Source organism: Amycolatopsis sp. NPDC059021 (assembly GCF_042739895.1).
Classification (GTDB): Bacteria; Actinomycetota; Actinomycetes; order Mycobacteriales; family Pseudonocardiaceae; genus Amycolatopsis.
Window position 1 is genome coordinate 102317 of record NZ_JBHYIQ010000003.1, and the last position, 57253, is coordinate 159569.

Sequence of the window (57253 nt, forward strand, 5' to 3'; positions counted from 1 at the left end):
AGGTGTGTTGTGGCATGTGGGTGTTTCGCTGGCTCGAGGTGATGATCCGTTGTCGTTGTTGGCAGGGAGCGGGTATCGGCCGGATGGGTCGTTGGTGGAGCGGATGGCTGGATTGGGGGTGGCGGGGGCTGCTGCGGCGGCGAGGGGGGTGGGGGGAGCCGGGATAAAGGTGCGGACGAAAGCGGACTTCACACCGGAGGAGGAGCAGCGGTACACGGAGGAGAAGTTCTCGGGGTATCTGGGGGTTAACCGGCAGAACTACGTCGACGGGGTGCCGGGGCATGATACGAACTGTCTGGAATCGACCATCGCGGGCGCCAAGACGCACTTCGACCCCGAGGGTGAGGTGCATAAGGCGAAGCCCGCGCCGCCCGAGGGCGAGCCGTTGAAGAAGCTGGAAGACCAGTACGGTCCGGCGTATTGGGTGAGTGATCGTTCGGTCATCGACCAGTACATGAGGTTCCAGGCGGCCGCGGGTAAGGGTTATGGGCATGTCCGGTACAACACGGCCAAGGGCGGCGCGCATGTGATCACTGTGCTGCGAGACCCCGACGGGGATGTGACCTATTTCGACATGCAGCGGGGTGCCGTCCCGTCGTTGGATGGCGCGTCCCGGTTCAAGTTCCAGCCGGTCAACGGGAAAACCACCATCGCGGTTGCCCGGCCCGGCAACGACACACCTGCTGATCGTCCGGCTGCCGCGGAGGACTATGTCGCTGATGGGTCGCCTGTGGCGGGGCCGTCTGGTGGTGTCGTCGCGTCGGCGGAGCGGGACAAGCTCGCCGAGGTGCTGGACACGCTGCCTGAGTCGCCGCCGGGTTACCAGGAGACCCCACCAGTCGTGGACCAGCGGATGCGGGAGCAGGTGCGGAAGGCTGGGCGGGAGGCCGCTGGTGAGGCCGCCGAGGCACTGGTCGCCACGAGGTGGCCGACAGTCGGGCCCGCGTTGCCGCGCGAGGAGTTCGCTGTCGCGAAGCAGCGGCCGTGGGCGTCGACCGTGGCATGGCACGCGGGCGAGCTCGATGCGCTGCGCCGGGAGGGCACTCTGTCCCGCGACGAGATCGCGCAGCTGCGGTTGCGTGCTCTGCCGATGGTGGTGCCGGACACGACGATGAGCGTGGCCGAGCTGGGCCGGACGTGGCCGATGCGGCACGTGCTGCTGGACGCGCTGGCGCACCTGATCCACTCCGACCGGGCGCACGAGGACCCGCTGGCCCGCGCTCGGTCCTTTATGGACGCTTGGCGGGAGAACGGCCTGGACGCTCTGCCCCCGGACGCGGCTCCGGAACATGCCGGCACGGCCGGGGACCGGGCACACGCCGCGCTGGATCAGCAGTTCGACGCCGCGCTGGTGCCTCGTGTGTTCGCGCCGGAGGCGCTGGCGGAGCGGGAACAGGATGCCGCGGAGCTGGCCGAGTTGCCGGAGGATCAGCGGCGGGTCGTGGAGCGGTGGACGCGGTTGCTGCTGCCGGACCCGTCGCCCGGGTCCGGGATTTCGGGTCGGCTGCTGGCGCTGGGCCGTGAGGCCATTGCGCACGAGCTGGTCCGTACCGCACGGGGCCAGAACACGCCGATCGGTTCGGTAGACCTTCTTGGCCCTGTCGCGACGGTGGCCCGGCGGATGAGAGCCCTGATCACGCCAGGTCCGGCCGCCGCACACGGTGGACAGAGTGCCGGGCTGCCCGTGAACGCCGGTGCGGGGGCGCCGGTGGTGTCGACGTCAGTGGTGTCGTACGAGAGTTTCGTCGATTACGACGGGCTGCCTGCGGAGCATTGGGCGAGCGAATACCAGCACCGGAAGTTCCCGGGGACACAGGAAATCAACAGGCTGAACTTCGAAGTCGCCAATATGGGGGTGCCGGGTTCCGTCGGCTACACGATCAACTGTGTGTGGGCGACGATTCAGCTGATCAATACGCTCGCGTTCGGTTATACGTTCGAGGCACCCCCCGCACCGGGGCTCCTGAACGGGTGGCGGGTGTTCAGGTACCTGCTTCCCCAGCTCAGCTACAAGGTGCATACGAGCAAGCAGTCGATCGAGGCGTATATGTTGACTCAGCCGCGGGGCTCGTTGAGTGTCATTATCGGGCAAGAGAAGGAAAACAGTAAGATCGTACATGACTTCGCTGTCTATCGTCATCACCTTGACGGGAGTATCGACTATATCGATGCCCAGCCTGGCCTGCCGGCGAGGCTGATGCACTACAGTCGGTTTTTTGTGCTGGATTCCATTCCGGTCCGGAATCCGGATGATCTGTCCCGGCCCGGCATCCCGGCACCCTTGGCATTGCCCTACTTCTCCAAAAGTCCGGGTTTCGGCGGAAACTCGGACCACAACCCAGGTTCCGTTGGCCAGGGCATGGCCACGTTGCCGGCGGAAGAGCGGGCGTTCGTGAATTGGATGGCACAGTCGTTGTTGCGGGCCGTGAGTGTGGGCCCGGGTTGGTGGCAAGGCTCTGATCATGATGCTGTGGCGAACGAATTGGTGGCTTCTGCGTGGCGGCAGAATATTCCGATTGGCTCGCGCGAGCTCGACCTCAACTCGGCGTGGGAGGTGGCTTTAACAGCGGCCATGATAGCGGGGACGGCCGCGCCGAACGGCGGTGTTGGTGAGCTGCTGCCCGCCAACGCCGGCGCGGGGATGGCTCCGACGTATGTGCCGAATGCGTCCGCTTCCGTGCGGGCGCACTCGGCAGATACTTCGGAGCCGCTGGAGACGCCCTTCTACCAGGAGGAGTCCGGGGCGAACAGCGGATCTTCCCGTCCCGGCACCGTCATCGATGTTTCCGGCACCGAGTCCGAGGACACAGTGGTGGTGCCGGCGAACATGCCTACCGAGCAGTTCGGGATGCCGGCCGGGGCCGCCGATTCCAGTCAGCGGTTGAGGGACGAACTGGCCGTGCGAGCGCAGGAGGCTGCCGCGGACTTGGCCATGCTGCCGGACGGGGAGCGGGAGCCGGTGGAGCGGCTGGCGCAGTTGCTGTTGCCGGATCCGCCGCCCGCGTACCGGGTTTCGGATGTGTTGCTGGCGCAGGGACGGCAGGTCGTGGCGCAGGTGCTGGTGCGTACCGCGTGGTACCAGCGCACTCCGATCAGCTCGCTTTATTTCGATCTCAACCCGGCGTGGGAAATGGCCGCGCATGTGGACGACCTGACCGGTGCCAGACGGGGTGAGTACCGTGGCGGTAGGAGGGATGTACTACCCGCGAGCCAGCATGGAGCGTATGCGCTACCCGCGTCGGTGGGGTCGGCATCCGTGTTGCCGTATGTGTCGTTTGAGAGCTTCGTCGCCAGTGATGGTAGCCCGGATATGCCGGGGATGCTCACCTACTCGCGGCAGAGGTTCCCGCACGCGTTGGCGATCAACAGGTCGAACTATCTACGTGCCATGGCCGGAGAGTTGGGCTTCGCTGGTTTTATTCACAACTGTGTGTGGACGTCCATCCAGCTCGCCAACACGATCGCGTTCGAATCCGAGTTCATCGCGTCGCCGACAGCGGTTGGCTTAATGTGGGATGAGACGTTCATGCACCTGTTCCCTTATCTTCGGGAATCGCGGCATACGAACGTGCAGTCGATCGTCTGGTACATGCTGTCTCAGCCGAACGGGTCACTGAGCTTCGTTCTTGCGTCTAATTTTAGTGCTCGCAGCAGGCATGCTTTTGTGGTGTATCGTCATCACCTCGACGGGGGTATTGATTTCTTCGACGGTCAGACCGGGATTTCGACGCGCCTCGGGGGCTATGACGTTTTCCACGTGTTGGAGCCAATCGCAGTCCGGCAGCAGGACAATCCTGCCCTGCCAGGGATCCCGGCACCGCTCGGGCTTCCCTACTTCCCCAGTGAATTCGGTGCCGGCAGCACCGCACTGGCGCGTCGTGTGTTCGCGCCGGAGGCGCTGGCGGAGCGGGAACAGGATGCCGTGGAGCTGGCCGAGTTGCCGGAGGATCAGCGGCGGGTCGTGGAGCGGTGGACGCGGTTGCTGCTGCCGGACCCGTCGCCCGGGTCCGGGGTTTCGGGTCGGTTGCTGGCGCTGGGCCGTGAGGCCATTGCGCACGAGCTGGTCCGTACCGCACGGGGCCAGAACGCGCCGATCGGTTCGGTAGACCTCCCTGGCCCTGTCGCGACGGTGGCCCGGCGGATGAGAACTCTGATCACGCCAGGTCCGGCCGCCGCACGCGGTGGACGGAGTGTCGGCCTGCCCATGAACGTCGGCTCGGGGATGGCTCCGACGAATGCGCCCGCTTCTGTGCAGGCGCATTCGGCACATACGTCGGCGCCGACAGTGTCGACGTCGGTGGTGTGGTACGAGAGTTTCGTCGACCACGACGGGCAGCCGGCGGAGCATTGGGCGAGCGAATACCAGCAGCGGAAGTTCCCGGGGACACAGAATATCAACCGGCCGAACTATCAGTTTGCCAAGAGGGGGGTGCCGGGTTACGTCGGCTACACGATGAACTGTGTGTGGGCGACGATCCAGCTGATCAATACGCTCGCGTTCGGCTCTACGTTCAAGGCGCCCCCAACATCGGGATCACTGAACGGGATGCGGGCGTTCAGGTACCTTTTTCCTCAGCGCAGCTTCAAGGTTCACGAGAGCAAGCAGTCGATCGAGGCGTATATGCGGACTCAGCCGTGGGGTTCGTTGAGTGTCGTTTGCGCGAGTGCGAGCGGCACTATGTTCTCGCATATCTTCGCCGTCTATCGTCATCACCTCGACGGGAGTATCGACTATTTCGATGCCCAGTCTGGCCTGCCGGCGCAGCTGATGCCCTTCGATTGGTTTGCCGTACTGGATTCCGTTCCGGTCCGGAATCCGGATGATCCGTCCCAGTCCGGCATCCTGGCGCCCTTGGTATTGCCCTACTTCCCCACTGCTCAAGGTTTCGGTGAAAACCCGTACCACACCCCAGGATCCTTTGGCCAGGGCATGGCCGCGCTGTCGGAGGAAGAGCGGGCGGTCGTGAATCAGATGGCGCAGTCGCTGTTGCGGGCCGTGAGTGTGGGGCCGGATGGGTGGCAAGGCCCTTATCGTGACGCTGTGGCGAACGAATTGGTGAATTCAGCCCGACGCCAGAATATTCCGATTGGTTCGCACGAGCTCAACCTCAATTCGGCGTGGGAGGTGGCTTTAACGGCGGCCATGCTGGCGGGGACGGCCGCGCCGAACGGCGGTGTTGGTGAGCTGCTGCCCGCCAACGCCGGCGCGGGGATGGCGCCGCTATCGACAGGCGTCTCGAGTTCCCAGCCTCCGTTGGAGGGTGGCGTTCGTGCGGGGTCCGACGGTGACAACCGGGAGCGGAGGGCGCTTGAGAAAAAATTCTTTGCGTTGCGGGAACAGATTGGCCGCGATGTCCAGGTGCTCGATGTAACTGATTTCGCGGACCTGTGGGCACGCGTCGGAAATATTGATGATCTTTCTGACGTTCCGTTGGATCAGTTGCGCACCGGGGTGGCGATGTTGTCCGAGGCAGAGGAGCGGTCCGACAAAGCCCGGTTTGAGCAGATTGAGAAGACTTACCACGCCGCCGTGAATGATCCGAGCTATAAGCCCAAGTTCTATCCGAACGACATTCCTGGGTCGGTGAACTCCCGTTTTCCACTCCAGTTCGGTCCCGAGCTCGAGTTCGTGATTCTTGCCAAGAACTTCGGGCAGTACTACCGGCGTGCGAACCGGCTGTCGGGCGACCTTTCCCGCGCGGGACATCTATCCGGTTGGGTCGAAGGGCTGCCGGCCGGATTGCCCATTGCTCCGGACCGGACCGGGAAACTTATGGACCAGGCGCGGAAAGAAAGTGAACTCGAAAAGAAAAACAAATGGATCATGGTGCGGGAGCTTGTCACGCGGTTCGGTACTGAGCTGGTGCCTTGGATTCTCCAGCTGAAGGAGCCGGGTACGTGGAAGCACTTCGGCGATATTCTGACCGGAATTCAGCGGCATCCGATCACATTTTCCGGACGAGGTGGACATATCAATCTCAGCTTCCGTGAGCGAGCGGCGGCGCCGCATGAATACTTGCGAGCAGCCAAGATCAACAAAGCGTTTGAAGCGCTGCTGTACCGCCTGGCAAACTATACCGACGGCACGCAGCGGCGGATTTGGGTTGTCGGGCCGAACCCGTTCCCTCCGGCACGTGTGGAGTCTGCTGCGGATGTAGCCAAACTGAGCCGGGACAAGCATGACGGCATGAACTTCGGGAATGCTGACGAGACCGGTCAGTTCCGCCGAGAGGATCGTTACTGGGCGGCGGACGGGAATGCCTGGGTGTGGCAGGTGCGCACGGAGATATCCGCCCTCATTCACGCTGCCGGAATGGATTCCACGATCGACGCGGAGCTTGACTCCTTGCTGGATGAAATGCCGATGCTGCTGTTCAGCGGCCGAGCCGGGCTGCCTGAACTAGTGCGCTTCCTGCGGATGGTTCCGGTGAGCAGGGAGGCGCAGGAACTCATCTTGCATTTGTTTGCCGCCACCCAGCCTTGGCGGAGTGGCGCCGACAATGACAAGGAACATCGTTCGAAGACCATGAACCTGCCGGAAGGTGGATTCTTCTTTCCGGTTCCCGGGATGTCGAGCGCGGAGATATCCCGGATCTCCCGGGCTGTCAAGGAGCCTTCGGGCGCGGAGGTGTTCATAGCGACTGTCGATGGAGGTGATATCAGCCGTATTGTGCTGATGGACGGCCAAAAGGTATCGAGCAAAGAGATCCTCTTCAATCTTTGGCGTCGCGATTTCGGTCTCAAGAAGTCGCCGGTATTCGCGATCAGCAATGCGGCTCAGTCCGAATGGTTCCCGGAGTTCGTGCGTCAGAATTTCGTGGGTGACTACGCAGGGTTCTCTCGTCATCCCATCATGGCGCCGCATGCCAAGTCGACTATTGATGACGAAACCGGAGAACTGCTGGCGGTACGCGATGTCGTGCAGGATGGCCGGGCTATTTCCGAGTTGGACCCGCAGGGCTGGGTAGCCTACTTTTGCGACAAGGAAAACCACATCACGAGTTTTGCAACCCACGAAGCTGAACTGAGTCGAGCGCTCGAATTGGCTCGCGAGTACTCGGCGACTCTCGAGTGGCGTGACGACGAGGAGGAAGAAAAGACGGGAGGTCGGATGTCACGCTGGTTGGACGAGGACGGTGACATCGCCTTCGGGCACGACAGTGATCCGAGAGCTGAGCTTGCTGAATGGGGCGACGAGCCCTTTCTTAGTGAGAGTGAAGATCTCCCTGATGCGCCCGGTGACGTGATCTCTTCTGATGAAGAAGATTATGAGATGGATGACTCCGATGTTGATCGGGGTAATTCCGATTTTGATGAGAGCCTGTCCGATGCTGGGGACGATCGGGAGCTGGGCGATGAGGTTGTGGTACTGGCGGGCGCACGGTCGGGGCGGGCTTCGGCTTTCGTGCCGGGCGGTTCTGTGGTTGCTCCGGGGGTGTCGTCGGCGCTGGGGCGGGGTGCCTATGTGGGGGAGAAACTTGGTCGGCTTGTTTCGGGCGTTAACAGGGCGAATTATTTGCGTGGGTTGGCTGGGGAGAAGGGCTTCTCCGGGTATGTGATCAACTGTGTGTGGGCGACGGTGCAACTGTTGAATTCACTTGCGTTTGATCGGGTGTTCGAGGCTCCTCCGGCGCCGGATCTGATGGATCCGTTCGAGGTATTCGATGATGTTATTCCAGGTTTGAAGTATTCGTTGTATGCGGATGAGCGGTTAGTTGACGAGCAGGTGCGGGGGCGGTTGTCTTCATGGGGGTCGGCGTGTGTTGTGCACGCGGAGCGTACGGGGAATCCGGATATGCATACGTTCGCCGCGTATCGGAGTCATGTTGATGGGGATCTCGTCTATGTCGATGCGGAGACGGGGCTTCGGGCTTCTCTTTCTTCGTTCAGCCGCTTTTACGTGTCGGAACCTGTGCAGCTTCGGAATCCCGACGATCTGTCCGGGCCGGGGCAGTCGGCGCCGCTGGGACTGCCCTACTACCCAGGGAAGCCGGGCGCTCGCAGTGGAAGCGCTTATGACGATTTCAGTGATACCGATATGTCCGACGCGTTCAGTGAGGACGATGAGGCTGTTGACGAGACTGATCTCAGTTCGATTGATGTCGAACTGCCGTTGGCAGCACAGGCCGTGCGGCCGACGAGTGCGTACCATCCCTCGCGGTTTGACGCTGCTGTCGGTGTGTGGAAGCTGGAGACTGAGCGGTCGTCGGGACAATCGCAGTTGTCATCGGGTACTCTTGAGAAGCTTGCCCGGTTCGCGGAGGAATTCGCCGACCATGTCGCTTCGTTGCTTGCCGAGAATCGTGAGACGCCGGACCTCCGGCTGTACTTCCCCGCCATTTGGCAGCGGTATGGTTTCCGGTTTGGGGATTTCGAGCGAAATCTGCGACGCGCGGTCGGGAATCGTGGTGTCGACCCCGAGGGCGATTGGCTGAACTTCGATCCGATCGCTGGCCCCGGCGGGGACCAGGCCTCGCGGCATGCCGAGATTCGAGTGCACGGAGGAACGCATGCCACACCGGAGAGTTATGTGGCGGCACGGCGGCTGGATGTGCCGTTCATCGGCTGGCAGGACGCACCGTCGAAGGCGGCGCAACGCAGGCTGAGGTGGATGATCAAGGGCCTGGTCTCGCGGGTGCTGGACAATCCGGGTGGTGCGGATCCGGGCGAACCGACACGTCTTGTTCTCGATCTGCGCACCGCCGAGGAACGGATGGCGGCACGTACCAGGGTGATCAGTGCTTTGGTCAATGAGGCGGTGCGAACGGAGTTGCTGCTCCGTGATTCGCCGTTGACGCCGAGGGAGTTCATCACCAGGCACGTCGTGCTGCGCCGGGACGCCACGAGTTCTCAGCCGGTGCTTTTGGCCGATATCATCGGGCCTCCGCATGCATTGGACAACGTGCGGACCGAACTACCGAAAAACATTGAGTGGACCACTGGCTCGAGGGTCACCGAGTCCGCTCCCGCGCCGCTTTCTGATCACGATGTGGATGATCCGGTGGGCTTCGGTGTCGGCCCGGCGAATCGTGATCAGAGGTCTGTGGAGCAGTCAACGGTCGAACAGGGCCGTGATGAGGAGGCTGCGGGGCTCTCGGGTGATTCCTTGGAGGTTCGCTTGCAGCGGCTGTCGGCGGGTGAACCGGTGGCCTACGGTGATTTCAGGTCGCGGGGTGGGCCGGTGTTTTCCGAGGACGAAGCAGGCCGTATTGACCAGGCTGCTGTGCAGTTGACCGAATTGTTCAGGCAAGGGCACACCGCGGTCGACCTCCAGGTGCGATTGCATGGTCCGCACGAGCAGATGGCTGGAATACATGAACAAATGATCGAAGCGATCCGGGGGAAATTCAAGGAACTCGTGAACGGTCATCTGCGCGAGGCTGGGTTCCCTGCGTCATCCATCGATAGGCTGACGTTGTACGCCGCTCGCGACGTGCGTACTGAGGCGGAGGTAGGTGACTACGGCAAATGGGAACTGCGGATGCAGCCGACCGTGCCACGGCAGCCGTCCGTCGCGCGCGATCATGCCGATGACGGCGCCCGGGAAATGTCTGGTGCTTCAACCGTTGTTCGTGTTCCCGCGCTGACGGCGCAGCTTGAGCGGGAGGCTGGGCAGCGGGAGGAGCGGGCTCGGGTTGAGCAGGCTGAGCAGGAGGCACGTGAAACGGCCCCGGACCTCGAGCCTGATGGGCAGCCGGACCGGCAAGCCGATCCGGCAGAGGATGAGCGTCCCAAGCTTGCGGAGGGTTATTTTCCTGTCCTCAACTTTGACAGCGTGGAGCTAGCTGGTGCTGAAATTGACGACTATGGTCGAAAACTGGCAAGCTATATCAACGGGCTGGACCCGGATACGGTATTGCCGGATATCCAGATTTTCGCTTGGACAAAAATGCGGCCTGGTACCAAGGAAGAAGTGACGCGCGCGGGACAGATGAGCCCGCAGCAGGAGACAATCGAAGAGCGAGCAAAAGTCCACGTCATCGAGCGGTTGCGCTCCGCCATGCTGGCCGCCGGCCTCGACAGTGGAAAATTTGAACGTCTACCGATCACCTGGATGGTGTTTTATCGGAGTAATAAGAAAAACTTCGTTGGTGACGGAATCGTGACCGTCCAGGATGTCGACCCGCATGCTCGAACCGAGAACTATTACCGTAACGCGCAAGAATTGTATTTCACTTACATTGGCCGGAAGCGTGAACAGAAGCTGTCCGTGGCCACTAAGGAGCGGCTGCTTTTGGTGGCGGAAGGCTTTGTTGGGGAATTCCTCGACAGTCATGAGGATCTGCGTCCCACGCTCGATGTTCTTGTGTCCAAAAAATATAGTCTCGTTGGTTATCGTGTTGCCGAGCTGGCCGATTTGATGCGGAGAAATCTTGGAAGGGTTTGGGAGGGTCTCGGGCGGAGTAAGGCGGATCCGCTTTTCGGGATCATGTGCAGCCATGCGAAGGTCGTCAAGGCGGCAATCTCCGGCGGATTCACGGTTGTCAGGACCTCGCCCGCGAAGACGGCCACGTTCGGCCCTGAGACGCCTGCCGTGCGGGATGAGACTGCTGAGGGCGATAACACCTCCCGCGACGGAGTGGCCAGGGCCCGTGCCGTCGATGAGGATGTGGAAGATCTGTACGGTGCCACACCGGAGGCGGAGGGCCTGCCCGCACCCACCGCCGCGGCGGCACCGCGCACGACGCCGCAGCTCGCTCCTCAGCTGGACGGCGATCAGGATGATTCGTCCAGTTCGCCGGCGGACGAGGAATCCGCCTCCGAGCGTGTGGATCACGGCGATCAGGGTGACCGTGGCGCCGAACCGGTTGTTGAGCGCCGCTCTGAAGTGAGTGGTGTCGACAGCCGACTCGATGATGATGATCGGTCGGTCCGGTCCGATCACGAGGATTCACCCCGTTCACCGACGAGCGACCTCGGCAGCGTGATGGAGCGGTGGGAGCCGCGGTTGTCCCCGGAGGCCGCGGAAACGCCCGTACCGACGGGCGACTTGCTGGACCTGCCTGCCGAAGCAGGGCCAGGGGAGCCGGTGACTGGAAGCGACCTCGTGCCCCAAGAAGCACTGCTTTCCGAGAACCATTCCGATGCTGAGCCGATGGCCGCTGAAGACCAGGTCATGTCCGATGCTCCGTCAGTGGAGCGCGAGCAGGACATGGTGGAGCAGGGCGGGGACGATGACGCGTCCAGCTTGTCGTCGGAGGAGCACGGCCGGATGGACTACGCCAATCTCGGCTTGGACGACCTGGACTTCGGCGACGGGGATACCGGCTCCCCCAGTGGTGAAGGGCGGCAGACGGTCGAACAGGGCCGTGATGAGGAGACAGAGGGGCCCTCGGGTGAATCCGAGATGGTCACGCGCGATCTTGTCGGCGACGACGCTCGGGAAATGTCTGACTCTTTGTCCGCTGTGCGTGATTCTGCGCTGACGGCGCAGACTGTGTGGGAGGCGGAGGAGCGGGCTCGGGTCGAGCAGGCTGAGCGGGAGGCACGTGAAACGGCCCCGGAGCCTGATGATCAGGCGGGCCAGCAAGTCGATCCGGCAGAGGATGATCGTCCCAAACGTGCGGAGGGGCATTTTCATACCCTCGACGTGGATGGTGCGCGGCTGATCGGAGAAGACATCGATGGCTACGGCCGGAAATTGGGTAGCTATATCAAGGATCTCGATCAGGGTGCTGTACTACCGGACGTCGAGATTTTCGTCAGGACGAGCTTGCCGCTTGATGGCAAGAAGAAATTGACGCGTAGGGAACTAATGAGGGGGGTTGCGCAGCCGAAGACGATCAAAGAGATTGCACAATACCACATTGTCGAGCGGTTGCGCCGCGCCATGTCGGACGGCGGTGTCGATGACGTTACATTTAAACGCTTGCCGATCACCTGGGTCATACGCAGGGTGTTTCCAAGTGACCCGTTAGAGGGGCGGGTGACGGTCCGAGATGTCGGCCCATATGGCTGGGTCGAGGATGATTACCGTAATGCACGGAAATTGAACCTTCATTACGTTTTTGGTGCAATGGAAAAGTTGTCTGTAGCCACTGAGGAGCGGCTGCTTTTGGTGGTGGACGGTTTTGTCAGAGAATTCCTTGGCAGTCAGCAGGGCGTGCGCCCCAGGCTGGACATCGGTGTGTCCGGAAAATATGTGTCCGTTGACAATCGTGTCGAGGACCTCAGTAAATTGGTGACGAGACACCTTGGGGTGGTTTGGAAGAATCTCAAGCGGAACGAGTCGGATCCCTTGTTCCAGCTCCTGCGTGACCACATGACGGTCTTCAAGGATGACGACCTCCAGCAGGGAATTCGGCTTGTCAGGACCTCGCCTGCGGAGAATGCCGCGCTCGGTTCTGGCGCGCCTGCCGCGTGGGATGAGGCTGCCGAGGGTGACAGTACCTCCGGTGACGGAGTGGTCGAGGCCCAGGCCGTCGAGGAGGAAGATCTGTACGACGCCACGCCGGAGCCGGAACGCCTGCCCGCACCCACCGCCGCGGCGGCACCGCGCACGACGCCGCAGCTCGCTCCTCAGCTGGACGGCGATCAGGATGATTCGTCCAGTTCGCCGGCGGACGAGGAATCCGCCTCCGAGCGTGTGGATCACGGCGATCAGGGTGACCGTGGCGCCGAACCGGTTGTTGAGCGCCGCTCTGAAGTGAGTGGTGTCGACAGCCGACTCGATGATGATGATCGGTCGGTCCGGTCCGATCACGAGGATTCACCCCGTTCACCGACGAGCGACCTCGGCAGCGTGATGGAGCGGTGGGAGCCGCGGTTGTCCCCGGAGGCCGCGGAAACGCCCGTACCGACGGGCGATTGGTCGGCTGGCGACTTGTTCGACGCTGAGGAGGGTTTGCACACTGAAGGGCTGGAAGAGCGGCCGCGGTATGACGACCTGTCAGAGCGCATCGGCAGCCCATTCGACGATGACCAGGATATGTCCGATGCCCCGTCGGATGAGCGTGTTCCGGACGCGGTGGAGCAGGTCCAAGACGACGACGCGCTCAGTTCATCGCCGGACGAGTTCGACGATGAGGCGAGGTGGGGGAAGAACTACGAGTACTTCGGCTTGGAGGATATGAACCTGGCATCGCCGGGGAACCCTGCTCCGGTGGGGCAGGCCGATGCACCGGCCGGTGACCTTGGCGAGCAGTCGGACATCGATTTCGACTTCGATCCGATGGATCTTGACTTCGGGGACATCGACCTCATCGGGCTGGACCGGTCGGCGGATCTGGGCGCGGAGCCCTCTGTCCAGGAGCCTGCGGCCAGTGAGCCGGTTGCCCAGGATGCGGTTGGCGTGACGGACACAGCCCGTTCCGATGCGTCAGTTGCCGACACGGCGCTGACCTCAGCCGCACTGGCTTCCGCCGCGGCCTCGTTGCCGCCGTCCGCGCTCGCGAGGGGCCGGATAGGGATTGCTCTCCAGTTGTCCCCTGACGATCACGCGGCGCTGTTGGAAGCTGCGCGGATGATCGTGCGGCAGGTCATGTCGCGGAACCGTGGATTCACCGAACACGAGGGGGTCGATCTGCAGTTCGTCGTGCGGGTCAACTCGGAGGAAGGAGACCGGTTCCAGCGGACGGCCGAGGTTGTACGCGCGGGAACGATCGCCGAGGTGTTACGCGCGGGATCGTCGCGCGCGTTGCGGCAGGCGCTCGATGAGCTGTATCCGGCCGACCGGTTCCCTGATCGTCCGGCGGAATGGCAGTTGAGGCCGACGTTCATTCTGTCGCGGGGCACTATCGGCACCGCCGGGGCCTGGGAGTGGTACTTGCGTGACTCTCGGGTCAGGACGACCGATTCCTACCGTGCGCAGAGTGACTACGAAACGAGAAACAACAACGCGGGTGCGGTGCGCGTCATCGATCGCAACCGTATCGGGTGGATGGCTGAGGGGTTTGTCGACGCGGCTGTGCGGGCTCCGGCCGATCGGTTGCCGCTGTTCGAGTTGACCATGAACGTACCGGCTGACCAGCTCACGTCGCAGATCGCGCCTTCCCGGCGGTTTATCGAGGGTGTTGTGCGGAACAGGCTCGCTCAGTACCCGGCGGGTTCAACGGGGCTGACAGTCGACCAGGTGCTCGCCCGGGTACGTGTCCGGGAGAGCATCATCGAGAGCGAGCACGATCCGCGGCTCGGCCTCGTCGAGGTGCATGTCGAGGGGCAGCGTCCGGTGACGGGGCCGTTCGGCCCGGCGGCTTCCGCTCAGCCGGGCGGCGACGCCGCGAACCGTGAGCCCGGCTCTCAGCCGGGTGTGGCGGGCAGGAGCACAGGAACGGCGCGCGGTGTGCGGCTGGATCGTCCGATGGGGACGGTGGAGAATCCGGCTCCGCTGGCGGAACTGGTTCAGCAGGATTCTCCTGACGTGGATCTTGTTCAGGTGCCGTTGGTGGATGCGTCGGGTGTGGTGCGGGGTGTGGGGTTCTTGCCGCCGGGTGAGGCGGAAATTGTGGAGGAGGCGTTTCGCCAGGGTGCTGGGGAACCGGATTCTTTCTCGGTGGTGATGCATGGTGAGGGTGTGGATGCGGCGGGGGTGGTGCGGTTGTTGAAGAGTTCGGGGGAAGGGTGGTTGCGGGGGTCGAAGGTGGTGTTGCTGAGTTGCCGGGTGGGTGGATTGGGGTCGGGTGATGTGCTGGGGGCGGTGGCGGGGTTGGTGCGGGAGGAGGGTTTCGCGGGTCGGGTGCTGGGTCCGGATTCGGCGGTTGAGGTGTTCGAGGATGGTGCGGTGGTGCTGCCGGAGGGAGGTGAGTTCGTCAGTATTGATGGGGATGGTGTACGCCGGGTCGAGCCTGGCAGGGATCGTGGTCCAGGTAGCGGCCGGTCGGTCCGGCTGATGGATTCGCCGTCCGATGTGGACAGTGAGTCGGCTGGATCGGCCGCGGCGCCGGATGCACAGTCCAGGCAGGCCGGTGCGCCTGCCGACAAGGGCGGACGAGCGGGCTCAAGAGGGGGTCGCTCGCGTCGTGGTAGCGGGCGGCCTGAGCCGGCGTCGGGGTTGCTTTCGCCTCAGTGGACGGCGCGGCCGCGGGCCACGTCGGCTGACCCGGGTCTGACGTCTCGTCCGGAGTTCTCCGCGGCTACCGGGTCGACCTTGCGTGATGACGAGTTTTCGTCGCCTGCCGGTCTGACACGTGCCCAAACGCTGGCCTCGATGCCGGTGGTGCTGGGTAAGGGTAGCGGAGATCGGGTGCTCCGGGCAGCGCTGGATCAGCCCAAGGTCGTGGGTACGCCGGCGGACGGGCGTGAGTTGCGGAAGCAGGTCAGCCAGTTCACTGGGTGGACGCTGGGGGCTGTCGCCGCGATTAAAGAGTTGTCAGACAAGAGCCTGGGTGAGCTTGTCGGTTCGGGTAAGGGGATTGATCTGGAGCTTCCGGATTTCTCGGTCAAGGTCCGGGTTGTCGATGTCGGGACAGGCGATGTGGCGTCGGATTCGGCGATCGAGGATGACGAGGAGTCGGTGTGGTCGGCCTCGTACGAGTCGCGGCCGGAGGACACTGTTTCGGTTGAGAGCAGGGAACGTAAGCCGAAGGTGAATCCGACGTCGGTCGCGTCGGCGGTCATACCGCCGACGGTGGCCGGTAAGTTCGGCCTCGAGGTTTATGGTTTGGGGAAGGAGACGAGCTCTTCGGTTTCGAACAAGACGACGCGCAGGTATACGGAGGCGACTTCCGAGCAGCGGAAGAGCAGTCTTTCCCGGCATTTGGTGGCGTATGAGGTGATCGTGACGCCTCGGGCGAGCCGGGTTCCGTTCCGTCAGCGACCCGAGGCCAGGGTGTGGGTGGGGCAGATTTCGCTGGGTCTGGAGTGGCCGGGGCATTCGGTGCCGGTCGAGGGGTTGCCTGCGGCTGTCCTGCTCAGCTACACCCGGGAATCGCACCACGAGAAGTCCAGGAAATCGGTTCAGCGCGGTGTTTTCGCCGGGACGACCGATGTTCGTGACAGGCTGCTCGCCAAGTACGGGCTGACCGCGGACGATCCTGTGGTCAAGGACAAGTTGTATCCGTGGCTCGATTCACTGGGCCCGAGGTACGCCACCGAGTTGATCAACGGTGGTGTGGTGCGGAAGACTTTCACCTTCGGTGATCTGGGTGAGGTCGAGGTCGCGATCGGGATAGCCCCGCGAGCGGGGGCGGCGGAATTGTGGACCAAGCCCATGGGCGTGGGTATGACGCGGATCGCGCACAAGAGGGATCAGAGCGGCGAGTACCGGATGTCGCATGGCCGGTCGGACAACGTGGGCGGCAAGATCTCGGACACGTTCGGGGCCGAAACGCACGGTGTGCAGGATTTGAGCGTCGGGGCGTCGGCGTCGTATCGCAAGTCGAACGCGGATACGCGCAGCGAGACCGAAGTGATGGGGTCTACGTGGTCCTCCGCTATCCGGGGGAACTTCGATGTGCATGATCTGGTGTTCGATTATGTGGTCACGGTGACGGATGTGCGGAAGTCGATGCCGGTGAAGCCGGTCGACCCCGGTGAGGGCAAGCAGGACGGTGGTGCGGTTTCCCCGGCGACGCGGGTTGCCGGTATGGCCAGGTTGTGGCTGTCGCGGCCGGGGGAGACGGAGTCGGCTGGAGATTCGGCCAGGGGGTCGGTGACCGGGGTCGGCGGGAACCGGCCCAAGTCCGGTATTCCCGATGACGAGGTGGTCGATCAGTTCCAGGCGTCATGGATGTTGCCAACGGATCTCCAGGAGAGTCTCATCGCCGACGTTCTGGGGCCGGCTTTGCAGAAGCTGGGCGCCGGGCATCAGCTGGGCGGGCTTCGGGTCCGTTTCAAGGAATTCCTTGACGAGAACGCGAAGGAGCTGTTCGAGGAGGGTGACCCGATTCGGTTCCCGTTGCCGGGCGGGAAGGATTTGTTCCTGGGCGGCAGGCTGGATCGCGGCCAGGGCGGGGGCAAGGGTGTGGTGGAGTGGCGGGAGCTGGATAAGAAGCTGACCACGGACGAAACGACGAAGCTGGACAACCAGCGGACCAAGGAGATCAGTCTCCAGCTGGTGGCGGAGGGCAAGATCGGGCCGGCGAAGCTGGGCGGAGACTTCACTGTCTCCCGGAAGTCTTCCCGGGGCGGTGCCATCAGCCGGACGGTCGGGCTTGAGGTGTCCAGGTCGTCCGGTCTGGCGGATCAGGATTCCTCGGAGCACCGGGCCGGCGATGTGCACAAGTACGTCTTCCCCGGGGTTGTCCGGGCGCGGCTGGGGCGGGACGTGGATGACCTGGACGACGGCGACAGCCTGTGGGAGACAAGCGGTGACGCGCACGTCCTGGTGCTGAAGAGACAGGGCATGGGGATGGAGGTCGACCGGGGCCTGCAGCGGGAGGAGACCGGGTGGATGGATGCCGGTTCCCTCGACCTGTCGGAGGAGCTCAGGGCGGAGTTGCCGCTGGAATATGACCTGGAGGGTTACAAGCCGGTTCGGCATCTGGGTTCGACGGTCAAGAAGTTGCTGACGCCGGTGGAGACGCGGGGCCGGCAGGCGAAGGCGGGTGAGGCGATCAAGCGGCTGGCACTGGGCGCCAAGCCGACAGCCCTGGGAGCGCGTCACGAGGGTGATGAGGACACGAAGAACGCCTCACGCGACGGGGTGGAATTGTGGGCGAGCTCGGACACCAGGGTTGTGCGGACGGAGGTGGCCGCCCGTGCCTCGGACGTGCAGCGGCTGGAGAGCTACAACGATGAAGGGTTCGTGGGCAGCAGGGACCGCATCGGGACGATCTCGCTGACGACTCGCTACTTCAACGCCCGGATCATCGATCGTGATGACGAGCATTTCTCCCGTCAGACGCGCAAGACGCAGACCGAGTTCACGACCTCTGAGTCCACGACGACCTCGGGTACCGGGACGGTGAGCACGTCCGTGGATGCCGGGGGGAAGGCGACTGTCGGTGGCGAGGCGTCCGGCGGTTACAGCCGGGGCCCGGTGCGGAGTGTGCTCGGCTCGGGGGCGACCGAGAGCACGGATACGCATGTGGGGCGCTATTACCTGGTCGAGGTCGACGAGTTCCATACGGCGGAGGTTTCGGTGTATGAGAGCGTCACCGGTCCGTTCGGTGATCAGCATCCGCGGGGTTCGACCACGCAGAGCAAGGAAAAGTTCGTGCCCGCCGCGAAGCGGATCTGGGTGGCGGCGAGCCGGATGTCCGAGGTCGCGCTAGCCGGCCGTGATCTGGACAACCTGGCTGATGAGGACCGCGCGACCTACCTGGCGGCACGCGCGGCGGCGAGCAGCCGGACCGGCGCACGAATCGAGGAGCAGGCCGAAACGCAAGCAGAGGTAGAGACCGAGGTTGGGGAACAGACAGAGTCGTCATCCGATCGGCCGGGCGGTTTGCCGGAGGCTGTCGAGCGTGGTGCCGGTACCTGGGGCGCCGGTCGAGCGGATCTGGTGCGTGAATTCCAGACGCGGTTGCGGGAGATGTTGACTGCCTGGGAGTCGACCATCCCGGAGGCCGAGGCCAGGGAGAAGTTCAAGCAGTTGCACGACAGGATGGCCGAGGATCTGGGCCGGACCTTGTCGCAGGGCGGTTTCGATTCGATGGTGCAGGAGATGCTCGGCGGTGGTCTGCCCCTGCACGGTGAACGCATCGGTGATTCCGGCAAGCTGGAGCAGCTGGCGTTGCTGAAGGCGCGGAAGGTGGGCGGCCGGCACCTCGATACGGGCTCCCAGCACGGTCAGCACCTGACGGTCAAGACGACGAGGACACGGAAGCGGGGCCAGAAATCGAACTGGAACGCGGGCGCGTCCGCCAACGCCATGCCGGCCATTCCCGAGTTCACCGGTTCGTCTCTGGTCGAGAAGGTGTTCGGGCCGAAGGTGGGTGGGGAGCGGAAGTCGGCTCGTGACACCACGGAGGACACGGGCAAGCAGTTCACCACGACGTTCCGGTGGGCGGGCGCGGCGGAGATCTACGGTGCCGAGCTGGAGATCGAGCTGGAGCTGCTGCCGCACGCGAGGTCGGGAACGTATCGCCAGTACCTTCCGTTCCTGCGCAGGAATCCGGTCACCGGTGCCCATAGCCTCGGCGATTTCGCGTTGTCCGGTGACGCGGTCCGGTACCGGGAACCGGTGTACCGGCCGGGGAATGATCAGCCCCTTGCACGGGTGGAGGGCTCGGCGCGTGAGTTCTGGAACGAGCTGCGCAACGTCGATGGCTATCCTGGCCTGCCTGACTCGGCGGTGGTTCTGCCGACCCGGTTCGCGGCGCCGAAATTGCATCGGTGGGTGCGTGATCATGTCGACGAGATGAATTCACGCCGGGCTTACGCGCTGCTGCTGGGTACCGGTTCCGGCCAGGTGCGCGAGCAGTTCCGCTACACACTGACCCGCGATGGTTTCGTGACCGACGTCGATAGTCAGACCATCAAGTCGGTCGCTATCAAGAGCAACTTGACCGACCTGCGCCTGTGGGGAGAGATTCCCGGCGCCTCGGTCGAGCATGAGGTGACCGAGCCGGGCAAGACGGCGCAGTCGGTCAAGGACGACACCAAGGCCGAGGCGAACGTGCTGACCGAGACGGCGGCCGGTGTTCTGGGTGTGGGTGGTGTGTCGAAGGAGAGCAGCAAGAAGGCCGTGGGCGGGATGGAGTCGTCGACGTCGGCGGTTCCGAAGCACTCCGGCAAGGTCTATCTGGTCAGTGCGCAGCTGAACTGGACTCTCACGCGGTGGAGCCGCGACTCGAAGGCGGCGGTCGAAGAACACATCGACGACGACGGCCGGATCTGGCTGCGGGTGAACGAAGCCGGGCTGGAAGCACTCGGCTTCGACGTTCCCGACGCGGGCACCGGAGTGCAGGAGGTGCGTGGCGAGGACTTCGGCGACCTGCTGGTGCCGGAATCGCCCTGGCACGACACCAGCGACCCGGCATCATCGACCGGCCCGACGTCCGCGCCTGTCGAACACCACCCCGACGAGCTGGACGAATCGGCTGATGGGCACAGCTCGGATCTGCTGGACACGGATGAGGAAGAGCCGTGGCTGGACTATCAAGACCTGGACAAGCTGGCTTTGGCGACGCCGTCACATCCGTCGTCGGCACGCACGGTGGATTCACCAGCCGTTTCGCCGCGTGCCGAGCAGCTGGGGGATGCCGGGCAGGGCGGATCGCGGTCAGACGACCAAGAGCTGTCGGTGCGGGATAACGACACCAGGTCCGTCGGCTCGCGCGAGTCCGGCCGATCCCACAGTGCCGGGGCGGCGCACGTGCTCGAAGATCTCATTCTGAATGTGAAGGGTCCCGGGAGTTCGCAGCCGGGGACTGGTTCTGACCTGTTGGCTGGTGATGTGGTGCCCGTGGGGGAGTTGGTTTCGGGGGATGGGTCGGGTCTTGTTCGGGTGCCGTTGGTGGATGGGTCGGGTGTGGTGCGGGGTGTGGGGTTTTTGCCGCCGGGTGAGGCGGAGGTTGTGGAGGAGGCGTTTCGTCGGGGTGCTGGGGAGCCGGATGCTTTTTCGGTGGTGATGCATGGTGGTGTTGTGGATGCGGCGGGGGTGGTGCGGTTGTTGATGAGTTCGGGGGATGGGTGGTTGCGGGGGTCGAAGGTGGTGTTGCTGAGTTGCCGGGTGGGTGGGTCGGGTGGTGTGTTGGGTGAGGTGGCGGGTTTGGTGCGGGGGAAGGGTTTTGCGGGTCGGGTGGTGGGTCCGGATTCGGTGGTTGAGGTGTTCGAGGATGGTGTGGTGTGGTTGCCGGAGGGTTCGTTCGTCAGTGTCGACGGGGATGGTGTGCGGCGGGTCGAGCCTGGTGGTCATGATGGTCCGGGTGGTGGCCGGTCGGTGCGGCTGATGGATTCTCCGTCCGATGTGGACATGGAATCGTCATCGGATGTGGACATGGACTCGGCGTCGGACGAAGGCTCGGGCCGTCCGGCGAAGTGGGTGTGGAACAGCTCGTTCGGTGCGGAGTTGGAGCCCAGTGCCCATACCGCCGGCGGCGTGGCGTTTACCAATGATGTCTCTGAACTCCACGGATGGTCCAGGTTGCATCGTGCGATGCCTTCCCAGGCGACGGAGGGTGGCTCCGAGCCGTTCTTCGTGTTCGTCAACGGCCGGGACAGCGGGTTCGATTTTGACGGCGAGTACGTGACGGGGGCGCAACTGGCGGAGCGGTTGCTCCGCTACGATGCCTATCAGGAGGCAGTAGCGGAGGATCCGGAACTGCGGATCGCGGTCGTGGTCGGTGCTGTTTCTGCTCATCTCGGTGGTTCTGTTGATGTGTTGCAGGAGTTCGGAGATTCGTTGCGGGAGTTCGCTGAGGCGATGCGCGGTTCTGGTCCGTATCGTGAAGTACTGGCCGCGGACCGGCCCGACTCGGAGAATCCGCATGAAGGCGTATTCAACCGTGTTTCTCGCCTGCGGTTGAGCGATGTCCAGTGGGTCGAGCTGATTGGCGCGGACGAGAAGACCTATGGAGTGGGCTTTCCCTCCACAGCGGAGGGGGCGACAGCGTGGACGGAAGGCGCGGAGGATTCCACTGTGTACTCGCGGCGGCTGTTCTCGGAGAAAGCTGACGACGCGGATGAGCAGCCCGTCGGCACCGAGGTCGTCGCGGACTGGGCAGGTAGCATCGAGGAAGGCAGGGCCGAACCGCTACACCTCAAGGGGCAAGCCGCTGGAGGTAGGCGCGTCGTTATGCTGGATGGCAGTGAGAAGCAGCTGCCCGTCAGTGACGAGGAGTTCACCGAGCTGGCTCTGGCGACCAGTGTGTTCGCCGCGGCCCAGCGGCAGAAAGTGCGACCGCCGCTCGTGATCACCACCGAAGGGCTGTTCGCGGGGAAAACCGATGTGGATCCGAACGTCGGCCTGGTCGCCGCACTGACGGAATTGGCCGGACCGTGGCACAGCTACTCGGCCGCGGCGTCGCAGGGCATATTCGGCCAGCCGGTGATGCGTCCGGGTGAGCGTTTCACTGAGACGCCGTTGACACTCGATGACGTGCGTTACGAGAATTATGATGCGGTGTTCGGGTTCCCGTCGGGCGACGATTACGCCGCCGATCGGGAGCGGCTGGAGCAGTTCACCGAGGCGGTCGCGGCCGGGCGTGGTGTGCGGGGTCCTTGGGGTGGGCGTAAGCCGATTTTCGTCTCGCTCGATGGTGCGACCAGTCATGGGAACCTGGGGCGGTATGACGGCCAGATCGCGGAGGAGGACGGTAAGCGGATCGGTGAATTGCTGCTGGATAACCCTGATTTCCGCGCACTGCTGGAAGAGGAAAAGAAGAAGGGGTCGGATCGTCGCCCGATCGTGCTGTTGTCTTCTGACGGCGCGGCACGGGTGAACTACGGTGGTCTCGGCTTCGACGTCGCTGGTGCGTTGCGTGCGGCAGGTCATTTCCTGGACGTCTACGCACCTACGAGGGAGGTGTCGATCGGCTGGGATGGTATTGGCCTTGGCGAGGATTCTTCGTTCGAGCTGGTTTCCACCTGGCGGGCAGGCGATCTGAAGACCACCGTGCTGACCAGTCCCGACAAGAAGATCGCGCTGCAGGTGGTGCGTTCGACCGGGGATGAGAAACTCCTCAAGGAGCTGGAGAAGTGGATTGCCAGGGCCACCCCCGAATCGCTCGCCTCCTTCCCGTTCCGCGACGAGTACGGACAGGTGCACGACTCGAATTGGCACGAGGACGAACCGCCGGTGCTGGTCGTCGCGCGTTCTACAGCGGCCGGCTACCGCGCGACGCGGCGGGATGGAGCGAAGGTAACGCTCTCCACCGAGGAAGAGCTGGCACAGGTTCTGCGGGACGACCGCGAGTTGCGCAAGCTTATGGGAACTTCTCCCAGTCGCGAGCTGATGCTGATTGTCCAAGGTCCGGCGAGAGCGGGGAACGGGATCGAGGAGTTCGCCAAGGCGATGGTGCCCGGCGGCTACTCGCGCACGATGCTCATGCCGGAGGGGCCGGTTTCGTTTGATCTGCCGGGCAAGCTGGTCACCCTCGGCGCCGTGCGGAGGGCCGACGCGATTGCGCCCCGCCCGCGCGATCTGGTCAGCTACCCACACGTGCGCCATGACGGAGTCGTGCACGGGCAGTTCTTTCCCACCGACGACTTCGACGCCGCTTATGACGCGGCGAACGGCATGCGGTACCTCGATGTCGCCCAGGGGACCTACTACCGGACGAAGGTGACACAGGACGGGAAGACGACGTGGAGCGGCGCGAAGTCACCATGGGCGGGGCAGCGGGTATGGCTCACCGATGGCCACGGTCTCGGATCCGAAGGCCTTTTCTTCCAGATGGTCACGGGGCGGCCGCACGTCCGCGGGGACGAGGTGATGCTGAACGGGGTGCTGGCCGCGTGCGCGATCTACGGCAGCACCATCTTCATGCAGGCGGGTGGGAGTGACAAGATCCTGCTCCGTCACTGCGAGAGCAATATGTCGACGGACTCTCAGGCTTCGATCGCCTACAACATCAAGCGGGCCTGGGAAAAGCACTTCAAGAAGAAGGTCGCCATCTGGGGCGCTGACCAACGTACCAGGCTTTCTGCCTCCGGCCTGACGACCGTCAAGAATGGCGGGCGGTTTGCCGAGGTCGACGATACCGGCTCCGTCGGTTCTCCGTCTGACACCGACATGAACTCGTCGTCGGACGGAGAACCAGGCACATCTTCTGTTTCTGATGAAGAAATGACCGGTCCGGTTCGGGCGTTGTCAGTATCCAAGGGGCCGTCTGATCCGCCTGCGAGGTTCCCGGGGGATGTCTGATTCCCTTGCTGATCCTCGTGCGGTGGCGGCGGTGATGTCCCGGCTCGAAGGTATGGCGGAGGTCGCGGACCGTACCGGACGACGTCCGTACCATAAGTTGCTTGGCCCGGATATTTTCGGCTTTGGGCGTACGCCTGAGGGGCCGGAGTTCATGCGGGCGGTGAATCTCGGTGGGTTGAGTGCGGCGCAGGGGATGGTTCTGCTGGCTCGGTTGAATCTCACCCGTGTCTTCCCGGCGGTGGAGGCGCTGACTCCGGAGGCGCTTACCCCCGCGGAGCAGGATGTGCTTGTCTCGGATTGGTCGGAGGACGACCGGAAGTACTGGCAGCGGGTGGGTATCGAGCCGGGTAGGTTGCCCGCCCAGCGGGTGACGCCGAACCTGTTGCACACCATCTGGGTCGGGGGGCCGTTCTCCAGTCAAGGGACCACGGGCATGCGTCAGCAGCGATTCGCCGAGTCGGCGAGGGTGTTCGGTGGTCAGGCAGTGTTGTGGACCGATGTGCCGCGTGACCGGGTCGAGGCCGTGTTGGCGGGGGATCGGGACGACTCTCTTACCGGGGTGCGGGAGATGGTGGAGTGGGCGCAGAAGAACGATATTGTTCTGGTGAACATCGACGAGGTGTTCAACTCGGCCTCGGCTACGCCGCTGGACTCGTTCTATCGTGCTGAGCTGAGCAAGGGAACCGAGCTCGGGTACGCTGCCGCGTCGGACATCCTGCGGATGCTCATCGTCTATGCTTTCGGGGGCCTGTATATCGACGGTGACGATGCGGTTCGTCAGCCGGGTGGGCTTCGCCGGGTGCACGAGACGGCGGGTTTCGGTTTCGGGAAAAAGAAGGTGACCGTCCCTCGTGAAGAGTTGTTCCTGAATAACAGCATCATCGCCTCAGCCAAGGGGCATCCGATGCACCTGGTCTGGTTCGACATGCTCAAGGAACATTACGATCTCACGCAGCTGGAAGTTTTTCCTTTGGTGGCGGCTGTCGCTCCCAGGGAGCAGGCCGGCGCGGGCCAGGGCCTGGTCCGGCGTCACTCGGTCATGCACCGTACCGGCCCGAACCTGTTGGTCAAGCTTGAGCAGCGGCTGGGTGTCACCGGCAATCCCGGTGTCGTGGGGGTCGAAATGGACAACGCTCTCAGCTGGGTGACGGGTTCGCCTACTCGGCCGGTTCGCCGGCGTGTGGAGGCCGACGATGGCGAGGGAACCGCCGAGTTGACCGCGCGGATGGTGCAGATGCTGGTCCGTCAGCTGCGTAATCGTCAAGGCGATCTGCACCTGACCGGGGCCGCGGGGCTAGCGCTTCGGCATGCGACTCCGGATGTGGTGTGGGCGGCGGCCCTCCGGTTCCTGGCGAGCATTCCCGCCCTTCGTGCGGAGGTCCGCACCGTGACCCCGCTCCGTTTCGTGCAGGGCAAGGTCTTCAGCACTGGGGTTCCGCTGGACATGGCGTCCTTGGTCAGTATCCAGCCTGGCGAGCAAGGGGAGTTTCAGGGTGAGTACACCTTCCCCGCGGTGATGCACGACCCGGGCGCGGGTGAGTCGGATTCGCCGGTCACAGGTTGGCGGGCTTCGATCCTTAACGAGGTCATGCTGGATCTTTTGACCGCGCTTCGGCAACGACAGGCGGAGGCGCGGCAGTTCATCGCGAGACGGCGAGTCGAGTCGGGGGATACCGCCGCTCCGTCGGCGAAGCGTCCAAGGCCGAGCTCACCTGGCACATCTGTCACCAAGGGCGGACGTTCCGGCACCGCGCGGACGACGAATGTCGAGAGGGTGCCTCCGCGAGGTGGAATGCCGGGAACTGCGGGGACGGAGTGGATATCCGGGCATCAGGTCGGTCCGGGTCTGCGGGTGGTGACCGGAGGGAGTTTCCTGACCGAGGAGGGCAAGTATGACTTCATGCGGGTTCGGTTGCCGCTGGTGCTGTTGGTGAACCCGCATGGGTATGAGCTGGCCTACTCGTGGAACTGTCCGGCGGCGGTGGTGGCCACGTACAACACCATCGTGCACCGTCGGGTGTTCGAGGCAGGTCCGGATGACTGGGGCCAGGACGAGGAGGATCTGGAGCAGGCGTTCGGTGGACAGTTCGTTGACTACGACAGCTTCGCGGAGGTCACGCAGCTGCTCTTGTCGCTGCCGTCGGAGGCGCATGCCGTGCTGCACTACTGGAGCTCCGACGAAGTGACTTCCGAGTCGTATGTGTCGCACTACATCAACGTGTACCGCGCGCCTGACGGGCTGGTCATCTTCATCGACGGTCAGGCCGGTCTGCCTGCGAGTCTTCCCGCGCACGCGACCCGTTTCCGCCTCATGATGATTCCGCCCGCGCGTCCGGGCGACGAGCCGATCTCGTTCCTGGACGACGACGCGCTTGACGAGGTCCACGCGGTCGAACCGCCTGATGCTGATAGCCCGGGCACGGAACAGTGATAGCTGCCGGATGTCGGGCCGTGCTCCGATGCGGCGTCGGAATGAGAAAGGGACCATTATGGACACCATGACGGAGAGTGTTGAGAGTGAGGCGAGGGAGAACTGGTTTCTCCTGATGGACCCCTCGTGGAGTCCGGCTACGGAGAATGAGGCGCCGCCGTTGGAGGCGGTGGTCGGCCTGTGGCCGCTGGAGGAGGGCAAGCTGGGCAAGTTCCGGGCGAATCCGGATTATGTCCCGGCTGATGAGAACTCGCCGTCGGATCCGCTGGACGCGGTGTTGCGGCTGGTGATGCAGGGCCGTGCCGAGGCCGAGCACATCCAGTTGTTGTTGCGGGATTCGTTGTTCGACCTGGCGATGAACGGTGACGGTCGTCCGTTGGTCACGAGGTCGCCGGATGATGTGTTGTGTGTGGTGGTGGCGACGGGTGAGGCGCATCGGCAGCGGATCAGTTCGCCGCAGTGGCGGCGGATCGATCTGGACGACCTGGTGGTGTCGCTGGCGGATGGGGTGGATGTGCTGTTCAACCCGGGTGGGATGGCCGCGGTCCGGCTGACCGGGGACTTCATGCGCGAGACGTCGACGATGAGTGACGAGCAGGTGGCCGAGCTCTACGCGGATCATCAGGAGACCTCGGGTCTGCGGGTGATCCCGTGGGACGCCGAAGCGGCCCCCACCGACAAACCCGGATCCGGCGAAACGGACAAGCCCGAGCGGTGACCGCCGGCGTCGGAGGGCGCCGTTGACCACAGGTCGGTCACATACCCGCCGAGGTCGCGGCGATGGCGGTGAGGGCTGACGCCGGCCGTCCGGTTTCGCGGCGCTTGCCAGGTGCCGTCGGGGGAAATGTCGTGCACCTTCGGGAAGCAGGGTCAGCGGCTGGTGTGCGGCGATGGACACTGGGTGGAGCGGATGTGGACTAGGCAGGACAGGAAGCGGATGAGCGATTTCGTCAGCCGGGCCAGGGCTTGGCTCGACAGTACTTATCAGGGGCGTGTGGAGCTGGCCGATCTCGAGCCGATCCGTGCCACTGAGCGGTCGGTGCTGTTCGGTTGCCGTTATGCCGATGCCGGGGAGCCGATGCTGGCGGCCACGATCTGTGTGCCCGCTGATGGTGGTGAGCCTTTCCCGGTGAGCAACTCCCGGCCGCTGGACGAGGAGGCGAATCTGGCCCGGCCGCCTGGTGGGGAGGTGCGGCCGTGGCGCTGGACGGTGAACGCGCGTAACTGTGTGATCGCGGCGGCCGCGGCGGTCGATGGGCGGCCTGCTTCGGCGTTGGCGTGGGAGGCGGAGGATGAGTCGCCTGGCTGGTGGGAGCGGATGCTTGCCGCGCATTTCCCGGAGGCCGAGGTGGCTACCTATGCGACCTGGTCGCAGGTGGGCGATGCCATCGTGGCTGGTGGGCCGGGTACCCGGGGGGTGATCTGGTTGCGTCGTCAGCTGAACGGGCACGAGGTGACCGGGCATCTGCTTTATACCCAGTTCGATGAGGAGGACGGTGTCGCGCCGATCCTCGATCCGCAGATCGGTTCGCTCGCTTCGGTGGACGATCGGGAGGTGGAGCGGCTGGTGCTGGCTCGTTTCCACCGGGCGGTCGTGCCGGTTTCGGAGCATCCTGTGCTGCCGTGGGATGTGGCTGCCGGGGATTTGCCGGCCGCGGTGGCCAAGGCGGAGGCTTGGCTGGATCACACTTATCAGGGTGAAGTGTGCTTGGTCGAGCCGGGGTCGAGCGACGAGGCCCGGCGTGGCTGGTTGTTCGCGTGCACCACGAAGCGGTTTCTGGACAGCGGGGATTGGCGCGAGCAGATGCTCGATGCCGCGCTGGTGGTGCCGAAGGCGGCGGGGGAGTCGCCGTTCGGGCTGCCCAACGGCGATCCGTGGTCGTGGATGGAGCAATGGGATGCCGGCGCCGCGGGGTTGCCGTCGCCGCCGGCTCCGGCGGAGGCGACCTGGTTCGGGTTGATGAGCGAGCAGGTCGGCCGGTTGCACACCGGGGAGCCGCATCGGAGCTGGCCTGAGGCGTTGCGGGAGATCGCTGATCTGCCCACTGGGGAGCCCGCGCTGATCTGGTTGCGCCGTAAGGATTACCGAGAGCGGGAAACGGTCGGCCTGCTGTTGTGGGCGGTCAACTCCGGTGGTGAGATCCGGGTCTTCGATCCGACCGCGGACAGTGCTTCCCCGCCGCCGCTGGACGCCGAACCGTTCGAGGTCCGGGTCTTCCGCGTCGAACGATCGCCGGCCGACGCGACCTCGGCCTGAAATGCGTCGGGAGGGGATGCACTCCGGTACGGATATCGGAGCGCATCCCTATCGCGTGTCCTCCGCCGAACCGTCGTCCGGAGAGCTGCCACCCATGACGATCCGCCGATACTCGTCGACAAGAGCTTTCCACGATGCCGCGGGTACCCGCCTGGACGCCGGGGCACCGGGGTTGAGCAGCACGTCGACGCCGGCGTCGGCCAGTTCCTTGACGGTGACCTTCACCCAGTCGTGAGCGTCCACCCGTCGGCGATGCGCGGGCGCGGTCGTCGCCAGCAGGCACGGCACGCCGTCCGGCGCGGACTCTATGAGGGCGAGGCCCGTTTCGTCCACGGCGAGACCGAAGTAGATCTCCGGCAGCACGGCCAGGAGGTCGGACATCTCGGCCTCACCGCGGGCGACGAGCTGCAGGTTCGCGTCGACCGGGTCGGTCGGGAGCCCCGGCTCGGACGGTTCGTAGCCCGGGTTGGGCCGGAAGTGCCCGGTCGTCCCGTTCTGTTCGATGAACCAGGCGCCCACGACGGCACCGTCCGGCGGCTCGGGCTGCTCTTCGGTGGGCTGCCAGGCGGTGTCGACCATGAGCACCCACTGATTCCGCAGGGGCACTTCGGTGCTGCTGGTCGTGATCGTGTCCTCGGTCATCGGTGTCCTTTCGCCGCCGTGCTCGTCCGGAAGGGCCACGTCGTCAGTAGCCGACGTAGCCACCGCCGTCCGCCAGGCCCTGGATGCCCGGCACGTTGTTCAGTGCGCCGTAGCGGGAAACCGCGTAGCGGACCCCGGCGATGATGTTGTCCACCGGGTTGTTGATGACGTCATGGCCGGGCAGCTTGTAGGCATTGAAGGTCGTGTCGATCGTCTGCATCAGGCCGATGCTGGGATGCCCGGCGGCGGCGTTGCTGTCCCAGTTGTTGATGGCGTTGGGGTTTCCACCGGACTCGTGCTGGATGATGGTCGCGATGAGCGCCGTGTCGGCGTCGCTGACGTTCACGCCGTTCGCCCGGAGAATCTCTATGGCTTCCCGGATCCAGTCGGCCACGTCGCCGCTCGGCGGGACCAGCGACCAGCCGCCCCCACCGGGCACGGACACCGGATACGTGTGAGACGGCACGCCCGCGCCTCCGCCGGACGAGTAGGTGACGGGATGTTCGGCACGCGGCGATCCGGGCGACGACGTCTGCACGGTGCCGGGGGAAGCCTCCGACGGCACGGCGGTCGTGACCGGGGGCGGATCCTGCGTCGCTTTCGAGGCTGCCGGCACTTCCTCGGTGGGGGAAGCCGGATCGGACGTCCCCTGAGGACGCGTCTTCCCCGGCTGATTCTCTTGGCGCGGTGACCCGGTTTGCTGACTCAGCTGCGGAAAGACGGGCGAAGCCGCCACCGGATAGAGGTCCGGCCGTTGGAGACCGCCGGTGCTCGCCTGCATGACATGGCCGTGGGGCGAACCATTCTGCGGGTAGGCCGAGGGGTGGGACACCGTGAAGATGTTGTGGTTCGGTTCGCCCGGCGACCCGGAACCGCCGCCCTGTGTCTCGGTTCCCGCCGGGCTTCCGCTGTCCGGATTCGTGGTTCCCGCCGGGCTTCCGGATCCTGGATCCGTTGTGCTTGCCGGGTCTCCGGATCCTGGATTCGTTGCGCCTTCGGGGCTTCCGCTTCCCGGATCCGACGCACCGGGCTCGTACTCGGCGCGGGTGAGAGTGTCGTCCAGTGCCCGTGTGTCCTCGGTGAGCTGACGCAGAGCCGCGGTGTTCCCGTGGTCGACCGCTTCGAGGTCCTGGGCCACCGTCTCCAGATCGCGAGCGATTTTGCCGAGTGTCGACCGGAGATCGTTCGTGTGCTGGACGATGCCGCTTTCCCGATGCTGCAGCACCGCTTGGAACCGGGTGGCGGCGGGGAAGTCGCCCGGGCGGAGGCCGGCGGCGTCGAGCCGCCCGAGCGAAGACATGTCGTTCATGAGCTCGCCGATCTCGGCCGCGCTCCGTCGTAGCACGTCGGGATCCAGCGAGGTCCGGTCGGAAGAATTGGTCATGGCCGTCGACCCCCTTACGTGACGGATCGGGCTGCGGGACTTCCGGAGCTGCTGAGCCCAGCAAACCGTCACGGCGGTGCCTGCGGCCACGGTCGTGCACGTCCGGCCCGCAGGTTTGTCCCTTCGGCCAGGGAATGGCCTCGCGTCGCACGTGCTGCGGGAAGCTGACCGGAGCCGCGTCGAAGTCCGACACGGCCGGACTCGGAGGAGGTAGCCGATGAAGAAGCCGGGGGTCGCCACGCTGCTGGGGCTCGGGGCGGTGGTGGCCACGGCGGTGCCCGCGTCGGCCGACTCGCTGACCTATTCGGGCCGCTGACCGGGTTCGCCCTCGGTAAAGGTCCCTACGAGTGCAGGTGGAACGCGGGCGGCAGCGTCTGGGAACTGTGGTGGAGCTGAGTAGCACGGTACGCGGAGAACCCGGTGGGTTCAGTGAAGTCCCGCCGGATCCGGCTTGACGTCAGGAATGCGGGGTCCGTGCGGCGCGGCGCGTGCTCCGTCTTCCTTAAGGTATTCCTCGCGACTATGCCAAAGCGCCGCACAGATCTCCTGCGTCCCCGCTTGGAGGTGCCTGCGGTAGGTGCTGAACGGAACGCCGAGCCGGGCGGCCGCGGCCTTCTGATTGGTGTCACGGTCGAGGTAAGTGGCCTGGACGGCGCGCTGATGCTTGATGCGCCGCCGGTCCTGGCGCAGAGTGTCGACCGTGGTGACGACCGCCGTACGCAAGGTACTGGCAGCACCGTAGACTCCGATGAGCTGGTTCACCGCGATCGCCTCGTCGTCATGCCAGTCGCGCAGGGCCTGCTTGACCGCGGCGAAGAACTCCTCCGGGGACATCGCCGGTGCCGCACGGACATCGCGAGCGGAGTCGCCCGGGGCGCCGCACTGACTCAGCGTTTTCTCGATTCTTTCGAAATGCGGCTCCATGGGAACCTCCCGCCAATCGTGCACGACGACACCCCAGCCCCCCGCCCCCAGTTCGGGCATCGAACGGAGGGTACGGAAGTCGTACTGCTCGATCTCGGGACCGAAGGTTTCGATCTCCGGTATCAGCATGAAGGTCGCGACGAGGCCGTCCCGTTGGTGCATCGAGAGAGTGGACATGAACGAGGCGTTGAGGACGGTTTCGGACATGCAGCGCTCGGCGGAGACGACCGGAACCTGAAAGCGAGCTACCCCGACGTGTTCTCCGGGGCCTATCCGGTCGACGTGATCGAGATATTCCCGGATCGGGCCCAACGCCGGGTCATCGGTCAGGTCGTCGGTTTCCGGGGACAGCCGCAGCCAGGCGAAGAACGACACCGGCGTCAGATCTTCGGCGCGGCAGCTGATCTTGAACGCCTCCGGTTTCCGATCGAGCCAGTAGGCCACCAGCCGCGCGCATTCGTCGCTTTCGTTCTCGCGTGTGATGCGAAGCAGGTCCTCGCGCATTTCCGGTGTGTAGTCGCTGATGAACAGCGATTCACGCTCCTGGTCGGCCATGATCTGGGCGTATTCCTGGTCGAGGTACCGGGTGAGGTAGAGAACGTCCCTGACCGCCACCTCGACCGCGTTTCCCGACATGCTCGACGGCGCCCTGAGCAAGTAGTGGTACAGGTGCATGTGCAATTCGTGGTAGGCGACGGGGTCGCGCCATTTGAAGGAGGAGTCGAGTACCTCGCGGACGAGTTCGTGGCAGATGAGTCCGTGGCGTCCTACTTCGACGTACGGCAATTCGGTGAGCCAGTCGAACACGGTGTGCGCGTCGTGTTCGTTCAGTCCGGTGCGAAGCAGTCCGACGGTGACGTGGCGTACGTGGCCGCACACGCGCAGGCCGTACTCGTGCGCGGCCGAGGGCACCCGGTCGATCATGCGGGCCAGCAAGGTTTCGATGACCTGCGGGCTGGGTTTCCACGCGGCGTCGCGGGCCGTGGTGGGTGGGGCGGCGGTTTCTTCCGCCGCCAGGCACAGAGTGAGCGGATGCCCGGCCGCGAAGCCGTTCACGGTGGCGTGCAACTCGCCGGGAACACCGCGCTGGGTGAGGAGATCACCGGCCTCGTCCGGGTTCAGGGGCGCCAGGGCAAGCATGCGCACAAGGTGCCGCCACCCCGGGTCGAGGGTCCAGTGCGGGTCGGGGCGGTGCCGTCCGGCGATGACGACGACGGTGTCCTCGGGCACCGTGGGCAGCAACTGCTCACGGATCCACGTCTCCAGGGCCTGGCAGTGCTCGAATCCGTCGATGACCAGCACCGGCCGCGCACTTGCGTGCACCGGCGCGACGGCCTCGACCAGCGCGGTGGTGGAGGTGAGTACGTATTCCCCGTTCACCCACACCACGGCGTGACCCCGCTCCTCGGCGTCGTCGGCCAGCCGCCGTAACAACGTCGACTTCCCGATCCCACCCGGACCGTGCACGAACAGCACCTGCGGGGCACCCGGCTCACCGGCAAGCGCCGAGCCGAAAACCCGCCGATACCCGGCCCGGCCGACGAAACCCGCACGAGAGAACTGCCGCACGCGCTCGGCCATCGAACGCCGCCCGCTCGGATGGGTGGTCGAGAGAGGCACTACCTCGGTCACGCGTCGGCCCCTTCGTTCTCGGGCGGTTTGATCAGTGATTCCACAGTGGAGAATGTGAAGGCATTTCTGTTCTATGGTCCGGAGTCAGGCTCGGCAAAGCTCTGTCCACGCGGATGCGGCGCGGAAGGTGGCGTAGTGGTCATCGGCGCGTTCTCGCTGTCACCAGGTTAACCGTGTAACTAGAATGATGGCGTCGAGCTTACCTGCCCGGACGCGAGGCCGGGATGTGAGGTCCGGCTCGTTCCCGCCGGAGGCCCGGTGCGCGGGGTTCAGTGCGGCGAGGCCGTCGATCCGGTCGTCGGCTCGCCTGTGCTGCCGCGCACCACCAGTTCGGTGGGCAGGGTGACGAGGTGTGTTCCCGGCGTCCCGTTGATGGTGTTCAGCAGCAGGCGGGCCGCCTCCTGTCCCTTCTGTGTCATGGGCTGCCGGACCGTGGTCAGCCCCGCGACCGCCGCGGCGGGCAGATCGTCGAACCCGATCACGGCCAGGTCTTCGGGGACGCGCAGACCGCGGCCGGCCGCCGCGTCGAGCAGGGCCAGTGCCAGCACATCGGTCGCGGCCAGCACCGCCGTCACCGAACGGGTGTCGAGCAGCATTTCGGCGCCCGCGCGGGACTGTGCCGCGCTGAACCCGCCGGCCTCGACGACCGGGAGCACGCCGACCCCGGCCTCGGCGAAGGCGTCGCGGTAGCCCTTGACCCGCGCTTTCATGACCCGGTCACGGGCATGGGCGATCCGTGAGTGGGACGCCGGCCCCGAGCGGCCGTCCGGGCTCAGGCGGCTGACCAGCACGGCCACGTCGCGGTGGCCGAGCGCCAGCAGGTGCCGGGCCGCCTCGCGGGCCGCGCCACGATCGTCGATACCGACCCGGGAATGCCCCTCGAGCGCGGGACCGTCGATGGTCACCACCGGCAGCCGGCGGCGCAGGACACTGTCGAGCACGGGATGGCGATCCGGCATCGCGTACACCATGAAGCCGTCGACCACGCCACGCAGTAACGCGTCGAGGCTCGCGGCGGCGGGTACCGCCTCCAGTGGTGCGGGCAGCAGGGTCAAGGCGACCTGGGCCAGTTCGCCCACTTCCGCGATGCCGCGCATCAGCAGCGCCACCCCGGGGTCTTCGAACGCGTAGGGCAGCGAATCGGTCAGGATCAGCCCCAGCGCGCCGACCTTGCCCGTGCGCAGGCTCCGGCCGGTGGGATTCGGTCCCGGATATCCCAGTTCCGCGGCTACCGCGAGGATGCGTGACCGTTGCTGCTGGGAAAGCTTGTCAGGCCGGTTGTAGGCGTACGAGACGGCCGCGTGCGAGACTCCGACGGCTTCCGCCACATCTCGCATGGTTACCAAAGACGGCCCCCACTTCCACTTCGGCTACGTGTCGTCGTGTCCGTGTCACTGCGGATATGCTGCGTCGCGGACGATCGAAGCTCCCTCGGCCGTCGCTCGGCGTCGACGGGTCGCTCCTCAGAGTAGGTTATACGGTTAACCGTATACCCGCGCGGATCCGGCCGGACAACGATTACTGCCCGCTCGGGCACGGGTGCGTCGTCGTGACGATTCCGTGATAGGGCTTGCCTACGGTCGCTTTTGTTGGTTACCACCGCGGCAAGGAGCGGTCATTGTCCTCCACGATCGATGTCATTCCGCTGCCGTCGCCCCGGGAGCGGGAGTGCCCTTTCGGGCCCGCGCCCGAAATCTCCGGCCTCCGGCACGACGCACCGGTGACGAAGGTGGCGTGTCCGACCGGGATCGAAGCCTGGCTGGTCACCCGTTACGCCGACGTCCGTGAGGTGCTGGGCGATCAGGAGCGGTTCAGTGCGCGCTCCGGCCAGGCCGGTCACATCCTGCTGAACCAGCCTCCGGAGGCCGGCGTCGAGGAGGGCGACTTCAACCGGATGGACAGCGCGGATCACCTGCGTTTCCGCCGGGTGATCGCGCCCGCGATCACCACGGTGAAACGCACCGAGCTGTTCCGGCCGCTGGTTCAGCGCGTCACCGACGACCTGCTGGACGAACTGGCGGGGGAGACCGGCCCCGTCGACCTGCACGCCAGGTTCGCCACGCCGCTCACCTCGTCGGTCATCGCGGAGCTGCTCGATGTCCCGCCCGAGGACAGGGTGCTCTTCCGCAACGCCGCCAGGGCGCTGTTCGACGGGCACGTCGAAGCCGACGAGCTGGCGGCGGCGAACGTCCCCTTGTACGAGTACCTGGCTGAGCTGGTGGCCCGCCGCGTTCAGGAGCCCGGCGAGGACGTGATCAGCGTGATGGCCGCCAGGGCACGGGCGGCGGAGCAGCCGCTCACCCAGCTCGAACTGACGAAGGTGGCGGCGAGCCTGCTGGCCGCCGGTTACGACACCACGGCGGGCATGATCACCTACGGCGTGCTGGCGTTGTTGCGCGAGCCGGACCAGTTCGCGATGCTCCGCGACGACCCGGCACTCGCCCCGAACGCCGCGGAGGAGCTCGTTCGCCTGCTGAGCACGGGCAACGGTCTGATGCGAGTGGCCACTGTGGACACCGAACTCGCGGGCACCCGCATCGCGGCGGGCGACTACGTCGTCGTCGCGATCCAGGCCGCCGACCACGATCCGGACCGGTTTCCCGAGCCGGAGCGGTTGGACGTCACGCGGACGCGTGTCGCGCATCTCGGTTTCGGCCATGGTTCGCACCAGTGCCCCGGCCAGCACATCGCGCGGCTGGAGCTGACCACCGTGCTGGCCACGCTGCCGCGCCGGATTCCCTCACTGCGGCTGGCGGTTCCGTTCGAGGAGATCCAGTTCAAAAAGGACACCGTCGTGCTCGGGCCGGTCGCGCTGCCGGTCGCCTGGGACGAGGTGCTGCCCGCCGGATAGCCGTCGAAGGCGTTCTCAGTCGGGCTCGAGGATTTCGGCCAGTCGGAGGGTGTCTTGGAGGTAGCGTTCGTAGGGGAAGCCGGCGGCGATGAGTGCGGTGCGGAATTCGTCGTAGAGGGGTTTTCCGGCGGTGTGGAAGGCTTTCCGGCCGTTCTTGGTGAGGCGGACCAGTCGTCGCCGGGCGTGGTCGGGGTCGGTGGTGATCTGGACCAGGCCGTCTGTTTCGAGTGGTCGTAGTGCCCGGCTGATCGCGGGGTCGGATACCGACAGCGCCTGTGCGAGCCGGTGTTGTGTCGCCGGTTCGATGTCTTCGAGTGTGCCGAGCAGTCGTATCTGGCTGTAGGTCAGTCCGTCGCGGTCGTCGGTGCGTCGCCGGGTCGCCTCGCCCAGGAGCATGACGACGCGGTGTAGCAGGTCTGCGAGTCCGTCGTCCATGGTGTCAGCGTAGCAGAGTGTTGACACGTTAATGTTAACCATGCAAGACTCTGGGTATGGACACTTTCTCTTATCTCGCCCAGTCGGCTTTCCCCGTGGTCTGGATCCTGGTCCCGGCCATCGGCGCGTTCGTGCGGGCCCGTCATGCCGCCTCGGCCCGGGAACGGCTGGAGATCTGGCAGCGCTGGTGGGCCATCGGCGCGATGGGGATCGGCAGTCTGTGGATGACGGTCGCGTTCCTCGCGGTCCCGGACGTGATGGCCACCGCGATCGGCTTTCCCCGGACGCCGTTCCTGTTCGAGATCGCGTTCGCCAACCTCGGGCTGGCCATCATGGGATTCCGCGCCGCGTCGGCGTCGGCGCGGGAGCGGATCACCATCGGGCTCGGTGCCGGGATGTTCCTGTGGGGAGCCGTGGTCGGTCACGTCTACCAGTGGTTCGCGGGCGGTGACCACGCGCCCGGCAACACCGGCGGAGTCCTGATCACCGACATCCTCATCCCGGCCGTCATGATCATCCTGGCCGTGCGCTCCCGGCGACTGGCGGAGGCACCCCGGTCAACCGCGGAAATCGCCGCCTGACGCACAGAAAGCCGTCCGCGCCATGGCAATCCACACCGGGTGCTCGCCCAGAGCCTGGCCCGCGGCATCGGCCTTGGCCGGCCGAGGACGGCGGGGGCACGGCCCGCCGGGCGGCGGTTATCCAGGAGCGAGCAGGTCGTCGACAGCGGCGACCTGCACGGTTTCCCTGGCCAAGGCCGCGAGGCGGGGGTCCACCGTGACCAAGGCATCGGCCTGCAGCCGGGCGATCGCGATGTACTCGGCGTCCCTGAGCGTGTCCCAGCCGTGCCGACGGGCAATGCGCCACGCGGCGCGGCGCGACACCCGGTCACCGAGCAGCCGCATTTTTGTCTCGGTCATCCGCTCGTGTGCTTCCATGGCCGCCGCTTCGGTGCGCTTGCCCGCGCTGACGTCGTGCAGCAAAAGCTCCAGCGCTTCCGAGCGGATCGAGTTCGGCGCGACCAGTCAGCGGAACAGGCGGAAGAACCCGCGTACCTGCTTGACCAGCGACTCCGGCTGCTCCAGCGCGGCGAAATGGCCCCCATGCGGCAGTTCCTCGAACCAGCGCAGGTCGGTGAACCGCAGCTCGGCCTCCCGCTTCGACGGGCGAGTGATGTCGCGCGGGTAAACCGACAGCCCGGATGGCGCGGTCACCTTGTCCCGGAAGTTGGCGAAGCTCTCCCAGTACAGGCGCGCCGATGATGTGGCCGACGCGGTGAACCAGTAGACCGAGATCTCGTCGAGGATCTTCTGCCGCGACACGGCGTCCTCGGGATGGCCGTCGTTGTCCGTCCACGCCCAGAACTTCTCGGCGATCCAGGCGGCCTGCCCCGCCGGGGAGTCGGTGAGACCGTAGCCGAGGGTCTGCGGCCGGGTCGCCTGGATCGCCGAGTAACCCCGGCCGGTGCGCTGCATCTCCTTCTCTGCCTGGAGATTCGCCAGCTCCGCGGGCGTCGGGTCGTCGAACGTGCCCGCCGCCACCGATCCCAGGTTCAGGTGGACGCCGGCGACCCGCTCGGGTGCCACCTCGCCCAGCGCGCCGGACACCGCCGAACCCCAGTCACCGCCCTGCGCGCCATACCGTTCGTAACCCAGCGAGACCATCAACGCGTCCCAGGCGCGCGCGATACGCGTGACGCCCCACCCGGTCGTCGACGGCTTGTCGCTCCAGCCGTATCCGGGCAGCGACGGCGCGACCACGTGGAACGCGTCCGCCGGGTCGCCGCCGTGCGCACGCGGGTCGGTCAGCGGGCCGAGGATCTCCAGGAACTCGAGCACCGAACCCGGCCACCCGTGCGTGAGCACGAGCGGGAACGCGTCCGGCTCCGGCGAGCGGACGTGCAGGAAGTGGATGCCCAGCCCGTCGATCGTGGCGCGGTACTGCGGGAACACGTTCAGCCGCTCGGCGAACCCGAAGTCGTAGTCCTCGGCCCAGCTGCGGCACAACTCCTGCGCGTAAGCCAGCGGCAACCCTTGCGACCAATCGTCCACGGGTTCCGGTTCTGGCCACCGTGTCCGTCGCAATCGTTCACGCAGGTCCGCGATCTCGGCTTCGGTGACGCTGACCTCGAACGGCTCGGCGGACATGACGGGTGCTTCCTTCCTCGTGCGGGAGCAGCCGGACCGATCCCGCCACCCACTGCCGGGCGTGTTGTGATATGCGAAATCTCATTTGAGTGTAACCTTACGAGGCAGTGAGGAGACACGTCAAATGCGAAATGCGTATTACAGTCCATTGGTGGTCCAGACGGCCGTCGACCTGGCCAACACCTTGAGGCCGATCAAGAGAGAGGACGCGCTCGAGACCGTGGAGCAGCTCCGGGACTTCCTTGACGACCATCCCGCGGCTGAGCCGCCGAGTCCGGCTGCAAACCTTGGGACCGGTCCGCGGCCTCTCACCCGCGCCGACCTGGCGGAAGTCCGCGCGTTGCGCGAGACGGTGCGTGAGGTGCTCGAACGGGCGAACACCGACGCGGTCGAAGCCGCGGCTCTGATCAACGACGGTCTGCGTCGCAGCCGCGCCACCCCGGTACTGCGCCACGAGGACGACCGCTGGTGGACCGAGGTGACCTCCGACACCGGCCGCCGCTCGGCGCATCTTGCCGCGACCACGCTCAGCGCGCTGGCCTCCGTGATCGCCACGCTCGGTCCCGCTCGTCTCGGCGTATGCGCCGGGCCGACCTGCCGGGCCACATTCGTGGACCTCTCGCGCAACGGTTCGAAGCAGTACTGCACCCGAACCTGCGCACATCGGGCCAGTGTCGCGGCCTACCGGAGCCGGCGCAGCCCGCAGTGAGCGCCGGCACCCGACTGCGTTCCGCCGTGCCGGAGACGGGCCACGGACACCCGGCGCGCCCAGCCTGGTCGGCTCGGCACCCTCACCGTGAACCGAGTGGCCGGCCGAAGAATCGGCGATCTGCCCGATCGTCTTGATATCGTCCCCCTTCTTCCTCGCTTTCTTGACAATTAGTGGTCTTACCGTATTCATGGCGCGATTAGCGCTTTCCTGTTCCTTGCTGTTCCCGGGTGATAACCCGAAGTCGGTACAAGGCGCGCGCATGACGCATGCGTTAACGGGAGTGGCGGATGCGTAAAAATGTGAAAGGGTGATCGACTGGGTACTTGAGGTGGTCGGCTTCGGGCGTGTACTGTCGCACTGGTCAGCGGAAAAGCTCCTTCGCGGGGGCGACGCGGGGTTCTCAGTGGTGAGATGTCTGTATCCGCTACTCGAACCACACTTCCAAATGTGGGGCATGAAAGTTTTCGTTGCCTGTCGCTGAAAATTTCTGCCTGAAGCAGTCGTACCTGAGGAATTAGCTGATGCGTGAACATATTGTTTCTGTTGCGCGAGAACTATTGGATTCTTCGCGCGGTACGGACATCGACGAAATCGCTGCCGTGGCAGGTGTCAAAGCGGACGTTGTCAGGGCTTGCCTGCCGGATGCGGCAGCGGCGGGGACACTCTTGGGTGCCGGCCCGTTGTCCGCCGGCCCCGCAGCCACCGTCGCGGGAGGTCGGTGATTCGGATGCCTTCGTTCAACGGTGCGGCTCTTGGCCGGTCGGCGGCCGACGGGTGCGCGCCGGCCGTGCGGCCCAGGATCGTCGACGGCCGGAGGGTGTTCGGCCCGGGGGAGCTTGTCCGAGTCGGGGAGACGCGCTGCGTCCGTTACGTTACCCAGCCCGGCGATTGTGTGCGCCTGGGCGGCCCCGGTCCTGAATGGACCGACAAACCTCCCGTGGTCGCCTCGTACGTACTGATCAGGCTGTGCGAGCAGTACTGCATGGCCGTGCTGCTGGAAACCATGCCGCGGGGGTACTGTTCGGTGGGCAGCGGACAGCATTTGAAACATCGGGGCCCGATCGCCATCGGCGCCGAGATCGAGACCACCGTCCGCTGCGCGGAGGCCGCGGGACTGCGCAGCAGGTGGGAGTTCACGGTCCGGGACCCGCACAGCGTGGTAGGTGAAGGGTGGATGACCTTCGCCGTGGTCGAGAAGGCCGGATTCGAAGCCCGGCATGTCACACCCAAGTACGCTATGCTCACCCGCTCCGCGGCCGGAAATGCGTCTGCGGCGGGAAACATCGGAACATAGCGGGCCATACGCGTTACCGTCGGAAATCGTTGTGCCGGGCGGACGCGAAGTGGCCGGAAAATGCCGTAGTCGATGTTGAGTCGAATACAAGGGCCTCCATCGGCATCAAAGCTGCCACCTCCCCCTACGAGGAACAGACCATCCGCATGGGCGCCGGCATCATCAACAACCACGACGAAATCGAGCACGCCCTCGCCACGCTACGGAGACAGTCCCGGCTGCCCGGGTAGCGGCGCTGCCAAGTTGCCGATGTGGGCTCGAGAGCGCTCACCTGACGTTCGAGGACATCGCCGCCAGGACCGCTTCCTGAAACGTCTCCGCGTTTCCCACCCGATAGGCCGTGTCCGCGGGAGACACCCACCAGACCGCTGAACCCGACACGAGCCTGCTCGGCGGTAACGGCAACCACACCGATCGGCTCAACAGCCTCACCCGGGAAGCCACCTCCGGTCGCGGCCGGGTACCGCACTCGACGAATACCCGCGCGCCCTGGGGCGTGAACATCACCGGACAGAGCTGATCCTTCGCCAGCTGGGCTGCCGCGGCCGCGGCGAGCGATACCGGCATGCACAGCACATCGAAGACCCGGCCTGGCGCCGTCAGGATCATCCGCGGCGACGACCACCACTCCGCCACTTCCCCCGGGTCCTGAACCAGGCCCCGCAACGGAGCCGGCGAGCCCAGGACGCGACGTCCGGCAGAGAGGTACGACAACCCGTCACACGCCGGCCCCGGAGCAACCTGCCAACCTTGCAGGACGTACTGCCGGGCAGCTTCGCACAGGCGACTGCGGGCTCCAGGAACAGGGGCGACAATCACATGCTCCAGTGTCCGCACCGCGTTTTTACGGCTGACGCTCCTTCTGTCACGGGCCGGTTAACAACCTGGCCGGCCAGCACCAGTCACATTGCCCTCCGCGCCGGGGATGGTCCAGTGAGGTGAAACTTCATCGGCTCTCCCGTACGGGGGATTGTCAGTTCAACCACGGCTCCAAGCGCGTCACGGTGACATACGGTCGTCGGGGATCCAGGAGCCGTGGATTCCACTGGGCACGCGCCGGGGCAGGTCGACCGTGGCGGTGGTGCTCAGGTCGTGTGCGTCGAGGACGAGCAGCTGGGATGCGTTGACGCGCAGGTCGCTGACGATCGTCAGCAGGTAGCCGTCGTCCTCGCCGGTGGCGCCCGCGGCGGGGACGAAGACGGCTTCCCCGGCATGCCGGCCGGGCCCCGGCCGGTGCAGGTGCCGCTCGCCGGTGGTCGTGTTCAGTTTGACGATGGCGAATTCGTCGAGCCCTGATCCGGGGAAGGCGACCGAGTAGCTGATCTGCGACGGCAGGCCGGTGCGGTCGTCGTTGATGCTGGGGAAGTCCGTCACCAGGTCGTCGAGTTGCTGTTCGGTCGCGGTCCCGGTCGCCGGGTCCAGCAGCCACCGGGTCGCGATCGCTCCGCTGACCGGGGCGATCGGATAGCCGGGCGCGCCGATCCACCACTTCCACGAGGTCGCCCAGGACGCCTGGTCGTAGGCGGGTCCTTCGAGGACAATCTTGCCGTCCGGCGTGTCGTAGGCGTTGGTGACGTGCAGCAGGGCGCGCTGGCTGACCGGGATCCAGGTCACGTGCGGGGTACCGACGCGGTCGAGGACGCCGATGCGGGCCGGGTAGTCGTCATGCCAGCGGTAGGGGATGCCCGAGGTCTCCTCGGGGTCGAAAACGACTGGCAGGTCGAGGAAAACGGCTTTGGTCGCGGTGATGGCGAAGTCGTGCATCAGGCTCGGGCCGCTGCCGTCGACCACGTGGCTGCGCGTGATGTGGCCCTCGGGCGAGGCGACGTAGTAGGTCAGGTGCGGCGGGAACGGCGAATAGCTGAAGAAGTGCAACTCGCCCGTCGCCGGGTCCTGCTTCGGGTGCGCGGTCATCGCCGAGGTGAGCTTGCCGTGGAAGTCGAACGGGCCGACAGTGTCGAGTTCGGGCGTGACCTCGTAGGGCAGGTTGGCTTCTTGGAGCGCGAGGAGCCGGCCGCCGTGCTCGATGATGTGGGTGCCCGCGACGCTGGCGGTGAGATCGATGCTGCCGTCTTCGCGCACGAGCGGTGCGCCGTCGAGAGCCGGGGTTCTGACCCAGCGGTTGCGGTACCACTGGGCGCGCCCGTTCGCCAGGCGGACGCCGTGCAGCATGCCGGAGCCCTTGAACCAGTGGCTGGGGGTGATACCGGGCTTCGGGTTGTGGCCGTTGCGGACGTATTCGCCGGTCAGTTCCGGCGGCAGTGCGCCGGTGACCGGCAGATCGACCGCGGTGGTCTCGTCAGGGACAGGGGAGTAGTGCCCGGTCAGGTAGGGCTTGGTCGTCATGATGATCCTTTTCCTGCAATGGTTTCAGTGCTTGCGAAGGGCTGGTGCCCACGACAGCAGCAACGCCAGGCCGGCGAGTCCGGCCGCGGTGGCGAAGGCGGTGGCGAAGTGCGGAACGGGGCCGGTGCCGGTCGCGACGGCGACCAGTGCCGCCAGACCGAGCGCACCGCCCATCTGGCGCGTGGTGTTGACCAGGCCGCTGACGAGTCCGGCTTCGCCGGGAGCGGAATCGGCTACCGCGAGGGTGGTGACGTACACGAGACCGACCCCGATTCCCGCGCCGATCAACAGGAACGGCCCCACCAGCGCGGCATAGGCGGGGCCTGGCCCCAGTGCCAGCCACGCGAGCCCGGCGGTCAAGGACACGAGGCCGCCGGTGAGTGCGGTGCGGGAGCCTGCTACCGCGGCGATCCTGGGCGCGAGCAGCCCGCCGGCGGTGATCGCCGCCGCGATCGGTACCTGGGTGACGCTGGTCGCCACCGGGCTCATGCCCAGCACGATCTGCTGGTACTGGGGCAGGAAGTAGAACATGCCGACGCTGACGGCGCCGAGCAGTGTCATGATCGCGTTGGCCGTGACCAGCGGAGCGCGGGTGAACACCCGCAGCGGCACGAGCGGCCGGGTGACGCGCCGTTCGATGGAGAGGAAAGCGGCCAGCGCGATCACGCCGAGGGCGAGCGCGCCGAGGGTGACGCCGGCCGTCCAGCCGGCATGCGCACCGCTGACCAGACCGTAGGCGATGCTCGCCATGGCGAGCGTGACGGTGGCCGCGCCACCGATGTCGAACTTGCCGCCTGAGGCCGGGAACGGGCGCACCGTCCCCAGCACCACCGTGGCGACCAGCAGTCCCATCGGTGCGTTGATCAGGAAGATCCACGGCCAGCCCAGGGTCTGGCTCAGCACGCCGCCGAGCAGGACACCCGCGATGCCGCCCGCACCGGACACCCCGCCCCAGACACCCAGCGCCCTGGCGCGCCCGGCGCCGTCGGGAAACAAGGCCATCACGATGGACAGCGCCGCCGGTGCCATGACCGCCCCGCCGGCTCCCTGCGCCAGCCGCGCGCCGATCAGGACCGGTCCGGTCGGAGCGAGCGCACACGCGGCCGATGCCGCCACGAACACGGCGAGACCCGCGACGAACACCCCGCGGCGACGGAACACGTCGGCGAGCCGGCCGCCCAGCAACAGCAAACCGCCGAACGCGACGAGGTAGCCGTCCACCACCCAGGACAGCGCGGCAGGATCGAGGCCGAGACCGGCGCGGATGGACGGCAGCGCGACGTTCACGATCGACGAATCCAGCACGACCATGAACTGGGCCGCGGCCAGCGCGGCGAGCGCGAGCCCCTGTCGGCCCGTGCGCCGGTGATGCGAGGTGCGCGACCCGGCTGATGTGTGTAATTGATCAGTCACTTTCGTCTCCTGAAAAAGTCCGCGCGCCGGCGTGCCGTCCTGGAGCCCCGCACGATGAGCGCGTCGTCCCCGGCCTGCGACCGGGTGATGTCAGCCGGGTCGCAGGCCGAAGGTAGGGACCGAAAGCGGTGCAGGGGGAGCTATTCGGCCGTGCCCTCGACGTGTGCCTTGATCAGTTCCAGGCCGGGCTGGATGAGGGCCGGGTCTTCGACCGGGTGCGGGCTGGGCGGCTCGGTGTCCGGGATCAGTCGCTCGAACAGGCGGCAGAACAGGGTCGTTCCGTCGCCGAGGTCGAAGGTGGTGAAGGTGGCGATCGCGTGCATCGGGGCCAGGGAGCCGTCGTCGTACACGTCCCGGCCGACCACCGTCCACAGTTTGCCGGGGACCCGCGCCACCACGGTGTAGAGCTTCGGCTTCTCGTTCAGTTCCGGCTGGATGGTTTCGAGCAGTTCGTCGCCCAGTTCGGCGGGGACGTTCTCTTTGCCGCGTCGTACTTCGGTGCCGAGGGCCATCGGCAGCCATTTCGGCAGGTTCGACCAGGTGGTCACCCAGTCGTACACCTCCTGTGCCGGGCGATTGACGACGATGCGGTTTTCGACGAACCGGATGTTCAGGTCGTCCGGGATCTGGGGCACGTACAGGGCGGTGGTCATGATCTCTCCTTGTTTCGGTGGTGGGACGGGGAAAGCGGTCGGCCGTGATCACCGGGGTGCGTGCTGTCCGGTCATCAGCGCGGCGAGGTCGTCCGGTTCCAGGAACGACGGAGGTGGAGGCGGGCCCCAGCTGAACAGGCCTTGGGCACCTTCGAAGACTTCCGGGGTCCAGATCTCGTCCTCGGGGATGCAGTCCATGTCGGCGTAGTACTCGCTGAAATTTCCCGCGGGATCCTTGAGGTACCAGAAGAAGTTGGATCCCGCGTGGTGCCGCCCGAGACCCCAGACGTGCCGCTCGGGGTTGCCGGCCAGCATCGCTTTCGCGCCTCGTCCGACGTCGTCGATGTCGTCGACCTGCCAGGACGTGTGGTGCAGGAAGTTCACCGGCGCCGCGAGCGCCAGCACGTTGTGGTGATCGACCGAGCAGCGCATGAAGGCGCCTTTGTCGCCGATGTAGTCGCTGACCTTGAAGCCGAGTCCCTCGGTGAAGAACCGCATGGTGGCGTCGAGATCGGTGGTGCCCACCACGCAGTGGCCGAGCTTCTTGGGCTGGATCGGGTCCTCGCGCAGCACTCCGGGCGCGCGGCCGAACCGTTCGACGCGGCCGGGCCCGTTGTACGGCGTGGCCGGGACGGGCTGCTGCACAATCCTCGGCGCGATCTCGACGCGGACGGTGAACCCGGAAACCGGCTCGATCGCGGTGACCGCGGTGCCGTCCGCGCCGCCCGCCAGGCCGAGGCGGTTCAGCCGCGACGCGGTCCGCGCGAGGTCGTCGAGGTCGTCGACGCCCACCCCGAGTTCGAGCAACCGGCGGGTGGGGGCGTGCCGGACATGTAGCTGCTCGCCGCCTTCGAGGGTGGTGAAGGCTCCGTCGCCGAGGTGGGTGAGCCCGAAATCGGCGTAGTAGGCGATGGTGTCCGCGACGTTCGGGACACCCATCGTGACCCGGGTGAGGCGGTGCATGCCCATGTCAGTCCTCCTGTGCGGTCACGAATGTCTGGCGCATCTCCCCGATGCCTTCGATCCAGCTGACGAGCTGCTCGCCGGGCCGCAGGAACCGCTTCGGCGTGCGGCCCACGCCCACGCCCGCCGGGGTTCCGGTGAAGAGGAGATCGCCTGGGTACAGGGTGATAGTGCGCGACAGCGCGGAAATCAGCCTGGCGACCGGGAAGATCAGCTCACGAGTGTGGCCGTTCTGCACGGTCTCGCCGTCGACCGCGCAGCCGAGCGCCAGGTCGTCCCGGTTCGCCAGCTCGTCCGGTGTGACCAGCCACGGCCCGACCGGCGCGAAGTTCGGGAACGACTTGCCCAGGCTGAACTGCGGGGCGGGACCGGCCAGCTGCGAGACGCGCTCGGACAGATCCTGCCCGATCGTCACTCCGGCGACGTGGTCCCACGCGTCGGATTCCGAGACACGGGTGGCGGTCCGGCCGATGACGGCGACCAGTTCCACCTCCCAGTCCACGTTGCCACCGGCGGGCAGCACGACTTCCGCGTCGGGGCCGGTCAGCGCGGAGACGAACTTGGTGAACGTCGGGGGAAGCCCGTCCGGTGCTTCGAAGCCGGACTCCGCGGCGTGGGCGTCGTAGTTCAGGCCGATCGCGACGATCTGGCGCGGGGCCGGTGAGGGCGAGCCCAGCTGCGCGCGGGTGAAGACGACGCCGGGTTCGGCAGGCGAGTGCTCCGCCCAGGCCCGGAACCCATCCCAGTTCTCGTAAACGGACGCGAGATCGGGGCCGAACTTGCCGCCCGACGCCGTCTCGACGTCGACTCCTTTGTCGTCGGCGGTCAGCAGCACCGCTCGACCGTCCACATTGGCCAGTTTCATTGTTTTTGCCTTTCCGGGGTTCGGCGGACCGTCAGTAGGTGTAGGTGTAGGGGTTGTCGAGGACCTTGGTGCCGGGGATCTCCGGGTTCATGCCCTCACGCCAGGCCTGCTCGCCGAGTTCGGCGCGCAGGTAGTCGACGGTTGCCTCGACCGCGCGGCGGGCACCGGCCAGGTCGACACCGACCAGGCGGTGATCGCGCTTCACGATCCGGCCGTCGACGAGGACCGTGTCGACGTCGGCGCGCTGGGCGTGCAGGACGACATGTCCGTGCGGGTGCAGGAGCGGCGTCATCGCCGGCGAGTCTTCGTTGCGGACGAGCACGAGGTCCGCCTTCTTGCCGACCTCGACGCTGCCGATCTCGCTGTCCCGCCCGAGCGCTCGCGCGCCACCCCGGGTGGCCCACTCGACGACCTCCTCGGCGTGCAGGGAGACATGGGTGACGGTCTCATCGCGAGCGTGCGCCCGCAGGTGCTCGTAGGCGCGGTCGGCGCCCAGCGTCGCGCGCATGGCGGAGAACAGGTCGCCGCTGCCGAGCACGCAGCTGTCCTGCGACAGCGACACCGGGATGCCGTGGGCGCGCAGTGCGGCCGTCGCGGGATAGCCCTGTCCGGCGTTCTGCTCGCTTTCGGTGGCCACCGACACCGATCCGCCGGTCGCCGCGATGCGGGCGTAGGAGTCCGCGGAAAAGGTCGAGGCGTGCACGTACACCGTTCTGGCCTCGCTGTAGCCGTGCTCGTGGATCAGTCGCAGGGCGTCGTCGCCACTCGCGCCCCGGATTCCGGCGTGCGTGGTCACCGCCAGGTCGAGGTCTCGGGCGACTTCGAACGCGGGCTGTTCGGGGAAGCTCGGATCGCCGGTGACGTCGAAGGCGATCTGGAACCCTTCGAGATCGCCGGACCGGCGGTCGAAGAACTTGCGGAATTCCGGTGTGCCGGTCCAGTTCGCGGGCGCGTCCTGGATGTTGCCGTAGGCCAGCACGAACCGCCCCGGCACCGAGGCGAGCGCATCGACCGCGGCGTCGGCGTGGTCGATCGTCTGCAGTCCGTGGGACCAGTCCACGCTGGTGGTGACCCCGGCGTCGAGCGCTTCCAGCGCGCCGAGGAGGTTCCCGGCGTGAATGTCCTCGGGCCGGAACTTCTTGCCCCAGTTCAGGTAGTACCACACGAAGTACTGCGTGAGCGTCCAGTCGGCGCCGTAGCCACGGGTCGTGGTCTGCCACATGTGCCGGTGGGTGTCGACCATCCCCGGCATCACGATCCCGCCGCGGGCGTCGATCTCCTCGGCGCCGTCGGGAATGACGAGATCGACACCGATGGCGGCGATCCGGCCGTCGACCACGAGAACGTCGTGGCCTTCGAGAACGGTGCGGCCGGAATCCATGGTGAGGACCGTCCCGCCACGGAGCACGGTCGGACGTCGAAGGGTGTTCGCGGGCATCGATGACTCCTGGTGCGGTTGGGGGCCCCGGGGGCTTGGATTCGAAACTAGACTCAAACTTTCGAAAGTTCAAGCAGGATTCGTAAAGTGCTAGGATGGAAGACATGACCAAGAGCGGCGGAGCGACCCGCACCGACGGCATCCACCAGGCGTTACGCGCCGACATCCTCGCCGGTCGGCTGATACCGGGCGACCGGCTGAAGTTCCCGGACCTGGCCGACCGCTACCAAGTGAGCGTCGGCGCCACCCGCGAGGCGCTGACGAGACTGGTCGCCGAAGGGCTGGTGGTGGCAAGGCCGCGTCAGGGCTACCTGGTCCGGCCGCTGTCCCATCAGGACCTGGCCGAGCTGACCCAGGCGCGGGCGGAGATCGAATCCCTGGTGCTGGGACTGTCGGTGCGGGAAGGCGACACCCGCTGGGAGGCCGATGCCGTTGCCGCGCACCACTTTCTGGAACGCGCGCCGTACCGCGACCCGGCCGACCCTGACCACCTGTCCGACGAGTGGTCACAGGCACACGCGGCCTTCCATCACGCACTGCTCGCCGGATGCCGCAACCAGCGGCTGCTCGACGCGGCCCGGTCGTTGCGACAGGAGGCCGAACTGTACCGGCAGTGGTCGGTATCCCTCGGCAACGAACCCGGCCGCGACGTCGCCGCCGAGCACCGGGCAATACTCGACGCCGTTCTCGCGCGCGACGCCGACCACGCGCAAAACCTGCTGCGCGACCACATCACCCACACCGCCCAGCTACTGATCAGCTGCGCACCCGATCAGCCCAATCAACCGGGTGAGTGAAGCCGGAGCCCGGGCCTGGGTCAAGGAGCTGAGCCCGCATGGTGCGGTCGACCTCGCGCAGGCGGCGTGCCCGTGGCCGATCATCGAGGAGACCATCGCACTCGTCGGGGAGGATCCGGTGCGCTGGGCCGTCGAGCTGGGCGGCGAGGTCGCGGCGCGGATCCTCAAGGAGGTGCCGTCCCTCGGTGGCGGCGCCGGGGCCCGCGAACGGCTCCGCCGCGGCACCGAGGCGTCCGCCGTGCAGGTGCTGGCCGCCCTCGCCGGGGAGTCCGGGGAGCGCCCGCCGATCAGCGAGCCCACGGCGGAGGGGATGCGTGAGTACGTCCACCGGGGCATCCCGCTCGAGCAGGTGTTGCGCGGGCTGCGCATCGCGCACGCGCTGACGACCGAGGCGTTCCACCGTGCCTGCGCCGAGCTCCTCGAGCCGTCCGCGGTGATCGGAGAACTCACGGCGGTCACGCAGGAACTGTTCGGCCGCATCGACAAGCTCACCGACGCGATGATCCGGGAATACCTCACGGAACACGCCGCGTGGAGCGTCAGCACGGCCGCCGCGCGCGCCGGTGCCGTGCGCGCACTGCTTTCCGACAGTCCGCCCGCGGACACCGAGCAGGCTTCCCGCACCCTCGGGTACGACCTCGACCGTACGCACGTGGCTGTCGTCCTGTGGTCGGACTCGCCCAGCGCGAACCCCGCGCTGCAGACGGCCGCGACCGAGATGCTGCGCTCACACGGCGCGACCGCGACGCTGGTGGTGCCGATGGCGCCCGGCCAGGTGTGGGCGTGGGGCGCCGTACGCGCGCCGATGGCCGGTTCGGCGGACGTCCGCGCGCTGGCGCCCGGCCTCCAGCCACAGCACGGACTGCACGTGGGCATCGGCCTTCCCACCAGCGGCGTCGGCGGTTTCCGCCGCTCGCACGCCGAAGCCTGCCGGACGGAACGATTCGAACACCTGCGCCGCGAGGCCGGGCAACGGCCACGCGAGTCGACCGCATACGCCGACGTCGCCGTCGCGGCGCTGCTGACCGCCGATCTGACCGCCGCCGGCGAACTCGTGCGCCGCGAACTCGGCGCGCTGGCCGAACGCACCGAGACGATGGCGACCCTCCGCACGACCCTGCGGCACTACCTCGACGCCGAGCGCAGCTTGGTGGCCGTGGCCCAGCGCCTGCACATCGCGCGCGGCACCGTCACCTATCGCATACGGCGGGCACAAGAAGTACTCGAACGCGCGGTGGACGAACGCCCGCTCGCGCTGCGGACCGCCTTGGAACTTGCCGAAGAGCTGGGTGACGCGGTCCTGCGCTGAGCGCGGCAAGGCAGCCGAGCGCAACCTCGTGGCGCGATCTTGCGCTCGCAGACCAAGAGGCACCCGCCTTCCCCACGGTCTCATGGGTGAGGCCGGAGCACTTCCGGCGCCCTGCGACCGGAAGGCCTGGCGATGATCGACCGAGATACCTTCACCGACCTGGTGAGCGCACTGTGCTCGCCGGTCACCGTGGTGACCACGATGACCGGCGAGGGTCCTTACGGCAGCACAGTTTCCAGCTTCACCTCGCTGTCGAACGACCCGCCGCTGATGACCTTCGCCCTCGCCCGCACCTCCGGGCTGCTGAAGTACCTGGGGCCCGGCGCACGAGTCGGGGCGAACATCCTCGGCGCCGGCCAGCGGGACATCGCGTCCGCCTTCGCACACCGCAACCGCGGGCCGTGCGCGAAGTTCGCCGGGATCGACTGGCGGTCACGCGGCGGGCTGCCGCACCTGCCCGAGTCCGCGGGCTGGACCGCCGGTTACGTGGAGCGCCACGTCGACGGCGGCGACCACGTTCTGCTCGTCGTGCGGGTCGAAGAAGCCGAGTCGACCACGACCGCTCCCTTGATCTACGCGCGCCGGGTCTTCGGCACGCATTCCGCCCACGCCCTCGCCGGCTGACCCCGCATCACTAACCGAAAGCGAGAAATCATGAGCATCGCCCTGGACGCGCCGCACGTCACCGACGAAGCCCGCGAGCTGCGCGCCGACCTCGTCGAGCGCGCCACCAAGCTGCGGCCGCTGATCGCCGGGAACGCCGACCGGACCGACCGCGAGCGCGACGTGCCCACGGAGAACGTCACTGCGCTGGCCGAGAGCGGCCTGCTCTCCCTGCTGCGGCCCGCTCGCTACGGCGGCCTGCAGACCGACTTCCGCACGCTGCTGGAAGTCAGCCGCGAGGTCGGCCGGGCCTGCGGCTCGACCTCCTGGGTCACCACGCTGCTCAACATCAACTCCTGGTTCGCCGGGCTCTTTCCCGCCCAGGCGCAGGACGACGTCTGGGCCGGCACCCCGCAGTCCCACATCGCCGGCGTCATCACCCCCTCCGGGACCGCGGAGGCAGCCGACGGCGGATACCTCGTCAGCGGACGCTGGGCGCCTGCTTCCGGCAGCGCCCACGCGAACTGGGCGATCCTCGGCGTGAAGCGGCCGGACGCGGAAGGCACCACCGACGCCACCGGGCTGGTGCTCGTGCCGATGTCGGAGCTGACCGTCGAGGACACCTGGTTTGTCAGCGGGATGCGGGGGACCGCCTCGAACACGCTGGCAGGCAAGGACATCTTCGTTCCCGCCCACCGCTTCCACTCCACGCCGGACGCGATCGAAGGTCATTACGCGACCCTCTACACCGAGGAAGCGCTCTACCGGTCGGCGTTCGTGCCGGCCGCCGCGCTCGTGCTGGCGGGGCCCCAGCTGGGACTTGCCGAGGCCGCCGTCGAAATCCTGCGGGAGAAGGCACCACAGCGGTCGCTGACCCAGACGTTCTACGCCATCCAGGCCGAAGCCCCGATCATCCAGCGGGCCGCCGCACAGGCCGCGTCCCTCGTCGACTCCGCGCAGCTGCACGCCTACCGCGCGGCGGCGGACATCGACGAGGCCGCGCACCACGGGATCCAGCCGGACTACGACGTCCGGGCCCGGATCCGGATGGACGCCGGGGTCGCCGCGGACCACGCGCGGGAGGCGATCCGCGTGGTGTGCTCCGCGCAGGGTGCCTCGAGCTTCGGCGAATCGAACCCGCTGCAACGGATCTGGCGCGACAGCGAGACCGGGAGCCGGCACGCGGCGCTGCGCGCCGATGTCGCCTCGGACATCTACGGCAAGTCCCTCTTCGGCATCCGCGGCACCGTGACCGAATTCGTCTGAGCACGGCGAAACGCCGCACGCCACTCGAAGCGGCGTGCGGCGTTCGTTCCCGGTGCCGAAGCGGCGCTCAGCTCGCCGCCGGTTGGTTGTGCACGGTGATGTGCGCGAAGTTCCGGTCGAGCACCGCGTTCGCCGGGGCGGCTACCCAGACCTGGTAGGCCTTGTCCGCCGGGGGCGGGCTGGTCGTTCCGGTGGCCACCGGGACGGCCACGGTTGTGCTGGTCCGCCCCGGCGGGATCTCCACGCGCCACGCCGCGGCGGCGATCTGCGCTCCGGCCCGTGGCTGCACGTTCGCCACCACCGGGACCCGGCTCGGCCGGGACAGCGTGAGCCGAACCGTGGCGGTCGTGGCGGTCGTGCCGACGTCGACCGTCGTGTCCTCGATCGAGATTCGCGGCAGCCTGCTCGGACCGCCCGCGCCCGCCGCCGCGGTCTGGAACGCCAGATCGGAGAGGAACACCCCGCCGGACGGCGTCGCGGTCGACAGCACCACGCTCCGGAGATCGTGCACGTCGACCCGCGTCAGGTCCGATATCGGCCAGCGCACCGATTCCAGCCAGGTCTTGGGCAGGAGGGTGCCGGTGCCGGGCAGCGGGGTCATCGCCCCGGACAGCGCGGACAGTGTCGTCGACTGCGACCGGCCGGCCCCGTCGGTCACGGTGAGCTTCAGGTCGGCGGACGGGCTGGTGTCATCGATCGCGGCCCGGATCGTCAGCGCCGCGTAACGCGAAACGTCGTGCTCCGGCACGGCGGCCGTCATCGCTCCCGCTCCGGTCCAGCTCAGGTGCAGCATCGGGGACGCCGTCACGTGGCTCGCGAAGCCGTCTGGCGCGAACGACGGGAACTTGTTGGTAAAGGTGGACTCCGTACACGAGGGCAGGCCACTCTGCGGTGATCGGCCGCCCATGCTCGCGCAGTACGCACCCGTCACCGAGCCGGTGAACCGCACGTCGCGTGCCTGCCCCTGCAGCGGTGCCACGTCGAGCCGATCGGAAGCGGGCGATTGGCTCTCCTGCAGGACCGTGGCGGCGCCGACGGTGACGGCGCTGCCGCTGTTTCCGGCGAACAGCGGCAGGAACGCGTTTTCCCGGCCGAGCACCAGCCGGAAGAAGCCGGCGATGTAGGAGGTGCCGACTTGGTGCTGCTGCGCGGCGGTGAGGCGGATCGTGGCCGGTGCGTCGAGACCACACGTGGGGTCGTTCTCGTCTTGCCAGTCGTCGCCCTCCGGTGCTGCCGCGTCCCCTGGTGTCCACTGGGTGTTGAAGAAGTTGTGGTTCGCGCCCATCACCAGCAGCGAGGCCCGCAGGACGTTGTCCGGGCCGGCGTAGCGGGTGTCCTCGTAGTAGTGCTGTCCCTCCTGGTCGGACACGTCACCGTCGCAATACGGCAGCACCACGGCCATCGGCACGTCCGGCAGCGTTTCCCGGTCGAGGTCGAGCGGTGCGAGCGGCAGCACGGCCCTGATGCCGTAGGGATGCGGCAGCGCCGCGTTCAGCAGCGCCGCCTTCACCACACCCGCGCCGCCACGCGAATGCCCCATCAGGCCGACGTGGTCCAGGTCGAGTTTGTCCCGCAGCGACGGGCTCAAGCCGGGTGCGCGGCCGCGGTTCGCCTTGGCCAGCAGGTCCAGGTGGTCGAGCACGAGCTGACCGCGGGCCGACGTGCCGTAGTCCTCGCCGTTCTGGTTGTCCTGCGCGTTGACGCCGTTGGCGCTGATCGACACCACGACATAGCCTTGGCTCGCCAGCACTTCGGCAGCCTGGTCGAAGCCGTGGTAACTGGGGATCGGGGCGAACCCGGTGGGGCACGGCCAGTGCGTATCGTCCACCTTGCCAGTACTCGCGTCATAGCAGGGCTCGTAGGCCCCGTGCAGGAAGATCGCGACGGGGCGCTTGCCGGGCGCGTCCGGCACCCACACGGCGGCCCGTTCCTCTACGGCCTTGCCGCCCAGCCCCGGCAACGTCAGGGCGGTGTCACCGAAGTCGTAGTCGGCGCGGGTGCTGTGGTATTGACCGGTGGTTGTCGGGTCGGGCGTCGGCTTGCCGGGTGCCGGCATCGTGCCGCGCCGCGTGGTTCGTGGTGCGCTGCCGCCGACGGCGCCGTTCCACGCCAGCTGCACAGTGCTCGGGTGGGCGGCAGCGGGGTCGGCGGTGACGACGGTCAGCGTCCTGCGGTCCGGCGATTCGTGTGCCACGCCGACCGATTTGCCGTTCACCGCGATCTCCGGTGCCGCGGCACGGGTATCGAGCGGCCGGGGAAGGCGCAGGGTGACCTGGTAGCCGGCCCCTGCCGGTACCACCGACCACGAGGTGCCGTCCGGCTCGGACGGAGACGCGGCCGCCGGTGTCGTGCTCACCATCGTGACGGCTGCCGCCGCGGCGACGGCAGCCTGCAGTGCTCTCACCCATCGGTGCATTCGTCCTCCATAGCGAGTTGTTCTCGTTCGGTGCGGAGAAGCCGGTGCGCACCGGGAAGTCACGCCGGACTGCGGCAAGTTCTTCACCTGATCATCGTGATATCGCCCCTCGGCACACCAAGTCCGGGAGAATTGTCTGCCCGGCGATCCCCTTTTCAGGCACGAAAGTACTTTTCCGTACTCCTCGTTGGCGTTCGAAGCGAGCGTGACTCGCCTGGTGGTACGTGCGCGTCAGTGACAGCGACGGAGATCCCTGGTCACCGGGCGGATTCGTCTCGGTGCTTCACGGCCCGGCTCCAGCCCTGTGAACGGTGTAATCCACTCGACTCGAAACGGCTCGAACCAGTTGTGCCAGATGGCCGCGGAGCGGAGGCACTCGATGTGGACGAACTTTGTCGCAGGCGGCGGCGAACTGGGCGCGCCCGAAAAGATCGCCGCGGCCGCGGTCGAACGCCACCCCTGTCCGCAATGCGACGTCCCCGCCGGCAGCGCCTGCCGCACCCGCGCCAGGAAGACCGCCGCGAAATACCACACCGCCCGGTTCATCCTCGTGCCCGAGTACCTGCTTGATGTCGCGGTTGTCCTGGTAGATCCGGGCGCCCGCGTCGGCGGTCAGGCGGCGGCCGGTAGCCGTGGTGCGGATACGCACCAGTCCCGGATCAGTGGATTCCCGGGTCCACTGTGTAGCGTCCGCTTCCGGGCCGGGCGACCCAGCGGTCGGTCATCAGCACTGGCTGCCCTGCTGTGACCGGCACCGGGTGACATAGGGAACGGGCGGTGCTCACCGGTCTTCCGCCGCATCACCGGAACGCCGCGCTGCCCTGTTCTCCTTTCCGCCGGTCTGGCCAGGAGTGAGCCGCGGCAGGAAAAACTGCACCAACGGGCCGATGCCCAGCGCGTAGGCCAGAGTGCCGAGCCCGACCGTGCCGCCGAGCAGGAAACCCACGATCAGCACACTGACCTCGATGGCGGTGCGCACGAGCCGCAGGGAGTGCCCGGTCCGGCGGTGAATGCCGGTCATCAGGCCGTCCCGGGGACCGGGGCCGAAACCCGCGCCGAGGTACCAGCCGGTCGCGGCGGCGTTGAGGACCAGGCCGACGGCGAAGAGAGCGAACCGGGGGAGCAGTCCGTGCGGGGTCGGCAGCAGTGGCGAGACGAGGTCCACCGTGGGCCCGATGACCAAGACGTTGCTCACCGTCCCGAGCCCGGGGCGCTGGCGCAGCGGGATCCAGCACAGCAGGACCAGCACACCGGTGAGCACAGTCGCCGTCCCGAAGGACAACCCGGCCCGGCCGGCGAAGCCCTGGTGGAAGACGTCCCAGGGATCGAGTCCGAGCGCTGCATGGACCATGAGCGCGAGACTCACGCCGTAGAGCGCGAGCCCGAGGTAAAGCCGGCAGAGACGGCGGAGCACCATGACCACCCTTGAGAGGGGAAGGGGAACATCGGAAGGAACGTCAGGTCAGTTCGAGTTCTCCGTCGAAGACCGGGGTGACGGGGCCGCCAACCCAGTACGACGGGTGCCCGGCATAGGCGGCGACGGTGAGCGGCGTTCCGGCGCGGTTGTGCGCGAGCACCACGCTCGGCTTCCCCCGACGCGTCCAACTTCTCGGTGTTCTTCCGCAAGGCGACAGGCATGCGACCGGGCGCATGGCAGGCGACGGTGGCCGCCGAGTGAGGGGTGTACTTACGAAAGGCCATCCATGATCACAGAGCGTCGCAACTCCATTCCAGTGATTGCCGGTGTGGCTGTGCGGCACCGTTGACCGAACTACCCACGGGCTGCTGCGCGGCGAGGGTCTGCCCGCGCCGGGAGTCGGCGTGGGCAGACCGGAACTGCGCACCGGCAACTCGTCGGACGGGCCGCGGCTTCTCCGGGGTCGCCGGGCGGGGGCGTTACTCCTCAGCGCAGGGATCTATTCTTCAGGAAGTTGTGTTGCCGCATTGAGAAACTCGATGCCGATCACCCTGCCGTCCGACGCAAAATCGATCACGAGAGCTGTTTCTCCCGGCGGGTACTCGACGGGAACGCTTTGTGTGACGCCACTGGGTTCGCCGGGGAACCTGAGATACGCGGCGTTCACTTCCTGGTCACGTGTCAAACCCGGAAACTCAGTACACGGTGGCACAAATGCCCGTATCGGTGAGAGAAACGTACAAGTTGCTCGTCTTATTGTGGTAGAGCCAGGTGCGTGGACCCGGTTGCCAACGCGCCGAAGACCAATAGAGAAGGACCGTGAATTCCACATCGGCATGTGTAACGCGTCGTTCCTGCATGCGCATCGAGCAATGAGACGAATACCCGGTCACGCGACTGGGGGCGCTGGCGATAAACGAATCGTATGCCGATGCGGGAACATTCGATCGGGGTTCCGCAACGGCCGCCTCGGCCGTCGCGCATCCCAGAACGAGCAGGAGACAAGCCCCTGCGGACATGACGCCGATCCGCTGCCGTGATTTCGTCCTGACCTTGCTGACCATCTGAGCTCTTCCTCCCCGTCGGGTTGGCAGTGAGCAGTAGTTCTGCGCTGTCCACGGCTATCGTGGAAGCCTGGCTCAGAATGGCACGCCTCCCTGGGAGGGGTCCCGAAAAAGGAATGAGGCCGACGGATGGGAAATGCCCACTATTATTCGAACTGCTCGAGTGACCACTCCGCCCAGTCCCGCAGCATGGTCAGCTGGCGCAGGCCGAACTCGAGCGAGATCCGGCCGTACTTCGCACCGGGGCCGGGTCCCCATTCGGTCACCCGCTCGATCTCACGCAGCGCTTCGAGCCGCTCCTCGAA

The 57253-nt window shown here is 66.3% G+C and carries 32 protein-coding genes; 13 read left to right on the forward strand and 19 right to left on the reverse strand.

Translation table 11 applies throughout. The annotated features are described in order from the left end of the window. Positions 1 to 169: 169 nt before the first annotated feature. The 4 genes from ACFWX1_RS02340 to ACFWX1_RS02355 all read left to right on the forward strand — a co-directional run bounded on the left by ACFWX1_RS02340 (position 170) and on the right by ACFWX1_RS02355 (position 28377). Complete coding sequence (locus tag ACFWX1_RS02340) at positions 170 to 23689, forward strand: hypothetical protein (protein WP_378383008.1); 23520 nt, start codon at positions 170 to 172, stop codon at positions 23687 to 23689. Further along, positions 23682 to 26120 carry a glycosyltransferase gene (locus tag ACFWX1_RS02345; RefSeq protein ID WP_378383009.1) on the forward strand — a complete coding sequence of 813 codons (2439 nt, stop codon included), beginning with the start codon at positions 23682 to 23684 and terminating at the stop codon, positions 26118 to 26120. Before ACFWX1_RS02340 ends, ACFWX1_RS02345 begins: the two co-directional genes overlap by 8 nt. Before the next feature lie 67 nt (positions 26121 to 26187). After that, positions 26188 to 26838, forward strand: a complete 651-nt coding sequence (locus ACFWX1_RS02350) for a type VII secretion system-associated protein (protein WP_378383010.1) — start codon at positions 26188 to 26190, stop codon at positions 26836 to 26838. Between the two features lie 219 nt (positions 26839 to 27057). After that, the gene (locus tag ACFWX1_RS02355; RefSeq protein ID WP_378383011.1) at positions 27058 to 28377 is read left to right on the forward strand and encodes a YrhB domain-containing protein; all 1320 of its coding nucleotides are present in this window, start codon (positions 27058 to 27060) and stop codon (positions 28375 to 28377) included. Between the two features lie 48 nt (positions 28378 to 28425). Here ACFWX1_RS02355 and ACFWX1_RS02360 read toward each other — a convergent pair whose 3' ends face one another. From ACFWX1_RS02360 to ACFWX1_RS02375, 4 genes are all read right to left on the reverse strand, one after another. Continuing rightward, the gene (locus ACFWX1_RS02360; RefSeq protein ID WP_378383012.1) at positions 28426 to 29019 is read right to left on the reverse strand and encodes a type VII secretion system-associated protein; all 594 of its coding nucleotides are present in this window, start codon (positions 29017 to 29019) and stop codon (positions 28426 to 28428) included. Positions 29020 to 29062: 43 nt separating this feature from the next. Then, positions 29063 to 30403 (reverse strand): transglycosylase SLT domain-containing protein, encoded by a 1341-nt coding sequence (locus ACFWX1_RS02365; RefSeq protein WP_378383013.1) that lies wholly within the window; start codon positions 30401 to 30403, stop codon positions 29063 to 29065. 426 nt (positions 30404 to 30829) lie between these two features. Then, positions 30830 to 32959, reverse strand: coding sequence for an ATP-binding protein (locus ACFWX1_RS02370; RefSeq protein ID WP_378383014.1), 2130 nt, complete (start codon positions 32957 to 32959; stop codon positions 30830 to 30832). 269 nt (positions 32960 to 33228) lie between these two features. Next, positions 33229 to 34287 (reverse strand): LacI family DNA-binding transcriptional regulator, encoded by a 1059-nt coding sequence (locus tag ACFWX1_RS02375; RefSeq protein ID WP_378383015.1) that lies wholly within the window; start codon positions 34285 to 34287, stop codon positions 33229 to 33231. A 290-nt stretch (positions 34288 to 34577) separates the two neighbouring features. Here ACFWX1_RS02375 and ACFWX1_RS02380 point away from each other — a divergent pair, with 290 nt between their 5' ends. Then, positions 34578 to 35810 carry a cytochrome P450 gene (locus tag ACFWX1_RS02380; protein WP_378383016.1) on the forward strand — a complete coding sequence of 411 codons (1233 nt, stop codon included), beginning with the start codon at positions 34578 to 34580 and terminating at the stop codon, positions 35808 to 35810. 15 nt (positions 35811 to 35825) lie between these two features. Here the strand turns inward: ACFWX1_RS02380 and ACFWX1_RS02385 are convergent, their stop codons facing one another. After that, positions 35826 to 36245, reverse strand: a complete 420-nt coding sequence (locus tag ACFWX1_RS02385) for a MarR family winged helix-turn-helix transcriptional regulator (RefSeq protein ID WP_378383017.1) — start codon at positions 36243 to 36245, stop codon at positions 35826 to 35828. A gap of 56 nt (positions 36246 to 36301) precedes the next feature. On the opposite strand from ACFWX1_RS02385, the gene ACFWX1_RS02390 reads away from it, so the two are divergent. Beyond that, on the forward strand, positions 36302 to 36826 hold the full coding sequence (locus tag ACFWX1_RS02390) for a DUF6790 family protein (protein WP_378383018.1): 525 nt from the start codon (positions 36302 to 36304) through the stop codon (positions 36824 to 36826). Positions 36827 to 36943: 117 nt separating this feature from the next. Here ACFWX1_RS02390 and ACFWX1_RS02395 read toward each other — a convergent pair whose 3' ends face one another. Next, positions 36944 to 37228 carry a hypothetical protein gene (locus tag ACFWX1_RS02395; RefSeq protein WP_378383019.1) on the reverse strand — a complete coding sequence of 95 codons (285 nt, stop codon included), beginning with the start codon at positions 37226 to 37228 and terminating at the stop codon, positions 36944 to 36946. Positions 37229 to 37270: 42 nt separating this feature from the next. After that, positions 37271 to 38392 carry an epoxide hydrolase family protein gene (locus ACFWX1_RS02400; protein ID WP_378383020.1) on the reverse strand — a complete coding sequence of 374 codons (1122 nt, stop codon included), beginning with the start codon at positions 38390 to 38392 and terminating at the stop codon, positions 37271 to 37273. A 151-nt stretch (positions 38393 to 38543) separates the two neighbouring features. On the opposite strand from ACFWX1_RS02400, the gene ACFWX1_RS02405 reads away from it, so the two are divergent. Together ACFWX1_RS02405 and ACFWX1_RS02410 are read left to right on the forward strand one after the other, a co-directional pair. After that, positions 38544 to 39101: a CGNR zinc finger domain-containing protein gene (locus tag ACFWX1_RS02405; RefSeq protein ID WP_378383021.1), complete on the forward strand. Its 558-nt coding sequence runs from the start codon at positions 38544 to 38546 to the stop codon at positions 39099 to 39101. A gap of 730 nt (positions 39102 to 39831) precedes the next feature. After that, positions 39832 to 40398, forward strand: coding sequence for a thioesterase family protein (locus ACFWX1_RS02410; RefSeq protein WP_378383022.1), 567 nt, complete (start codon positions 39832 to 39834; stop codon positions 40396 to 40398). Between the two features lie 267 nt (positions 40399 to 40665). On the opposite strand, the gene ACFWX1_RS02415 is transcribed toward ACFWX1_RS02410, so the two are convergent. The 7 genes from ACFWX1_RS02415 to ACFWX1_RS02445 form a co-directional block, all read right to left on the reverse strand. Next, positions 40666 to 41034 (reverse strand): hypothetical protein, encoded by a 369-nt coding sequence (locus tag ACFWX1_RS02415; RefSeq protein ID WP_378383023.1) that lies wholly within the window; start codon positions 41032 to 41034, stop codon positions 40666 to 40668. Between the two features lie 363 nt (positions 41035 to 41397). Beyond that, entirely contained in the window at positions 41398 to 42744 is a 1347-nt protein-coding gene (locus ACFWX1_RS02420; RefSeq protein ID WP_378383024.1) for a carotenoid oxygenase family protein, read from the reverse strand. A 24-nt stretch (positions 42745 to 42768) separates the two neighbouring features. Continuing rightward, positions 42769 to 44157: an MFS transporter gene (locus ACFWX1_RS02425; RefSeq protein ID WP_378383025.1), complete on the reverse strand. Its 1389-nt coding sequence runs from the start codon at positions 44155 to 44157 to the stop codon at positions 42769 to 42771. Between the two features lie 140 nt (positions 44158 to 44297). Then, positions 44298 to 44810, reverse strand: a complete 513-nt coding sequence (locus tag ACFWX1_RS02430) for an SRPBCC family protein (protein WP_378383026.1) — start codon at positions 44808 to 44810, stop codon at positions 44298 to 44300. A 48-nt stretch (positions 44811 to 44858) separates the two neighbouring features. Continuing rightward, positions 44859 to 45779, reverse strand: coding sequence for a VOC family protein (locus ACFWX1_RS02435; RefSeq protein WP_378383027.1), 921 nt, complete (start codon positions 45777 to 45779; stop codon positions 44859 to 44861). Position 45780: 1 nt separating this feature from the next. Then, positions 45781 to 46638, reverse strand: a complete 858-nt coding sequence (locus ACFWX1_RS02440) for a fumarylacetoacetate hydrolase family protein (RefSeq protein ID WP_378383028.1) — start codon at positions 46636 to 46638, stop codon at positions 45781 to 45783. Between the two features lie 31 nt (positions 46639 to 46669). Then, the gene (locus tag ACFWX1_RS02445; protein ID WP_378383029.1) at positions 46670 to 48076 is read right to left on the reverse strand and encodes an amidohydrolase family protein; all 1407 of its coding nucleotides are present in this window, start codon (positions 48074 to 48076) and stop codon (positions 46670 to 46672) included. A gap of 104 nt (positions 48077 to 48180) precedes the next feature. On the opposite strand from ACFWX1_RS02445, the gene ACFWX1_RS02450 reads away from it, so the two are divergent. From ACFWX1_RS02450 to ACFWX1_RS02465, 4 genes are all read left to right on the forward strand, one after another. Continuing rightward, positions 48181 to 48873: a GntR family transcriptional regulator gene (locus ACFWX1_RS02450; protein WP_378383030.1), complete on the forward strand. Its 693-nt coding sequence runs from the start codon at positions 48181 to 48183 to the stop codon at positions 48871 to 48873. Further along, a complete protein-coding gene (locus ACFWX1_RS02455) occupies positions 48866 to 50182 on the forward strand; it encodes a PucR family transcriptional regulator (protein WP_378383031.1) in 1317 nt (438 codons plus the stop codon). The genes ACFWX1_RS02450 and ACFWX1_RS02455 overlap by 8 nt, the downstream gene beginning before the upstream one ends. 132 nt (positions 50183 to 50314) lie before the next feature. Then, positions 50315 to 50806 (forward strand): flavin reductase family protein, encoded by a 492-nt coding sequence (locus tag ACFWX1_RS02460; protein WP_378383032.1) that lies wholly within the window; start codon positions 50315 to 50317, stop codon positions 50804 to 50806. A 30-nt stretch (positions 50807 to 50836) separates the two neighbouring features. After that, positions 50837 to 52051 (forward strand): acyl-CoA dehydrogenase family protein, encoded by a 1215-nt coding sequence (locus tag ACFWX1_RS02465; protein ID WP_378383033.1) that lies wholly within the window; start codon positions 50837 to 50839, stop codon positions 52049 to 52051. Positions 52052 to 52118: 67 nt separating this feature from the next. Here the strand turns inward: ACFWX1_RS02465 and ACFWX1_RS02470 are convergent, their stop codons facing one another. Continuing rightward, the gene (locus ACFWX1_RS02470; protein ID WP_378383034.1) at positions 52119 to 54467 is read right to left on the reverse strand and encodes a hypothetical protein; all 2349 of its coding nucleotides are present in this window, start codon (positions 54465 to 54467) and stop codon (positions 52119 to 52121) included. A 379-nt stretch (positions 54468 to 54846) separates the two neighbouring features. Between ACFWX1_RS02470 and ACFWX1_RS02475 the strand changes: the two genes are divergently transcribed. Then, positions 54847 to 55215, forward strand: a complete 369-nt coding sequence (locus tag ACFWX1_RS02475) for a hypothetical protein (protein ID WP_378383035.1) — start codon at positions 54847 to 54849, stop codon at positions 55213 to 55215. A 33-nt stretch (positions 55216 to 55248) separates the two neighbouring features. Here the strand turns inward: ACFWX1_RS02475 and ACFWX1_RS02480 are convergent, their stop codons facing one another. From ACFWX1_RS02480 to ACFWX1_RS02495, 4 genes are all read right to left on the reverse strand, one after another. Beyond that, on the reverse strand, positions 55249 to 55884 hold the full coding sequence (locus ACFWX1_RS02480; protein ID WP_378383036.1) for a YitT family protein: 636 nt from the start codon (positions 55882 to 55884) through the stop codon (positions 55249 to 55251). 40 nt (positions 55885 to 55924) lie between these two features. Next, positions 55925 to 56047 (reverse strand): hypothetical protein, encoded by a 123-nt coding sequence (locus ACFWX1_RS02485; RefSeq protein WP_378383037.1) that lies wholly within the window; start codon positions 56045 to 56047, stop codon positions 55925 to 55927. A gap of 336 nt (positions 56048 to 56383) precedes the next feature. Further along, positions 56384 to 56569, reverse strand: a complete 186-nt coding sequence (locus tag ACFWX1_RS02490; protein WP_378383038.1) for a DUF2283 domain-containing protein — start codon at positions 56567 to 56569, stop codon at positions 56384 to 56386. Between the two features lie 525 nt (positions 56570 to 57094). After that, on the reverse strand, positions 57095 to 57214 hold the full coding sequence (locus ACFWX1_RS02495) for a hypothetical protein (protein ID WP_378383149.1): 120 nt from the start codon (positions 57212 to 57214) through the stop codon (positions 57095 to 57097). Positions 57215 to 57253: the final 39 nt, after the last annotated feature.

Excerpts from the sequence above, each read along its gene's own strand:
- ACFWX1_RS02365 (WP_378383013.1), bottom strand. The coding sequence starts at position 30,403 with ATGACCAATTCTTCCGACCGGACCTCGCTGGATCCCGACGTGCTACGA.
- ACFWX1_RS02390 (WP_378383018.1), top strand. The coding sequence starts at position 36,302 with ATGGACACTTTCTCTTATCTCGCCCAGTCGGCTTTCCCCGTGGTCTGG.
- ACFWX1_RS02410 (WP_378383022.1), top strand. The coding sequence starts at position 39,832 with ATGCCTTCGTTCAACGGTGCGGCTCTTGGCCGGTCGGCGGCCGACGGG.
- ACFWX1_RS02350 (WP_378383010.1), top strand. The coding sequence starts at position 26,188 with ATGACGGAGAGTGTTGAGAGTGAGGCGAGGGAGAACTGGTTTCTCCTG.
- ACFWX1_RS02400 (WP_378383020.1), bottom strand. The coding sequence starts at position 38,392 with ATGTCCGCCGAGCCGTTCGAGGTCAGCGTCACCGAAGCCGAGATCGCG.
- ACFWX1_RS02355 (WP_378383011.1), top strand. The coding sequence starts at position 27,058 with ATGAGCGATTTCGTCAGCCGGGCCAGGGCTTGGCTCGACAGTACTTAT.
- ACFWX1_RS02360 (WP_378383012.1), bottom strand. The coding sequence starts at position 29,019 with ATGACCGAGGACACGATCACGACCAGCAGCACCGAAGTGCCCCTGCGG.
- ACFWX1_RS02435 (WP_378383027.1), bottom strand. The coding sequence starts at position 45,779 with ATGGGCATGCACCGCCTCACCCGGGTCACGATGGGTGTCCCGAACGTC.
- ACFWX1_RS02385 (WP_378383017.1), bottom strand. The coding sequence starts at position 36,245 with ATGGACGACGGACTCGCAGACCTGCTACACCGCGTCGTCATGCTCCTG.
- ACFWX1_RS02420 (WP_378383024.1), bottom strand. The coding sequence starts at position 42,744 with ATGACGACCAAGCCCTACCTGACCGGGCACTACTCCCCTGTCCCTGAC.
- ACFWX1_RS02460 (WP_378383032.1), top strand. The coding sequence starts at position 50,315 with ATGATCGACCGAGATACCTTCACCGACCTGGTGAGCGCACTGTGCTCG.
- ACFWX1_RS02430 (WP_378383026.1), bottom strand. The coding sequence starts at position 44,810 with ATGACCACCGCCCTGTACGTGCCCCAGATCCCGGACGACCTGAACATC.
- ACFWX1_RS02440 (WP_378383028.1), bottom strand. The coding sequence starts at position 46,638 with ATGAAACTGGCCAATGTGGACGGTCGAGCGGTGCTGCTGACCGCCGAC.
- ACFWX1_RS02445 (WP_378383029.1), bottom strand. The coding sequence starts at position 48,076 with ATGCCCGCGAACACCCTTCGACGTCCGACCGTGCTCCGTGGCGGGACG.
- ACFWX1_RS02470 (WP_378383034.1), bottom strand. The coding sequence starts at position 54,467 with ATGCACCGATGGGTGAGAGCACTGCAGGCTGCCGTCGCCGCGGCGGCA.
- ACFWX1_RS02450 (WP_378383030.1), top strand. The coding sequence starts at position 48,181 with ATGACCAAGAGCGGCGGAGCGACCCGCACCGACGGCATCCACCAGGCG.
- ACFWX1_RS02480 (WP_378383036.1), bottom strand. The coding sequence starts at position 55,884 with ATGGTGCTCCGCCGTCTCTGCCGGCTTTACCTCGGGCTCGCGCTCTAC.
- ACFWX1_RS02475 (WP_378383035.1), top strand. The coding sequence starts at position 54,847 with ATGTGGACGAACTTTGTCGCAGGCGGCGGCGAACTGGGCGCGCCCGAA.
- ACFWX1_RS02465 (WP_378383033.1), top strand. The coding sequence starts at position 50,837 with ATGAGCATCGCCCTGGACGCGCCGCACGTCACCGACGAAGCCCGCGAG.
- ACFWX1_RS02345 (WP_378383009.1), top strand. The coding sequence starts at position 23,682 with ATGTCTGATTCCCTTGCTGATCCTCGTGCGGTGGCGGCGGTGATGTCC.